At 69.0% G+C, this 56254-nt stretch carries 51 protein-coding genes and 4 pseudogenes (2 of these 55 cut by a window edge); 25 read left to right on the forward strand and 30 right to left on the reverse strand.

Annotation, left to right across the window (positions count from 1 at the left end; genetic code table 11):
- The 3 genes from IEZ21_RS05125 to IEZ21_RS05135 all read left to right on the forward strand — a co-directional run.
- Nucleotides 1-815: the 3' portion of an ABC transporter substrate-binding protein gene (locus tag IEZ21_RS05125; protein WP_189320664.1), read on the forward strand. Its footprint begins 214 nt before the window's first position; only the last 815 of its 1029 coding nucleotides appear in the window; its start codon lies off the left edge, out of view; the stop codon is at nt 813-815.
- A gap of 65 nt (nt 816-880) precedes the next feature.
- The gene (locus IEZ21_RS05130; protein ID WP_189320925.1) at nt 881-1849 is read left to right on the forward strand and encodes a FecCD family ABC transporter permease; all 969 of its coding nucleotides are present in this window, start codon (nt 881-883) and stop codon (nt 1847-1849) included.
- A complete protein-coding gene (locus IEZ21_RS05135) occupies nt 1846-2649 on the forward strand; it encodes an ABC transporter ATP-binding protein (protein WP_189320665.1) in 804 nt (267 codons plus the stop codon). The genes IEZ21_RS05130 and IEZ21_RS05135 overlap by 4 nt, the downstream gene beginning before the upstream one ends.
- Here the strand turns inward: IEZ21_RS05135 and IEZ21_RS05140 are convergent.
- The 6 genes and pseudogenes from IEZ21_RS05140 to IEZ21_RS05165 form a co-directional block, all read right to left on the reverse strand.
- Nucleotides 2642-3235, reverse strand: a complete 594-nt coding sequence (locus IEZ21_RS05140) for a DJ-1/PfpI family protein (protein ID WP_189320666.1) — start codon at nt 3233-3235, stop codon at nt 2642-2644. The genes IEZ21_RS05135 and IEZ21_RS05140 overlap by 8 nt on opposite strands.
- Nucleotides 3236-3313: 78 nt before the next feature.
- A complete protein-coding gene (locus tag IEZ21_RS05145; RefSeq protein ID WP_189320667.1) occupies nt 3314-4291 on the reverse strand; it encodes a GlxA family transcriptional regulator in 978 nt (325 codons plus the stop codon).
- Nucleotides 4292-4404: 113 nt separating this feature from the next.
- Entirely contained in the window at nt 4405-5073 is a 669-nt protein-coding gene (locus IEZ21_RS05150; protein WP_189320668.1) for a sigma-70 family RNA polymerase sigma factor, read from the reverse strand.
- 115 nt (nt 5074-5188) lie between these two features.
- Nucleotides 5189-5863, reverse strand: a complete 675-nt coding sequence (locus tag IEZ21_RS05155) for a hypothetical protein (protein WP_189320669.1) — start codon at nt 5861-5863, stop codon at nt 5189-5191.
- Nucleotides 5864-6182: 319 nt separating this feature from the next.
- Nucleotides 6183-6704: a copper chaperone PCu(A)C gene (locus IEZ21_RS05160; RefSeq protein ID WP_189320670.1), complete on the reverse strand. Its 522-nt coding sequence runs from the start codon at nt 6702-6704 to the stop codon at nt 6183-6185.
- A pseudogene (locus tag IEZ21_RS05165) lies at nt 6701-7024 on the reverse strand (heavy metal translocating P-type ATPase); the annotation flags it as partial. The pseudogene IEZ21_RS05165 and the gene IEZ21_RS05160, both read right to left, overlap by 4 nt.
- 1458 nt (nt 7025-8482) lie before the next feature.
- Here IEZ21_RS05165 and IEZ21_RS05170 point away from each other — a divergent pair.
- On the forward strand, nt 8483-10000 hold the full coding sequence (locus IEZ21_RS05170; RefSeq protein ID WP_189320671.1) for an AAA family ATPase: 1518 nt from the start codon (nt 8483-8485) through the stop codon (nt 9998-10000).
- 16 nt (nt 10001-10016) lie between these two features.
- Nucleotides 10017-10307: a hypothetical protein gene (locus IEZ21_RS05175; protein ID WP_189320672.1), complete on the forward strand. Its 291-nt coding sequence runs from the start codon at nt 10017-10019 to the stop codon at nt 10305-10307.
- A 52-nt stretch (nt 10308-10359) separates the two neighbouring features.
- Here the strand turns inward: IEZ21_RS05175 and IEZ21_RS05180 are convergent, their stop codons facing one another.
- Nucleotides 10360-11757 (reverse strand): PP2C family protein-serine/threonine phosphatase, encoded by a 1398-nt coding sequence (locus IEZ21_RS05180; RefSeq protein ID WP_189320673.1) that lies wholly within the window; start codon nt 11755-11757, stop codon nt 10360-10362.
- A 383-nt stretch (nt 11758-12140) separates the two neighbouring features.
- Between IEZ21_RS05180 and IEZ21_RS05185 the strand changes: the two genes are divergently transcribed.
- Both IEZ21_RS05185 and IEZ21_RS05190 read left to right on the forward strand, forming a co-directional pair.
- Nucleotides 12141-13076, forward strand: coding sequence for a hypothetical protein (locus tag IEZ21_RS05185; protein ID WP_189320674.1), 936 nt, complete (start codon nt 12141-12143; stop codon nt 13074-13076).
- A gap of 192 nt (nt 13077-13268) precedes the next feature.
- Nucleotides 13269-13931: pseudogene (locus IEZ21_RS05190) on the forward strand (SAM-dependent methyltransferase); the annotation flags it as partial.
- 176 nt (nt 13932-14107) lie between these two features.
- Here the strand turns inward: IEZ21_RS05190 and IEZ21_RS05195 are convergent.
- Both IEZ21_RS05195 and IEZ21_RS05200 read right to left on the reverse strand, forming a co-directional pair.
- Nucleotides 14108-14812 carry a class I SAM-dependent methyltransferase gene (locus IEZ21_RS05195; RefSeq protein ID WP_189320926.1) on the reverse strand — a complete coding sequence of 235 codons (705 nt, stop codon included), beginning with the start codon at nt 14810-14812 and terminating at the stop codon, nt 14108-14110.
- 368 nt (nt 14813-15180) lie between these two features.
- On the reverse strand, nt 15181-15546 hold the full coding sequence (locus IEZ21_RS05200) for a hypothetical protein (protein WP_189320676.1): 366 nt from the start codon (nt 15544-15546) through the stop codon (nt 15181-15183).
- Nucleotides 15547-15775: 229 nt separating this feature from the next.
- On the opposite strand from IEZ21_RS05200, the gene IEZ21_RS05205 reads away from it, so the two are divergent.
- A complete protein-coding gene (locus IEZ21_RS05205; protein WP_189320677.1) occupies nt 15776-16228 on the forward strand; it encodes a flavodoxin family protein in 453 nt (150 codons plus the stop codon).
- A 166-nt stretch (nt 16229-16394) separates the two neighbouring features.
- Here the strand turns inward: IEZ21_RS05205 and IEZ21_RS05210 are convergent, their stop codons facing one another.
- From IEZ21_RS05210 to IEZ21_RS05230, 5 genes are all read right to left on the reverse strand, one after another.
- Nucleotides 16395-17096, reverse strand: a complete 702-nt coding sequence (locus tag IEZ21_RS05210) for a cation efflux transmembrane domain-containing protein (protein WP_373302174.1) — start codon at nt 17094-17096, stop codon at nt 16395-16397.
- Nucleotides 17097-17098: 2 nt separating this feature from the next.
- Nucleotides 17099-17434: an ArsR/SmtB family transcription factor gene (locus tag IEZ21_RS05215; protein WP_189320678.1), complete on the reverse strand. Its 336-nt coding sequence runs from the start codon at nt 17432-17434 to the stop codon at nt 17099-17101.
- Between the two features lie 175 nt (nt 17435-17609).
- A complete protein-coding gene (locus IEZ21_RS05220) occupies nt 17610-18431 on the reverse strand; it encodes a carbohydrate ABC transporter permease (RefSeq protein ID WP_189320679.1) in 822 nt (273 codons plus the stop codon).
- A complete protein-coding gene (locus IEZ21_RS05225) occupies nt 18431-19456 on the reverse strand; it encodes a carbohydrate ABC transporter permease (RefSeq protein ID WP_189320680.1) in 1026 nt (341 codons plus the stop codon). Before IEZ21_RS05225 ends, IEZ21_RS05220 begins: the two co-directional genes overlap by 1 nt.
- Complete coding sequence (locus IEZ21_RS05230; RefSeq protein ID WP_189320681.1) at nt 19453-20799, reverse strand: extracellular solute-binding protein; 1347 nt, start codon at nt 20797-20799, stop codon at nt 19453-19455. The genes IEZ21_RS05225 and IEZ21_RS05230 overlap by 4 nt, the downstream gene beginning before the upstream one ends.
- A gap of 545 nt (nt 20800-21344) precedes the next feature.
- Between IEZ21_RS05230 and IEZ21_RS05235 the strand changes: the two genes are divergently transcribed.
- The 6 genes from IEZ21_RS05235 to IEZ21_RS05260 all read left to right on the forward strand — a co-directional run bounded on the left by IEZ21_RS05235 (nt 21345) and on the right by IEZ21_RS05260 (nt 28581).
- Entirely contained in the window at nt 21345-22862 is a 1518-nt protein-coding gene (locus IEZ21_RS05235; protein WP_189320682.1) for an alpha-N-arabinofuranosidase, read from the forward strand.
- A gap of 29 nt (nt 22863-22891) precedes the next feature.
- Nucleotides 22892-25330: an alpha-L-arabinofuranosidase family protein gene (locus IEZ21_RS05240; RefSeq protein ID WP_189320683.1), complete on the forward strand. Its 2439-nt coding sequence runs from the start codon at nt 22892-22894 to the stop codon at nt 25328-25330.
- 7 nt (nt 25331-25337) lie between these two features.
- A complete protein-coding gene (locus IEZ21_RS47385) occupies nt 25338-25694 on the forward strand; it encodes a hypothetical protein (protein ID WP_246567282.1) in 357 nt (118 codons plus the stop codon).
- 11 nt (nt 25695-25705) lie between these two features.
- A complete protein-coding gene (locus tag IEZ21_RS05250; protein WP_189320684.1) occupies nt 25706-26713 on the forward strand; it encodes a LacI family DNA-binding transcriptional regulator in 1008 nt (335 codons plus the stop codon).
- 190 nt (nt 26714-26903) lie between these two features.
- On the forward strand, nt 26904-27509 hold the full coding sequence (locus tag IEZ21_RS05255; RefSeq protein ID WP_246567284.1) for a hypothetical protein: 606 nt from the start codon (nt 26904-26906) through the stop codon (nt 27507-27509).
- Between the two features lie 100 nt (nt 27510-27609).
- Nucleotides 27610-28581 (forward strand): AraC family transcriptional regulator, encoded by a 972-nt coding sequence (locus IEZ21_RS05260; protein ID WP_189320928.1) that lies wholly within the window; start codon nt 27610-27612, stop codon nt 28579-28581.
- Here the strand turns inward: IEZ21_RS05260 and IEZ21_RS05265 are convergent.
- Both IEZ21_RS05265 and IEZ21_RS05270 read right to left on the reverse strand, forming a co-directional pair.
- Nucleotides 28511-28933, reverse strand: a complete 423-nt coding sequence (locus IEZ21_RS05265; RefSeq protein WP_189320686.1) for an ArsI/CadI family heavy metal resistance metalloenzyme — start codon at nt 28931-28933, stop codon at nt 28511-28513. The two genes, IEZ21_RS05260 and IEZ21_RS05265, sit on opposite strands and share 71 nt — an antisense overlap.
- A gap of 28 nt (nt 28934-28961) precedes the next feature.
- Complete coding sequence (locus IEZ21_RS05270) at nt 28962-30344, reverse strand: NAD(P)-binding domain-containing protein (protein WP_189320687.1); 1383 nt, start codon at nt 30342-30344, stop codon at nt 28962-28964.
- Between the two features lie 120 nt (nt 30345-30464).
- Here IEZ21_RS05270 and IEZ21_RS05275 point away from each other — a divergent pair, with 120 nt between their 5' ends.
- Nucleotides 30465-30842, forward strand: coding sequence for an ArsR/SmtB family transcription factor (locus IEZ21_RS05275; protein ID WP_189320688.1), 378 nt, complete (start codon nt 30465-30467; stop codon nt 30840-30842).
- A 23-nt stretch (nt 30843-30865) separates the two neighbouring features.
- Here the strand turns inward: IEZ21_RS05275 and IEZ21_RS05280 are convergent, their stop codons facing one another.
- Together IEZ21_RS05280 and IEZ21_RS05285 are read right to left on the reverse strand one after the other, a co-directional pair.
- Nucleotides 30866-31612, reverse strand: a complete 747-nt coding sequence (locus tag IEZ21_RS05280) for an aquaporin (RefSeq protein WP_189320929.1) — start codon at nt 31610-31612, stop codon at nt 30866-30868.
- Between the two features lie 35 nt (nt 31613-31647).
- Nucleotides 31648-31956, reverse strand: coding sequence for an ArsR/SmtB family transcription factor (locus tag IEZ21_RS05285; protein ID WP_189320689.1), 309 nt, complete (start codon nt 31954-31956; stop codon nt 31648-31650).
- Between the two features lie 92 nt (nt 31957-32048).
- On the opposite strand from IEZ21_RS05285, the gene IEZ21_RS05290 reads away from it, so the two are divergent.
- Nucleotides 32049-32462, forward strand: a complete 414-nt coding sequence (locus tag IEZ21_RS05290; RefSeq protein ID WP_189320690.1) for an arsenate reductase ArsC — start codon at nt 32049-32051, stop codon at nt 32460-32462.
- Between the two features lie 52 nt (nt 32463-32514).
- Here the strand turns inward: IEZ21_RS05290 and IEZ21_RS05295 are convergent, their stop codons facing one another.
- The 3 genes and pseudogenes from IEZ21_RS05295 to IEZ21_RS05305 form a co-directional block, all read right to left on the reverse strand.
- Entirely contained in the window at nt 32515-33297 is a 783-nt protein-coding gene (locus tag IEZ21_RS05295; RefSeq protein WP_189320691.1) for a polysaccharide lyase family 7 protein, read from the reverse strand.
- A 106-nt stretch (nt 33298-33403) separates the two neighbouring features.
- Nucleotides 33404-33589, reverse strand: a pseudogene (locus tag IEZ21_RS05300) (response regulator transcription factor); the annotation flags it as partial.
- A 145-nt stretch (nt 33590-33734) separates the two neighbouring features.
- Nucleotides 33735-34679 (reverse strand): SGNH/GDSL hydrolase family protein, encoded by a 945-nt coding sequence (locus tag IEZ21_RS05305; protein ID WP_189320692.1) that lies wholly within the window; start codon nt 34677-34679, stop codon nt 33735-33737.
- 276 nt (nt 34680-34955) lie between these two features.
- On the opposite strand from IEZ21_RS05305, the gene IEZ21_RS05310 reads away from it, so the two are divergent.
- The gene (locus tag IEZ21_RS05310; protein ID WP_189320693.1) at nt 34956-36185 is read left to right on the forward strand and encodes a PP2C family protein-serine/threonine phosphatase; all 1230 of its coding nucleotides are present in this window, start codon (nt 34956-34958) and stop codon (nt 36183-36185) included.
- A 13-nt stretch (nt 36186-36198) separates the two neighbouring features.
- Here the strand turns inward: IEZ21_RS05310 and IEZ21_RS05315 are convergent, their stop codons facing one another.
- Nucleotides 36199-37437, reverse strand: a complete 1239-nt coding sequence (locus IEZ21_RS05315) for a globin domain-containing protein (RefSeq protein WP_189320694.1) — start codon at nt 37435-37437, stop codon at nt 36199-36201.
- Nucleotides 37438-38069: 632 nt separating this feature from the next.
- Between IEZ21_RS05315 and IEZ21_RS05320 the strand changes: the two genes are divergently transcribed.
- A complete protein-coding gene (locus tag IEZ21_RS05320) occupies nt 38070-39716 on the forward strand; it encodes a PucR family transcriptional regulator (RefSeq protein WP_246567287.1) in 1647 nt (548 codons plus the stop codon).
- A gap of 402 nt (nt 39717-40118) precedes the next feature.
- Nucleotides 40119-41576 carry an amino acid permease gene (locus tag IEZ21_RS05325; protein WP_189320695.1) on the forward strand — a complete coding sequence of 486 codons (1458 nt, stop codon included), beginning with the start codon at nt 40119-40121 and terminating at the stop codon, nt 41574-41576.
- Nucleotides 41577-41647: 71 nt separating this feature from the next.
- On the opposite strand, the gene IEZ21_RS05330 is transcribed toward IEZ21_RS05325, so the two are convergent.
- Nucleotides 41648-42871, reverse strand: coding sequence for an RNA-guided endonuclease InsQ/TnpB family protein (locus tag IEZ21_RS05330; RefSeq protein ID WP_189320696.1), 1224 nt, complete (start codon nt 42869-42871; stop codon nt 41648-41650).
- Nucleotides 42872-42926: 55 nt separating this feature from the next.
- On the opposite strand from IEZ21_RS05330, the gene tnpA reads away from it, so the two are divergent.
- Nucleotides 42927-43355 (forward strand): IS200/IS605 family transposase, encoded by a 429-nt coding sequence (gene tnpA / locus IEZ21_RS05335; RefSeq protein ID WP_189320697.1) that lies wholly within the window; start codon nt 42927-42929, stop codon nt 43353-43355.
- 186 nt (nt 43356-43541) lie between these two features.
- A pseudogene (locus tag IEZ21_RS48750) lies at nt 43542-44621 on the forward strand (IS630 family transposase).
- Nucleotides 44622-45023: 402 nt separating this feature from the next.
- Here IEZ21_RS48750 and IEZ21_RS05345 read toward each other — a convergent pair.
- Together IEZ21_RS05345 and IEZ21_RS05350 are read right to left on the reverse strand one after the other, a co-directional pair.
- Nucleotides 45024-45617, reverse strand: coding sequence for a recombinase family protein (locus tag IEZ21_RS05345; protein WP_189320698.1), 594 nt, complete (start codon nt 45615-45617; stop codon nt 45024-45026).
- A 286-nt stretch (nt 45618-45903) separates the two neighbouring features.
- Nucleotides 45904-46188 carry a hypothetical protein gene (locus IEZ21_RS05350; protein ID WP_189320699.1) on the reverse strand — a complete coding sequence of 95 codons (285 nt, stop codon included), beginning with the start codon at nt 46186-46188 and terminating at the stop codon, nt 45904-45906.
- 266 nt (nt 46189-46454) lie between these two features.
- Between IEZ21_RS05350 and IEZ21_RS05355 the strand changes: the two genes are divergently transcribed.
- Nucleotides 46455-47060, forward strand: coding sequence for a dihydrofolate reductase family protein (locus tag IEZ21_RS05355; protein ID WP_189320700.1), 606 nt, complete (start codon nt 46455-46457; stop codon nt 47058-47060).
- A 292-nt stretch (nt 47061-47352) separates the two neighbouring features.
- Here IEZ21_RS05355 and IEZ21_RS05360 read toward each other — a convergent pair whose 3' ends face one another.
- Both IEZ21_RS05360 and IEZ21_RS05365 read right to left on the reverse strand, forming a co-directional pair.
- Complete coding sequence (locus IEZ21_RS05360) at nt 47353-47997, reverse strand: DNA-binding domain-containing protein (protein WP_189320701.1); 645 nt, start codon at nt 47995-47997, stop codon at nt 47353-47355.
- 102 nt (nt 47998-48099) lie between these two features.
- A complete protein-coding gene (locus tag IEZ21_RS05365; RefSeq protein ID WP_189320702.1) occupies nt 48100-48255 on the reverse strand; it encodes a DUF4158 domain-containing protein in 156 nt (51 codons plus the stop codon).
- 322 nt (nt 48256-48577) lie between these two features.
- Between IEZ21_RS05365 and IEZ21_RS05370 the strand changes: the two genes are divergently transcribed.
- Together IEZ21_RS05370 and IEZ21_RS05375 are read left to right on the forward strand one after the other, a co-directional pair.
- On the forward strand, nt 48578-49336 hold the full coding sequence (locus IEZ21_RS05370; RefSeq protein WP_189320703.1) for an IclR family transcriptional regulator: 759 nt from the start codon (nt 48578-48580) through the stop codon (nt 49334-49336).
- A 136-nt stretch (nt 49337-49472) separates the two neighbouring features.
- On the forward strand, nt 49473-50816 hold the full coding sequence (locus IEZ21_RS05375) for a PP2C family protein-serine/threonine phosphatase (RefSeq protein ID WP_189320704.1): 1344 nt from the start codon (nt 49473-49475) through the stop codon (nt 50814-50816).
- 17 nt (nt 50817-50833) lie between these two features.
- Here the strand turns inward: IEZ21_RS05375 and IEZ21_RS05380 are convergent, their stop codons facing one another.
- Nucleotides 50834-51475: an HAD family hydrolase gene (locus tag IEZ21_RS05380; protein WP_246567289.1), complete on the reverse strand. Its 642-nt coding sequence runs from the start codon at nt 51473-51475 to the stop codon at nt 50834-50836.
- 124 nt (nt 51476-51599) lie between these two features.
- On the opposite strand from IEZ21_RS05380, the gene IEZ21_RS05385 reads away from it, so the two are divergent.
- Nucleotides 51600-53651 (forward strand): spermine/spermidine synthase domain-containing protein, encoded by a 2052-nt coding sequence (locus IEZ21_RS05385; RefSeq protein WP_189320705.1) that lies wholly within the window; start codon nt 51600-51602, stop codon nt 53649-53651.
- 54 nt (nt 53652-53705) lie between these two features.
- On the opposite strand, the gene IEZ21_RS05390 is transcribed toward IEZ21_RS05385, so the two are convergent.
- The gene (locus IEZ21_RS05390; protein ID WP_189320706.1) at nt 53706-54338 is read right to left on the reverse strand and encodes a potassium-transporting ATPase subunit C; all 633 of its coding nucleotides are present in this window, start codon (nt 54336-54338) and stop codon (nt 53706-53708) included.
- A 25-nt stretch (nt 54339-54363) separates the two neighbouring features.
- Nucleotides 54364-56254, reverse strand: the 3' portion of a protein-coding gene (gene kdpB / locus IEZ21_RS05395; protein WP_189320707.1) for a potassium-transporting ATPase subunit KdpB. 245 nt of this gene lie beyond the right edge of the window; the window shows 1891 of its 2136 coding nt (coding positions 246-2136); its start codon lies beyond the right edge, outside the window — the gene reads right to left on this strand; its stop codon occupies nt 54364-54366.

A 56254-nucleotide genomic window follows, 5' to 3' on the forward strand; every position in this document is an offset into this window, starting at 1 on the left:
TTTCCTCGCTGCTGGCGCTCGGTCTCGGCGATCGCATCGTCGCCAACGGGCAGTCGTACGGGATGTCCGAGGTCACCGGCCGCGCCAAGGCCATCAAGGCGTTGCCCACCGGGGACATCGAGCTCAATGACGCCTACGACATTCCCCGCGAGGCGATGCTGGGCCTGAGCCCCGACCTCGTCCTGTCCACCACGTCCTACGGCTTCGACTCGAAGAACGGCTTCGCGACCCGCGACGACCTCAAGGCGGTCAACGCCAACACCTACATCTCCCCCCAGGGCTGCGACCAGGACACCTCCCGCATGACCGTCGCCGACAGCTACAAGCTGCTGCGCGACCTGGGAAAGATCTTCCACGTCAGCGATCGCGCGGAGAAGCTCATCGCGGCATCCGAGAAGAAGATCAGCGGCGTATCGGCCAAGGTCAAGGGCGAGAAGGCGCCCAACGTCATGGTGGTGTTCTCCAACATGTCGATGGGCGGCAACGACTTCAGCTCCATCGCGGCCAACGGCATCTGGAACGACATCCTCGCCAAGGCCGGCGGCAGCAACGCCTTCTCCTCCGCCTCCAAAACCTCCTTCGCCGACCTCAGCAAGGAGAAGGTCGCCGCCGAGCCCGTCGACGCCCTCGTGGTCATCAGCTACAACGACCCCAACCCCGCGGCGTACGCCCGCAAACTGCTCAAGGAGTTCCCCCAGTGGCCGGCCGCGAAGAACAAGCGTTACACCGTTCTGTCCGACTCGATCTACCTCGGCCCCAGCAACGACCTGGCCGTGGACAAGATCGCCAGGATGCTGCACCCCGACGCGTTCTGAAGCGTCCGAACCGGCTGAAGCCCACGCTGGTGCTGGCGGCACTGCTGGTCGTGCTCGCCGTCGTCATGATGGTGGCGATCAGCATCGGCGCCGTCACCATCCCTCTGGGCGATGTGTGGCGGATCGTGCTCCATCATCTGGGAGGCGGCGGCGCGACCGGTGACCCCGCTCTGGACCAGATCGTCTGGAACTTCCGGACTCCGCGTGTTGTTCTGGCCGCCGTGGCCGGCGCGGGCCTGGCGGTCTCCGGCGCGATTCTGCAGTCCGTGGTGGCCAATCCGCTCGCCGACCCCATCGTCCTGGGCTTCTCCTACGGAGCCTCGCTCGGCGCCGTCATCGTCATCACCCTGGCCACCGGCGCATCGCTCGGCGGGCTCGGGGTGTCGTCCGCGGCGTTCCTCGGTGCCCTCGCGGCGGGTGCCCTCGTATTCGTCCTCGGACAGCGCAAAGGACGCCTGGCCCCGACCCGGCTGGTGCTGTCCGGGGTCGCCATCGGCTACGTCTTCCTCTCGGCGACCAGCTTTCTGCAGCTGCTGGCAACCCCCACCGAACTGCGCACCACCATGTTCTGGATGCTGGGCAGCGTCGCGGGCGCCAAGTGGGATCAGCTGCCCCTCGTCAGCACCGTCGTCCTCACCACCACAGTGCTCCTCGCACTCTTCGGCAGACGGCTCAACGCCCTGCTGGCCGGTGACGAGTCCGCCACGGCCCTCGGCGTCGATGTCCACCGGCTGCGGGCCCTGATGCTCGTGCTGGCCTCGCTCCTCACCGGCGCCGTCACCGCCGTCGCGGGCGGCATCGGCTTCGTCGGCCTGATGATCCCCCACCTGGTCCGCCTCACCACCGGCGCCGACCACCGTCGGCTAATACCCCAGTCCGCCCTGGTCGGCGCCATCTACCTGGTCGTCGTCGATCTGCTCTCGCGCTCGGTCAACCGCCCCAACGAGCTGCCCCTCGGCATCCTCACCGCCCTGTTCGGCGCACCGTTCTTCCTCTGGCTGCTCCGCCGCAACAAGAGCCTGGACACCGTATGAAACTCACCGTGGACCAGCTCCACATCACCCTCGACCGCCACCCGATCCTCCACAACGTGGCTCTGGAGGCCCAACCGGGCGACATCGTCGGCCTCATCGGCCCCAACGGCAGCGGCAAGTCCACACTTCTGCGCACTGTCTACCGCTCCCTGCGCCCGCAACAAGGTGTGGTGCGCGTCGACGGTGACGACGTATGGGCCCTGTCCCCCCGCAGCGCCGCCCTTCGCACCGCTGCCGTGCTCCAGGAGTCGGGCGGCAGTCCGACCGGACTGTGCGTCACCGAGATCGTCGCTCTCGGCCGTACCCCGCACCACGGCCTCCTCGGCCGCGACGGCGCCGACGACCACGAAGCCGTCGAGGAGGCCCTCGACCAGTGCGGCGCCCGCCCGCTGGCCGACCGTGACTTCACCTCGCTGTCCGGCGGCGAACGTCAGCGCGTGCTGCTCGCCCGTGCCCTCGCCCAGCGCCCCAAGCTCCTCGTCCTCGACGAGCTCACCAACCACCTCGACATCCGCGCCCGCTTCGAACTGCTCGACCTGATCCGCTCCACCGGTATCACCACCCTGGCCGTCCTCCACGACCTCGACCTGGCGGCCCGCCTGTGCGACCACCTCGTCGCGCTCCACCACGGCGAAGTGGTCGCGGCAGGCCCCGTCCTGGACGTACTGACTCCCGACCTGCTGCGCGATGTCTTCGGCGTGACCGCCACGGCCGACCGCCATCCCGACGGCGTCGTACGCGTCACCTACGGAGCCAAGCCCCTTGCCCTGGACCTGATGCCGGACGAAGTGATCAGCTGACGGGCCGGTCGTACTGGATGGCCTTACGGACCTCGGCCGCCGCCTCCGGGCTGTCGAGACGCCCCACCATGTGGAGGGCCATGTCGATACCGGCGGACACGCCGGCGCTGGTGACGATGTCCCTGTCATCGACGTACCGCTCATCCGCGCGCACATCGACCGTCTCGTCGATCTTCGCGAGCCTCTCGACGTAGTTCCAGTGCGTCGTGGCCGGCCGCCCCTTCAGCAGGCCCGCTGCCGCCAGCACGAGAGAGCCAGTGCACACGCTCGCCAACACGGTCCCCTGACGGTGCAGTTCCCGCAGCCAGTCCAAGTGCGCACTGTCCTTCGCCAGGGGACGCGTCCCGTCACCGCCGGGGTGCACCAGCAGATCGAGAGCGGGAGCCGTGGCAAGACTCTGGTCGACAACGAGACCAAGCCCCTTGGAACAGCGCACCACCCCTTCCTCCCGACCGATCGCCAGCAGCCGGACGGGAAACTCCGCCACGTGCGCAGCCCAGAACCCGAGGACCTCCCACGGGCCGACGACATCAAGCTCTTCGGCATCCTCGAACACGTAAATGCCGATGGTCAGCGAAGAATTCATGCTGCCGGGTTCACCAACTCTCTCTGTCTGCGGGGGATCGGTTCGCGGGCGGGCGGACAGCCGTCGCCCGGTTCCGTGTCAGGAAAACCGCTTCCGGTACTCAAGGGGCGAGACCTGCAGAACACGCAGGAACGACTTGCGCATGGTGGCCTCCGTGCCGAAACCCGCCTCGCGCGCGATCTCTTCGGGACTGCGGACCCTCTCCGTCAGCATGCGTGACGCGCTGGCCACCCTGACACGCTCCACGTACTCCCTCGCCGACATGCCGACTTGGGAGCGGAACAGGCGGGTGAACTGACGCTGCGAGAGGCCCGCGTGGCCGGACAAAGCCCGGAGCGACAGCTCTCCGCCAGGATGGGAACGGATCAGATGCTGCACGTCGCGTAACGCAGGGCTTTGGGCATCACGGGCCCGTAATTCGGCGAACTGCGCCTGCCCACCTGGTTTGCTCACATAGGTGACGAGTGATCGGGAGACGAGTTGGGAGACCTCACGGCCAAGGTCCTCCTCCACCAATGAGAGGGCCAGATCGATGCCGGACGCTCCACCTCCAGCAGTGGTGATGTGACCGTCCCGCACCACCGTGTCACGGGAGTCGACGTGGATGTCCGGGTGCCGGCGGGCCAGTTCATCGGAGAACTCCCAGTGCGTGGCCGCCCTGCGACTGTCGAGGATCCCGGTCTCGGCAAGGCCAAAGGTCCCCGTACCCACCGACGTGACCCGCTGCGCGCACTTGACCAGCGCGCCGAGCGCGCCGGTGGTCTCCCTGTCGATGACGGGAATTCCGTCGGCGCCCGGCAGGATCACCGTGCCGACGTCGGTCACGTCAGCGATGGCGCAGTCCGGCATGACCGTGAGCCCACTGGACGTGCGTACGGGAGCCCCGTCGAGGGACGACGTCAGAACCTCGTACCGGAACCTATCCGCGGTCGCCCTGTCCGATGCGTTCGCCGCGGAGAAGACGTCCGCAGGACCTGAGAAGCCGAGACTCTGTACCCCGTCGAAGAGCGGCATGACCACCGTGTGCCGCCGGCCCATCTCACGCGGTCGATTCATTGCCACCTCGCTGTCGCGTCGTGTGTTCAGGATCTGCTCGTCGGCCGGTGTTCAACCGCCAGGGCATCCAAGGGGGCCGGTGCTCGCCTGTCCGGCGGGCACCAGCCCCTCGGTCACGCGGCCAGGGCAGCTGGGGCCGCACCCGAGTTCTCTCGGTCGGCCAGCTCCGGGCAGTGCTCCTCGGCCTCGGCCAGCAGGCCCATGAGGGTCACACGGGCGCGGGCCACGCGGGAGCGAACCGTCCCGACGGGGCAGTCGCTCACCGCCGCGGCCTCCGCGTAGGGCAGGCCCAGGAGTTGGGTGAGGGTGAATGCCTCACGGCGTTCGTCGGGCAGTGCGGCCAGCAGGTCGAGGAGGGCGATGCCGTCGTCGAAGCCGGGCAGGTCGTGCGGCTGGGCGTGCTCGACCGCCAGCTGCCAGTCCTGTTCGTCGGACAGTCGCGGGCGGGCGGCCGCGTGCCGGAAGCTGTCGATCACCGCGCGGCGCGCGATGGACAGCAGCCACGTACGGGCGGAACAGCGTCCCTCGAATCGGTGCAGGCTGCCGAGCGCTCGCAGGAACGTGTCCTGGGCCAGGTCGTCGGCCACCTGAGGGTCGGCAGAGAGGTGGGCGACGTAGCGTACGACGTCGCGGTGCAGGGCTCGTACGAAACGATCGATGGCGTCCGGGTCGCCACCACGAGCGGCGAGTGCCCAGGCCGTTATCGAGTCGTCGGTCGACGCCGTTTTCTCGGGCGAGGCGGGCAGGACAGGAATGGTCACCTGGTGTCCTTCTCGGGTCATCCGGATCCGGACCCGCGCGTGGGCGGGGCGGTCCGGCGAGTGGGGTACCGGCCGTACGAGGACGTACGGCGAAGGCCCGAGGCGCACACGGGCTGCCTCGGGATACCGGCTGCCGTCAGACGACAGCGGTCCCCACGGGCGGGCCCCGAGAAGTGATCGCGTGGACGAGCATGAGACGCCGCGGCGCCCGGTCCGAGCGGCGGCGTACGCGGATGCGTGGACGGTGCGGTGGCGTGGGCAGGACGAGCAGCAACCGCAGCGGTGCGGCCAGCCAGCCGCCCACGGCCCGCAGGATGCGGAAGGCGGCGCGCTCTCCGTGCGCGAGCCACAGGCCGCACAGCAGCGCGGCCAGCAGGTGGGCGGAGAGCATGCCGAACGACGACGTACCGCCCGTGGTGTGGCCGAGGTGATCCATGTGCGCCATGTCCATGGAGTCCATGTGCACGGAGTGCATCGGCATGGACCCCATGTCGTGGCCCATGGAACTCATGTCCATCGAGGCCATGTCCCCAGGCGCCGAGGCCGCCGGGTGCGCGCCGGACTGCGTCAGAGAGAACGCCGAATGCAGGGCCGTCTGTGCGACGACCACGACGGACACGATCAGCGGAAGTCCACGCTCCCGGCCGGCCAGGCACCAGCCCACGGCACCGGTCACCGCCGCGCCGGCGACCAAGACCCACCAGGGCACCCGGCCGCCGGACATCATCACGTGCCCCAGGGCGGCGAGCAGCACGCAGACGGCCGCGAACACCGCGGCCCGAAGCGTGCGAGAACACCACCCAACAGTCATGACGGGCCTCATCCTTGCATCCGAGGTTCGGTCGTCATGGTGGGGTACGGAAATTTCCCCGGCCCCAGACTCAATCCGGGACGCATGAACCAGAACACAGAAACAGGCCGGAACTCAACGGAGGTTCGGGCCGACTAATAGGGAGTGCCGAGTCATATCTTCCGGCGGCGACGAGCCAGAACCCTGCGCCCGCCATCCCGGCCGCGCGCCTTGGCTCTTCGCCAGATCGGACAGCTGCTTTGCCGTCACGGCCTCAGGGCAGTACGTGCCGTGAAGTCGTCGACGCCCGGGCAAGGAGACAGCCGTAGCGTCGATACGGTCACGCCCCGAACCTGCCGGGGCGGACCACGACCGCCAGCGCCTTGACCTGCCCGCTGCGCTGGAAATGCAGCGTGAACGGCACGAAGTCGAACTCGCGCCACCTCGCATTCGCCCGCAACGTCACATCCAGGCCGGCCGGCGACATGGCAAGACTGTCGCCGGCCTGAACAGTGACCGAGTCCACCGTCTCCGCGTACGCCGCCCGGCCATTGGTCATGCGGTGACGGCTGAGTGCGGTGCCGCCATCCGCGTCGGGGGACGTCACCTTGAGCAACCGGTCTTCAGCGCCTCCCGTGTTGGTGATCCGGAAGAACGCGGCGGTGTCCTGGGTGTTCCCGTAGGGCAGGTACACATGTGCGTCGGTGACCGCGATCTTCGCGGGGGTGCCCGCGTTGCCGGAAGAGGTCCAGGTGGTGAGGCCGCCCAGGGCGATGGTGCACGCGGCGATGGGCGCGAGCGCGGCGAGCAGGGTGTCGGTAAGCCCGCGACGGGTCGGCCGCCAAAGGCGCTGTTCGGTCATCGGACGGGCCTCCGCGGGGTAGAGGGCTGCCAGCCGCGCAGCCGCAGGCTGTTGCCGACCACCAGCAGCGAGCTGACCGACATCGCCGCCGCAGCGAGCATCGGGTTGAGCAGGCCGACCATGGCGAGCGGCACGGTCACGGCGTTGTAGCCGAAGGCCCACACGAGATTGGCGCGGATCGTGCCCAGGGTTCGCCGGGCGAGCCGTACCGCGTCCGCGAGGGCCTCGATGTCGCCGCGCACCAGCGTTACGTCGGCAGCCCCGATGGCCACGTCGGTCCCGCTGCCCATCGCGATCCCGAGGTCGGCGCCGCACAGCGCGGGCGGGGGCGTCAGTCTCCGAAGCGCCATACCCGCCCCGGAGGAGCGTCGTTGGGACTCTTCCATCACCGGTCTCCTGGATCGCGTCGCCGTACGACGCGGGTCGGTTCGAGCCGTACCGGTTCAGGAGTCGGGTGTGCCGGGGGTCGGGTTCCGGAGCCGATGTGTGGCGCGCGTCACGCGGAGCATCAGGGGACCGCACATACCCGGCCCGTGCGCGGCGGCAATGCTCCATGATGATCCGGCCATGGAGTGGAGCAGCCGGGTCCGGGAGCGCGCCGTGCCGCGCGGAGAACGCTGGCCGCCGCGTGAGCGACGGCTGCCCATGCCGGCATCTTCGCCGGCGCCGGTACGGTGCTGGCCATCACGGGGCACCACTTGGCCTCCCGGACACCCGTGACCTGGCAAGCCGTGCTCGCCGCGGCCCTGGCTCTGCGTGGCAGGTACCAGCTCACTTCGCTTGCCCGCGCACTCCGGACTGCCGCCCTGTTCAATTGAAGGGCGCCCGATATACCCCTACGCTCGCCCGAGAAAGTCGTGATCTACGTCATGGCGCATGGATCGACCGCCGCCGAGAATGATCGAGACAAGGCGAGCAAATAGGGCATTTCATTTCCGTGGGACATGCGCGGGACGGCGAGCCTGACAAACCGTCAAGTATGCTTCTGACCTGGGAAAACGCGCGGGAAGCCGACGGCCTCCGGAGCCGTGTGCGCAGGTTCGAATCCTGCCGGGGGCACCCTGTATGAGGTGCCTGAAGACCCCGTGACCAGCGTGTTCGCTGCGTGCGGGGTCTTTGCGTGTGTGCAGCCGTATGCAGCCCTGAGCGGCCCCATGACAGTGATCACGTTGTAATAGCGTGTTGATGTTGCGGGGCTTCGCGGCAGGTCAATGGCCGTTTCCGACCCCTTGAGCGTAGCCTCCCGACACACCTCCGACACGGCGAAAGCCCCGATCCCTCCGGGGCTTTCGTGTGAGTGCCGTGTGAGCCGTATTCAGCCTTCGGTTGCGCCTCTCCGGAGTCGGTCCACACCTTGCCCGCCGTCGGACGTTTCTCGGCCAGTTCGATACGCCCCAACCCTTCGCCGGGAGCGTGCAGTCCGAGCGACCCAGACCCAGCGCCCCACCGGGCCGCATGGCCGCGTAATACAGGCACCCGAAGAACGCTCGCGACCGCCACCCCGAGGACGGCGACTCACCCGAGGCTCTGGCTCTCGCAGTCCGCCGGCTCCGTCAGGCGCCCGGCCTGCTGGATGCAGGGGGACTGCCGCCGCCACCGCACCTCATCCCCCGGTCTGTCACCTGCTCCGGCCGGAGCAGGTGCGGAGCGGCGACACCGTCAGCGAGAAGAATCCGCAGGAGTGCCCCATCCGCAGCGTTACGCTCATGGCCCGCACGCAGATAAGGTTCAGCTATACGGATTTGGTTCAGGTTGACCTAAACGGATTTGGATAAGTCATGGGTGAACAGCTGACGAAGCCGGGGCGGCTGCTTGACCGTGATCACGAATGGGCGCTGCTCAACGGTTTCCTCGCCGATCCAGCCCCCGAGTTGCGGCTGGCCATCGTCTCGGGGCGCCGGAGGAACGGGAAGTCGTTCCTGCTGGAGGCACTCACAGAAGCAGTGGGCGGGCTGTACCTGACCGCGGTGCAGGAGGAAGGCCGGGTGCCCGCGCTGCACCGGTTCACCGAGGCGATCGCCGCGCACGCGGGAGTGCGGCCCGGGGCGATGCGGCTGGATGACTGGCGGGATGTGCCCACCGCCGCGCTGGAGGTGGTGAACCGGGCGCCGGGGGCGCCGCTGATCGTCATCGACGAACTGCCGTACCTGCTCCAGCACTCCCCGGAGATCCCCGGGTTCCTGCAACTGCTGTACGACCAGTCGCAGTCGGGCAAGGCGCCCGGCGGTCGCATCGTGCTGTGCGGCTCGGCCATGAGCGTGATGTCCGAGCTGCTGTCCGGCACCAAGCCGCTGCGCGGCCGGGCTGTGCTGGACCTGCGCCTGCCGGCCTTCGACTACCGCACCGCCCGCACCCACTGGGGAATCGAGGACCCGGCGGTGGCGCTGCAGGTCGACGCCGTGCTGGGCGGCGCCCCCGGCTACCGGCCGCTGGCCGCAGGGCCGACGCCGCAGAGCGAGGCGGAGTTCCCTCCCTGGGTCGAACGCACTCTGCTGGACCCGGGGCGGGCCCTGTACTCGCGCGTGGAGGCGGAGTACCTGCTGCGCGAGGATCCGCGGATCACCCACCGCACGCTGTACTACGACGTGTTGTCCGCGGTGGCCCGGGGCGCCTCGACCCCGGCAAAGGTCGGCTCGGTGCTGGAGCGGTCCCGCTCCGCCATGGTCGCCCCGCTGGAGGTGCTGGAGTCCACCGGCTACGTCCGCAAGGAACAGGACCTCCTCAAGGCACGGCACCCGGTCATCAGCGTGGCGGACCCGGTGATCCGCTTCAACCAGCTGATCACGCTGCCCATGGTGGATCTGGTGGAACGGCGGCGCGGAACCCAGGTGTGGCAGTCGTCGCGGCCGACGTACCACTCGAAGATCCTCGGCCCGCACTTCGAGGAGACCGCGCGCGAATGGGTCCGCTCCTTCGCCATCGATGAGACGGGGCTGTCGCTGGGCGCGGTGGGCGCGGCGGAGATCGCCGACCCGGCCGCCCGGACCAAGCACGAGATCGACCTGCTCGCCATGGCTCCCGGAGAGCGCCCGCAAAGCCCCCGAGCCGCCATCAGCCTGATCGGTGAGGCGAAGGCCACCGTCCAGCCCCGCGGCCTCAAGGACCTCGAGCGCCTCGAACACATCCGGGCCCTCCTCGCCGACCAGGGGCACCGGCCCGATGACGCGGTCCTCGCCCTGTTCTCCCTGCACGGCTTCCATCCCGACGTCATCGACGCCGCCGGCCGCCGCCACGATGTCCTCCTGGTCGACCTCGCTGCGCTGTACGGCGACGGGCCCGTCCGCGGTCTGACGTGACCTGGACAGGTGTGGCGTGACGGACGCGCCATTCGGCTTCCCCCGGGGCCTTTCCGCCGGGGAACGTGGCGCCTGCACCGGCGTCCTCATGGCGACGTACCCGGGCACGCCCCTGACCGTGGCCGAACTACCCGAGGACATCGGCCCCTTGGACCTCTTCGGTACCGCGGACGCGGAGTTCGGAACCGACCGGATCGGCGCGTACGGGCTGCTCCCGCCGTCGGATCCGGACCTGTGCGACGCGGACAGTGAGCCCGCAACGGCCCCACCCGCCACACCTGTGCCATGGGGCAGCAACCATCCGTGACCGGCACGTACGCCGAGACAGTCGATGACTCTACGGATGACAGTCGGTGACTCTACGGATGTGGATTCCGGCTCCGGCCGGTTGATTCACGACCAGCGGCTGAGGAACCGTTCCCGGGACCGGTGCGCGGGGTGCGCACGGCGAGAAGAGCGAGGTCGTCGTGGCCGTCGCCGGGGTTCTGGTCGGCCAGCGTGCAGCAGAGTGCGTCGAGGGGCAGCCCGACGTGGGCGGAGGCGGTGGCGGCAAGCATGTCCAGTCCGGCGTCCAGCGGGTGCTCGGGGTGTTCCACCAGGCCGTCGGTGAAGAGCAGCACTGTGTCTCCGGGCGTCAGCGGGTGGGTGTGGTCGGGGCGCGGCAGGCGGGTGTCGACGCCCAGCGGCACGCCGGGTTCGGCCTGCAGGTAGCGGGTGCGGCCGTCGGCGGTGAGGAGCATGGGCGGCAGGTGGCCGGCCGTCGACCAGTGCAGGCGCCAGCCGTCGCCGTCGGGTTCGATGCGGGCCAGGCAGGCAGTGGTGACGGGGGCCTCGGTGATGGAGTGCAGAATGTCGTCGAGCCGGTCCAGGACCAGGCTCGGCGGGGTGAGCCGGTCGTACAGCAGGGCGCGGAGCATGTTGCGGATCTGCGCCATGACGGCCGCCGCGGTCAGGTCGTGGCCCAGCACGTCGCCGACGATCGCGGCACACGCACCGTCCGGGAGCAGCAGGGCGTCGTACCAGTCGCCGCCCAGGTGGTGGTCGGGGGCGGTCGCCGGCCGGTATATCGCGGCCGCGGTGAACGGAGCCAGGTCGGGCAGGGTGGGCAGCAGCAGACGCTGGAACTGCTCGGCGGAGGTACGCACCCGCTGATACAGCCGGGCGTTCTCGATGGCGATGCCGGCGGCCCCGGCCAGCGCGAGGACGACCGCCGCGTCCTGTTCGTCGAACGGTTTGCCGTCGCGTCGGTCGGTCAGGTAGAGGTTGCCGTAGATGCGCCCGTGCACGCCGATCGCCACCCCGAGCAGGGTCCGCATCGGCGGATGCCCGGTGGGGAAGCCGACCGCGTCCGGATGGTGCGGTACGTCGTCCACGCGCAGCGGTTCGTGCTGCTCGATCAGGTGGGCGAGCAGGCCGCGGCCGTGCGGGGGGTGTATGTCGGCCAGGGCCTGGTGCTCGGTGTCGCTCAGGCCCAGCGGGATGAAGTCCTCAAGGCCCGTACGGCCCTCGGCGAACACGCCGAGGGCGCCGTAGCGGGCGTTCACCAGCTGCATCGCGGCGCTTACGATCTCCCGCAGCACCACCGGCAGCTCCAGCTCGCGGCCGACCGCGAGCACCGCGTCCAGCAGCGCCTGCATGCGTCCCTGAGCCCGGGTGAGTTGTCCGACCTGCTCGGCGATGCCGACCAGGTCCGCATCCCCGGCCGGACCGGAAGCCGTCGGCGACTGCCGGCGCTGAAGGCTCTCGTCGCCGCTCATCGGCGCCTCACCTCTTCCCGGCCGCCCCGGGTTCTGCGGCGGATACGGCCACATCGCACACCCTAGTGCCCCGGTAGCCCTCTCGCCCCGTCGTGAGCGCCGCGGAAAAGAGCGGCCTTACAGCAGTTACCGCACGTCATCAGGCGATCCCTCCGCCCTCGCCGGCCCGGAGGGTGTGGCCTGCGGCTTGAGCGGGGGCCAGGTATACACCCACACCCGCATCCGACAACGAACCCAGCGTCGGGAGGGGTCCCCGTGGGGACGGCCTACCGTGCTCGTCGACGTCGAGGACGGAGGTGGCGATGGTGAGCTCCTCGGAAGCGGACACCGGCAGCGGACACCGGCAAGAAAGAAGTGGACTGGTGAGCGGTGAGGGGATGGGCATGCCCGCACGAGTGAAGCGCGTCGCGGCGGTGGTGATCGGGGGCGTACTGGCCGTCGGCGGTTGTTCGTCGGACAAGGACACGGACACGTCCGAGGCCAAGCAGTCGGCGAGCCCGGTACCGAGCCGTGCGCTCGTCGTCTGGGCCGACGGGATGTGTGAGTCCACCGACGGTTTCGAGACGTTGAAGAAGGAGAGCGCCGAGGACATCAAGGACGTCACGGATCCCCCCGAAGACGCGTTCATGCCGATCGACATGGAGACACAGAGCTATCTGTCGAACACCTCGTCGTCCCTCGACACGGTCGCGCAGGGGCTCGACAGCGTACGGAAGACGGGCATCACCGCCGCGGACCGGCTGCACGACCGGCTGGCCGAGGACGTCGCCAAGGCCGCCGCGGAGGCCGACGAGCTGTCCGACACCATGACCCTCTACAGCCTCTCCGAGAAGGAGCAGATCGACCGCGCCGAGCGCCTGGCCGGGCTGGTAGAAGCCCTGAAGATGCCGAAACCCGCACTGCCGGCCGTGGTCGCCAAGGAACCGAGGCTCAAAGCCGCCTACGGACTCGCGCCCCGCTGCGTCCCGCCCGCCAAGCCGTCGCCCAGCGCCCCCGAGCCCGCGTCCCCGAGCCCGGCCTCGACCGGCCCGCTGCCCAAGGCCAAGGACGGCAGGGACACCGGAGCCTGCAAGGACGGGGACTGCGAGATCCTCGTCACCAAGCCGGTGGACTTCGTGGTCGGCGACTGGAATCCGCACGTGACCGTGAAGGACTCCACGGTCACCATCACGCACAGCGGCTCCTCGGGATTCGTGAGCACTATGTCGTTCGGCGACGGCGGGGGAGGCGCGTTCTCCACAGCGGGCGGCAAGGAGACCACCGTCGACGCCATCGCGGTCAACAAGGACGGCGCCGTACTGAAGTTCAGTACGAAGTAAGCACCCGTCAACGGCACCCGAAATGATCAGTTTGTTCAGGGTCGCCCAAACTGAATCACCGCCCGGATCGCCATCTCACCCGCACCGACCAGCGGCTTCGTCCGTTCCTATGCGAGCACGCTCAGCATGGGCGGCGGCGGAGGTGCACAGGAGCACCCACCTCGCAGATCCAAGAAGCCATCTGGCCGCCGCGCCGTCGAAGAAATGGCACGGGTCAACCGCGATTTCATGCACCGGACTTCCCGGCTATTGGCTGAGCGAGGGATCAATCAATTCCTCGACATCGGCACTGGAATACCGACCGAGCCGAACCTCCATCAGGTCGTCCAGGCCATCACACCCAGCGCCCGTGTGGTCTACGCGGACAACGACCCGATCGTCCTCAGACACGCCGAGGCGCTTCTTCACAGCACTCCAGAAGGGAGGACCGCCTACATCCAAGCCGACGTGAGAGAGCCGGGAAGGATCCTCGCAGCGGCGAAAGAGACCCTCGACTTCGAGCAGCCAATCGCTCTGTCTTTGGCGGCCCTCCTGCATCTGGTGGCAGATGACGACGATCCCTACCGGATCGTGGGTGAGCTACTCAAGCCGCTGGCAGCCGGGAGCTATCTGGCGCTTCCCCATGCGACAGGAGATTTCGATCCCGAGACATGGGAGCGCGTTGTCGAGGTCTACCGCAAGGGAGGAACTCCCGCGACAGTTCGATCGCGCAGCGAATTTTCGAGGTTCTTCGAAGGCCTTGAGCTGGTCGACCCTGGCATAGAACTCGCCGCACTCTGGCACCCAGAGCTTGGGGAACAGCACAGTCAGAGGGAGCAGATCCCGCTGTATGTGGGGCTCGCCCGCAAACTGTGAAGCCCTGCGCCAGCGTCACGGGCTTGGGCCTCGTGTCCGCTTCCCCGCAAGAGGCTCCCGTTCACGGTGACCACCTCCTGCAGCAACTCCGCGCACTGACCTTGAAGTTACGTCGGTACATGGGTGTATGTCAGAGGCAGTGCTGCTGTCCCTCGGGTCACCGCGCTGCCGCTGGATCAGTCGGTCACGTCCGCGGACGTGACCGGGCGGCCGCAGAGCGCGCGTCCTTCGACTGGCTTGAGCAGGGGCGTGTTCTGGACACCTCCGACGCGGTTGGCCCACCAGACGGTCAGTTCGCGTACGAAGAACATCGGCAGTCGCCGGTAGCGGCGGGGCTTCTGGAAGACCCCGACGGAATCACCCCAGTAGGCATGTTTGGCGTCAATGGCCGCGTAATTGTGCCGGATTCCTGTCATCGGCGGGAAATCGGTGTAGGCCTCGCGCAATTCGAGTCCCGAGTACGCAGCCATGGCCCGGAACCCGTCTGGGTAGTAGCGCCAGCAATCCTGTGCATCGTGCACATGGCCGCGCGACGGTGCCGTGATGAATGCCATTCCCCTGGGCTTCAGCACACGCGCGATCTCCATCATCGTCACCCAGAAGAACGGGATGTGTTCGAACGCCTGGCCCGAGAGCACAAAGTCCGTGCTGTTGGACTTCACTGGAATGCGGTACGGCTTGGCCATGACCACATCCACGTTCTGTCCATCGAGCACATCGACGCCCACATAGTCGATGTCGTGCTGACCCAGCATGTCTTTATGCGTGACACTCTGTTTGTCCGACACACGCGATCCCAGATCCACGACCCGGTGCCGCCGGTTCGTCGGCATGTACTCCTTCACGCAGAGTTCCATCTGCTCGTATGCAGACCTGTGCATCAGTGTTGCCTCTCGATGTGCCCCCACCTGAATGGACATGTCCCACAACTCCAATCGGCAGAAGGAGTCACGCTTCTGAACTGCATGACAACGAGGTGGAACGCCGACGTACAACCTCGAAAGTAGAGTCGTCACCCATACCGCTGGGCGGCGGTTCGTTGTCCACAGGCTGTGAACCCCTCTCCGGCGGGACCGCCCCCGCAGGCCGAAGCTGCCGCGGCGGATTCGGGTGGCGGCTCGTCCGGCTCGGACGTGGCGGTGTCGGTGATGGCAGAGAGCGGGACCCAGTCTCACTGGGTCCCGCTCTTTGTCGTTGCTGATCACGGTTCACGCGTGAGTGGCGCGTGAACCGTGTGACCACGTCGGTGTCAGGGCTCCAGCCCGCTGGCCCTGGCGATGCCCTCGATCTCACGCCGTAGGTGCTCCCGCTCGGCGTCGCTTTGCACGGGTTCGGTTCCGGTGAGGGTGCTGAAGTCGACGAGCGTGTGCGCACCGAGGGGGCCCAGAAGATCCAGGAGCTGGTTCAGCCTCCGCCCGAACTCGGGAGTGAACAGCTCCTGTTCGCGTGGCGACAGCTCGATGTCGATATCGACGTTGCGGTGGACGAGCGCGTCGTTCGTACCCTTGAGGATGCGTAGCAGCAGCTCGTACGACTCGGGGTCGAGGCCGCTTTGGAGTTCGGACAGGTAGAGCGCGAACTGCTTGGTGCTCTCCAGGAATACGTCTTCGTTCATGCACGTATCGTGCCGGATCCCCGGCAATACTCCGGGGCGTTTCAGCTGATCGGATGCCATTTCGCCCACGGACTTGACAGGAGTTCGGGTTCCCGGCTCCCGAACTGCCCCGGCCGACTTCATCCGCACAGCGGGCACCGGCTTGCGTTCTGTCGTCAACACCCGGTGAACACCTCCGCCGGCGGCGCCGCTTGCAGAGGGATGTGCCGGCACGGCAGGGTTTCGGGACGTGGCCACCTTGTTGATCGTGCATCACACGCCTTCGCCCAACTGCCAGGCGATGTTCGAAGCCGTCGTGTCCGGCGCGACGGCACCGGAGATCGAGGACGTACGGGTCGTACGGCTCGCCGCGCTGTCCGCGACGGCGTCGGACGTACTGGCCGCGGACGGATATCTGCTCGGCACTCCGGCGAACCTCGGCTACATGTCCGGCGCCCTCAAGCATTTCTTCGACCAGGTCTACTACCCGTGCCTGGACGCGACACGCGGTCGCCCGTTCGGCTTCTACGTGCACGGTGGAAGTGACACGACAGGGGCCCTGCGCGGGATCGAGTCGATCACGACGGGCCTCGGCTGGCGCCGTGCGGCCGAGCCGGTGACCGTCACCGGTGAGCCGGGCAAGGCCGACATCGAGGCGTGCTGGGAGCTCGGCGCGACGGTCGCGGCCGGGTTGATGGACTGAGCGCCGGGAAGCGAGGAGGCTCTCAGTCCGCGCGCCTTGGCAGGCTGCCGACGCTGATCATGGACATGCGTGACCACACCGGCGCGACTGAGTCGGACGACACCGACCGCTGACCCCACCGGTCCGTTCGCACCCCGAGGTCCCCGTCCTGACCACCGGAGCGCGGTCAGCAGCACTCGCAGCCGTCCCGGCAGCCGCAGTCGCCCCCGGTCCGTGCGGCCGTGCCGGAAACGGGCGCGGCACAGCAGCCGTCCCCGCGCCAGGCGTCCCGCCCCTCCTTGACCGCCACCGCCGCGATGACCAGGGCCGCGATCGGGTCGGCCCAGGACCAGCCGAGGACGGCGTTGGCGATGAGGCCGACGAGCAGGACCGCGGAGAGGTACGTACACAGCAGCGTCTGCTTGGAGTCGGCCACGGCGGAGGCGGAGCCCAGTTCACGCCCCGCGCGGCGCTGGGCCGCGGACAGGAACGGCATCACGGCCAGCGACAGAGCCGCCAGCACGATGCCTGGAACGGAGCGCTCCGCCTCTCCCGTACCGGAGAGGGCGCGTACGGAGTCCACAGCGACGTACGCGGCAAGGGCGAAGAAGGAGACGGCGATGATCCGGAGCGTCGTCCGCTCGCGGGCCTCGCGCACGGCGTGGTCGCGGGCGGAGAACTGCCAGGCGACCGCTGCGGCCGAGGAGACCTCGATGACCGAGTCGAGCCCGAAGCCGATCAATGCGGTGGAGGAGGCCAGCGTGCCCGCGATGATCGCGACGATCGCCTCGATGACGTTGTAGGTGATCGTGACGGCCACGAGCAGGCGTATCCGGCGGGTGAGCGCCTCGCGCCGGGCGGGCGAGGGTCCGAGGGATATCGCGGTCACGGTCAGCAGCAGCCCTTCTCGTCCGTGTCGGGGCAGGTGCGGTCGGTCTCCACCGCCACTACGGCGGTACGCAGGTCGTCCAGCGCGTGTCCGAGGCGGGGGTCGGCGAGTTCGTAGCGGATGCGGCGCCCGACGGGTACGGCGACCACCAGGCCGCAGTCGCGCAGGCACGCCAGGTGGTTGGACAGGCGGGTGCGCGAAATGCCCAGTTGGTCGGCCAGATCGGAAGGGTGGGCCGGCGCCTGACGCAGAGCGAGCAGCAGGCGGCAGCGGATGGGATCGGCGAGTGCACGGCCGAAGCGGGCGAGTACGTCGATCTCGGTGGCAAGAGTCAGCACCCTCACGACGATACATGGATTCCTGAATTCAGGAATCCATGTATACAGCCACTCTTGGTCCCGTCGGTGACCCACCGGCCTGCTGGTGACCGGCCGCGGCTGGTCACCAGCACAGTGGCAGCGCTGGGCGGCGGACGCGCTCGCCCGGCAGCTCCTGCCATGAGCGAGGCATCGGCTATTTGAGTCCGGAGGTGGCGATCCCGGAGACGAAGCCGCGCTGCAGGATCAGGAAGAGCACCAGCACCGGCACGACGTACACCAGAGTGCCTGCCGCGACGAGGTTGTTGAGCGTGCCACCGTGCGCGTTGTGGTAACCGGTGGCGAGCTGGACGGCGAGGGTAGTGCGGCCGGTGTCCAGCAGCAGCGCGGGCGCCAGCCAGTCACCCCAGGTCCAGGAGAACGACAGGATCAGGCTGGTGGCGATGACCGGCCACGACTGGGGCAGGAAGATCCGCCAGAAGATGCGCATCTGCCCGCAGCCGTCGACGATCGCCGCCTCCTCCAGTTCCTTGGGCATGTTGGTGAAGAACTGCCGGAACAGGAAGATCAGATACGGCATGCCGCACAGACCCCACAGCACCCACGGCATGTACGTGTTGATGAGGTGGAACTTGGCGAACAGCAGGTAGGTCGGGACGAGCGTCATGACCTGTGGCAGCATCATCGTCGACAGCAGCACGCCGAAGATCACTCGTTTTCCCGGTGCTTCGAGCCGGGCGAAGCCGTACCCGGCCCAGGCCGAGGCGAAGGTCGCCAGCACCGCGTAGATGGTGGCGATCGTCAGCGAGTTGCGGGCGTAGCCGAAGTAGTCCCAACTGGTCAGCGCCTTCACGAAGTTCCCCGGGCTCGGGTGGTGCGGCCACCAGTGGATGGGGACGGCACGCAGCTCCGACGCGTCCTTGAACGCGGTGATCGCGAGCCAGGCGAAGGGGCTGAGTATGAGGACGAGGACGCTCACCAGGAGCATGTAGACGACACTGCGCCGGGAGAGCACCATCACCCACCTCCGATCGTGCGGGACTTGGTCTTCGCGCGCTCCGGCTCCACGGAGTAGAAGACCGCGCCCTTGCTGAGTTTGAAGACGATGAGGGTGACGGCGATGATGATCAGGAACAGCACCCAGAGCAGGGCGGAGGCGTAGCCGTAGCGGCCGCCGAGGAGGTACTGGTCGAGGACGTGGATCATGAAGAGGGAGTTGCTCTCCGGGACGGATCCGATGCCCTTCGGGGTGGGGTCGAGTGAGATGAGCAGCGGTACGAAGGTCTGCAGCGAGGCGATGATCCCGGTGACGACCTGGAAGAAGATGACGGGGGAGAGCAGCGGCAGGGTGATCCGGGTGAAGGACTGCCAGGGACTGGCGCCGTCGACCCTGGCCGCCTCGTGCAGCTCCTTGGGGATGTCCTGCAGTCCCGCCAAAGAGATGATCATGACGTTGCCCACGCCCCACAGGGTCAGGACGATCAGCACCCAGCGGGCGTAGGGATCCGCCAGCCACGCGAGCCCGTTGACGTTGAAGAGGTCGAGAAGGCCGTTGGCCGCCCCCGAGTCACGGTCGAAGATCATCCTGAAGGTGATGGCGGCACCGACCGGCGGCACCACGGCGGGCAGGTACAGCAGCGTGCGGATCAGGCCGCGGCCCCGGATCGGCTGGTTCACCAGTACCGCGAGGAACAGTCCCGCCACGATCGTCAGCGGCACGGTCATCGCGGTGAACACCCCCGTGCGGGCCAGGGAGGCCAGCGTCTCCGGGTCGGAGAAGACCTCCTTGTAGTTGTCCAGGCCCACGAAGCGGGAGTTGTCCGACAGCCCGTCGGAGTTGGTGAAGCTCAGCCACAGGGCGTAGCCGAGCGGATAGGCCGTCAGGGCCAGAAACCCCAGCACCCAGGGACCGGCGAAGGCATAGAAGGCCCAGGCTCTTCGCGTCGCCAGCGAGCGGCGCCGGCGCGGCGGCCGGGTGGCCGGCGCGCCGGCCGGGCTCTGCACAGCAGGCCCGGCAGCGACGGTGAGATGTCCGGTGCTCACCCGAGGACGTCCTTGCCCTTGGCGATCAGGGCGTTCATCTGCTTGTTCAGCTCGTCCGCGACCTTGCCCGCGGAGGTACCGGACTTGACCGCGCCCGGCAGGACCTTGCTGATCACTCCGTCCAGGGCGTCCTTCTGGGCGTACGGGGTGAAGGTCAGGGGCTTGAAGTAAGCGAACTCCTGCTCCTGCACCTCGAAGGCCTGCTTCTGGTACGGCTTGTCCTGCGGCATCTTCTCGCGCAGCGACTTCAGGCTGGGAACGCCCCAGCCGCCGGCGGCCCGGCCCTGGGCGGGCTCTCCGCCGAAGAACCACTCGAAGAACTTCCAGGCCGCGTCCTTGTTCTTGGACTCCTTGGGTATCCAGAAGCCGGTGGCGCCGAAGCAGGGGCTGATGCGGCTGCTGCCCAGCTGGGGCGCGGGGGCGAGGCGCGAGACCTCGGCGACCTTGGGATCGCCGGCGATCGCGCCGCCGAACCAGTAGCCGTCGGTGGCCATCGCCATCCGTCCCGCCTGGAAGGTCGGCCAGTCCCAGCCGTCCGGGTTCGGGTTGACGGTGCTCGGGCCGATGTCGGCCTTCGTGTACTCCAGCATCCACTTCAGCGCCTTGAGCGCCTCGGGGGATGAGAAGTCCACCGAGCTCAGGTCCTCGGCGAACACGCTGCCGCCGGCCGACGCGGTCATGCCCAGCAGCGAGGAGAAGGAGCCGAGTCCCGTGACGTTCAGGCCGTACACCTTCACCTTGCCCAGCCGGCGCTTGACCAGGCGCTTGCCGAGGTCCAGCAACTCCTCGTAGGAGAGCGGCTCGGTCTCGCTGGGCAGGTCCACCTTCGCGGCCTCGAACAGGTCGGTGCGGTACCAGATCATCTGGTCCTGCGAGTAGTCCTTGGCCATGCCGTAGCGGGGGCCCGCGCCCTGCTTGCTGCCGTCGTAACGCCAGAGGTCGTTGACCGGGTCGAGGTCGGAGCGCTTGAGCACCGTGCTCTTGGCGAAGTACGGGTCCAGGTCGGTCATCAGGTTGCGCGCGGCGAAGTACGGGGCATCCGTGGCGCCGGACCCGAGCACGACGTCCGGCGGGGTCTTGGCGGCCAGCAGGGCGTTGAGCTTGGCGGGGTCGGGCTGGAGGTACCTGATCTTCAGGCCCAGTGCCTTCCCGGCGGCCTTGATGTCGAGGTCCTCCTTTTGGCACATGACCGTGAGCGTCGTGCTGCCGCTCTTCGAACCGGTGCCGCCCGAGCCGTCGTCGACGGAGGCAGCACAGCCGGACAGTGCGGCGGCGCCGAGCGCGGCACCGGAGTAGGTGAGGAAACGACGTCTGTCGAGGGACCCTGTGGCGGGAACGGACACGTTGGTGGGCCTTTCGTGCGGGTGGTTGCAGCGGGTGGGGCGGAACGCCGGGCTGAGCCACGGTGGAAAGGGAAGGGAAGGGGGCGAGATGGGGTGGAAGGGGGATGAAGCGCAGGGCTCGCTCGGCTCAAGTGGCTTGTGCGGGCAGGCCGAAGCTCGGCCGGCCGCGGTCGGCCAGGAGGGTTTGTATCGATAAAAGAGTGCGGCTCCGCGAAGGGCGGATGAAAAGGGTGCGGGAGTGGGTCGGCTCGCTCTGGGCTTCCTGTCGCGCGTTGACCGGCTCTCCGGCTGTGGCCGTTATGCCGCCGATGCCCGTCTCGGAAAACCGGTTGCGTAAAACTTCGGCGGACATTAGGTGGCGGCGTCTGAAGGTGTCAAGGGGTCCGGCAAACCGGCCCGCAACGCCCACACGCCGCACCGCCCGACCTCATGGCACCGCGGCATCCTGACGACCAAACAGTTCCCGCACGCCTCTTGACACCTTCACGAGAAGGCGGTTTTTATCGATACAAACCTGCCGAGCCACCCACCCCTGGAGTACCTCCGTGGCCAACGCCACCGCGATCATCAACCTCGACCTCGAGGGCTCGAAGATCAGCCGTCACCTCTACGGCCACTTCGCCGAGCACCTCGGCCGTTGCATCTACGGCGGCTTCTGGGTCGGGGAGGACTCGACGATCCCCAACGAGGGCGGCATCCGCCTCGACGTCGTCGAGGCCCTACGCGCCCTGGACATCCCCAACCTGCGCTGGCCCGGGGGCTGTTTCGCCGACGAGTACCACTGGAAGGACGGCATCGGCCCCCGCGATCAGCGCCCCCGCATGGTCAACACCCACTGGGGCAACGTCGAGGAGAACAACCACTTCGGCACCCACGAGTTCATGGCCCTGTGCGAACTGCTCGGCACCGAGCCCTACATCAGCGGCAACGTGGGCAGCGGCACGGTCCAGGAGATGAGCGAGTGGGTCGAGTACCTGACCCGCGACGGCGACAGCCCCATGGTGCGGCTGCGCAAGGCCAACGGCCGCGAGGAGCCCTGGAGTGTGAAGTTCTGGGGCATCGGCAACGAGACGTGGGGCTGCGGCGGCAACATGCGCGCCGAGTACTCCGCCGACCTGGTCCGCCAGTACGCCACGTACTGCCGCGACCACGGCGACAACAAGCTGTACCGCATCGCCTCGGGCGCGTCCGACGACGACTACAAGTGGACCCGGACGCTGATGGAGCAGATCAACTGCTTCGGCTGCGAGGCCACCCCGCGCACCTTCTACCAGGGCATCTCCGTCCACCACTACACGATGGCCGGTCCCTGGGAGGCGAAGGGCAGCGCCACCGATTTCGACACGGACGACTACTACCGGACGATGGTCTCCGCCCGGGAGATCGACCGCATTCTCACCGGCCATTCCACCGTCATGGACATCTACGACCCCGGCCGGAAGGTCGGTCTGGTCCTGGACGAGTGGGGCACCTGGTGGGACGTCGAGCCGGGCACCAACCCGGGCTTCCTGTTCCAGCAGAACTCCCTGCGCGACGCACTCGTGGCCGGCACGCACTTCGACATCTTCCACAAGCACGCCGAGCGCCTGTACATGGCGAACATCGCCCAGACCGTCAACGTCCTGCAAGCGATGGTCCTCACCGACGGTGACGCGCTGGTCCTGACCCCGACCTACCACGTGTTCGAGATGAACAAGGGGCACCAGGACGCCGCCTCGCTCGCCGTGCACCTGCGCACGGAGGGCGCCCGTCGCACCGTGGGGGACGCCGAGCTGGACACCCTCTCCGCCTCCGCCAGCGTCAAGGACGGAACGGTACTCATCTCGCTGTCCAACCTCGACGCCGAGGAGCCCGCCGAGGTGACGCTCGACCTGCGCGGCCGCTCCATCGGTGAGGCGACCGCCCGTCTCCTGACGGCCGACCGGCTCCAGGACCACAACAGCGCGGAGGCACCGGGAACGGTCAGCCCGCGCTCCTTCGACGAGTTGAAGGTCACCGAGCAGGGCCTGATCCTGACGCTGCCGCCCCACTCGTTCCTCACCGTTCAGGCCCCGCTGGCCTGACGGCCGCTGACCCAGGAGTTGTGAGAGCGATGGAAACCGAGACGGTCGTAGAGGTGGACGCGGCGGCACCCGGCACCGCCATCTCGCCCGATCTGTTCGGGGTGTTCTTCGAGGACCTCAACCACGCGGCGGACGGCGGTCTTTACGCCGAGCTGGTGCAGAACCGGTCCTTCGAGTACTCCCCCGACCACCGGCCGGAATGGCACGCCCTGACCGCCTGGGAGCTGCTGGAGCGGGACGGCGCCGCAGGGTCGGTGACGGTGTCCGTCGAAGCGCCGCTGCATCCGGCCAACCCGCACCACGCGGTGCTGCGTACCACCACTGCCGGTGCGGACGGACGCGGGGCGGCGCTGCGCAACGAGGGCTTCGACGGGGTCGCCGTAAGGGAGGGCGAACGCTACGACGTCAGCCTCTTCGCCCGCCTGGCCGACGGCACCGCGGATCGTCTGGTGGCGCAGATCGAGAGCCGGGACGGCAGCCGGGTGTACGGCCGGGCGGAGCTGGGTCCGGTGCACGGGTCCTGGGAGCGGCACTCGGCGGTGATCACCTGTGAGGCGACGGACCCGGACGCGAGGTTCACCGTGGTGGCGGGTGGGGTCGGCACCGTCCACCTCGATCTGGTCTCGCTCTTTCCGCAGGCCACTTTCCACGACCGGCCCGGCGGCCTGCGCGCCGACCTGGCGCAGGTGATCGCGGACCTGAAGCCCAAGTTCGTACGTTTCCCGGGTGGTTGCCTCGCGCACGGAGTGGGGCTCGGCAACATGTACCGCTGGCCCGAGACCATCGGGCCGCTGCACGAGCGCCGGCAGCAGCGCAATCTGTGGGGTTACCACCAGTCGATGGGCCTGGGCTACTACGAGTACTTCCAGTTCTGCGAGGACATCGGCGCCAAGCCCCTGCCCGTCGTACCGGCCGGCGTCTGCTGCCAGAACACCGAGCCGACCGGCCAGGTCGGCATCCCCGAGGAGGAGATGCCCGCCTACGTCGCCGAGGTGCTGGCCCTGGTGGAGTGGGCCAACGGCCCCGCCGACTCCCCCTGGGGTTCCCTGCGCGCGGCAGCCGGGCACCCCGAGCCGTTCGGCCTCGAGTACCTGGGGGTCGGCAACGAGGACACCATCACCGACACCTTCCGCGACCGCTTCTCCCGTATCCACGACGCACTGCGTGAGCACCACCCCGAGATCATCGTCGTCGGCACCGTCGGCCCCTCCCCCACCGGCGAGGACTGGGAGAAGGGCTGGGCGTTCGCCCGCGAGCGGAGCGTCCCGGTCGTGGACGAGCACTCGTACAAATCACCGCGCTGGTTCCTGGAGAACACCCGGCGCTTCGACGGGATGGACCGCGAGGGCCCGCACCTGTACATCGGCGAGTACGCGGCCCGGGACAACGACATGGGCAGCGCCGTCGCCGAGGCGGCCTACATGATCGGCATGGAGCGCAACGGCGATGTCGTCCGGCTGGCCTCCTACGCGCCGCTGCTCGCCAAGCGCGGCCACACCCAGTGGCTGCCCGACCTGGTCTACTTCGACAACACGAACGTCTGGCCCACCCTCAACTACCACGTCCAGCACATGCATTCGGTGAACTCGGGCGACACCGCCCTGCCCGTCACCGTCGTCGGAGCGCCCCGCGCTCGCCCCGTCCCGGAGACCGACCGGCACGGTGTCCACGTCGGTACGGGTCACGACACCCGCGCCGAGTTCACCGATGCGCGTATCGGCCCCCTGGGCGCGGAGGCGGAACCGGCCCCGGATTTCGCCAACTGGGCTGCCGAGTCCGGCACTTGGGAGCCGGAGGGCGACGGCCTCATCCAGCAGACGGCGTACGGAGCGGACGACTCCAGGCTGGTGCTCGCGGAGGCAGCGGCCGGCCCGTCGTACGCCTTCTCCGTGCGGGCCAGGAAGAACGGCGGCGGCGAGGGCTTCACCATCGGCTTCGCCGAGGCGTCGCCCGGCAACCGGTACCAGTGGTCGGTCGGCGGCTGGCTCAATCGCGGCATGCGGCTCCAGCGGGTGGACGACGGTGTGGTGCACGACCTCAACGACGCCGTGGCCGGCCCCGTCGAGACCGGCCGCTGGTACGAGCTGCGGGTCGAGGTGGACGGCCGGCGCATCCGCTGCTTCCGCGACGGCGAGCTGGTCCACGATCTGGAGGACGACCCGGCAGCCCCGGAGGTCTTCGCCGTCTCGGCCGTCCGCGACAGCTCGGCCGGTGACGTGATCGTCAAGATCGCCAACTCGACGTCCGAGCCCGTCGCCGTGCGGCTCCGGCTGGCCGGCGCGGACGTCGGCACCGGTCTCGTACGGACGTCTCTCGCCGCTCCTCCCCACGCGACCAGCCGGTTCGGGCCCGCCCCGGCCTCCCCCGCCGAGGACCGGCTGACCGGGCCGGTCTGCGACATCCCGCCGTACTCCTTCACCGTTCTCCGCAGCCGTCCGGGTACTCGTACAGAAGAAGATCAGGAATAGTTCACCCATGACCCGACCCGCGCGACCGATCCCCGAACGACGCCTGCGTCCGCCGATGGGCTGGAACAGCTGGGACTGCTACGGCACCACCGTCACCGAGGAAGAGGTCCTCGCCAACGCGACGTTCATGCGGGACCACATGCTCGCGTACGGCTGGGACACCGTGGTCGTGGACATCCAGTGGTACGAGCCCACGGCCCGCGCCCACGGCTACAACGCGGACGCCCCGCTGGTCCTCGACGACCGCGTCCGGGAACTGTGGACACCCACCGACACCCCGCACGACGGCCAGTCCCTGCGGGCCGAACTCCCCGCCCACGGCGCGGCGCTCTACCGCCTCAGCCCGTCCGACACCAGCACCTGAGCGAGGCGAACGTGGCGACGATCCAGGACGTGGCCAAGGCGGCCGGAGTCTCGGCGATGACCGTCTCGAACGTCATCAACGACCATCCCAATGTGCGTAAGGCCACGCGGGAGAAGGTCCTCGACGCCATGGCCCGGCTCGACTACCGCGTCAACGTCGCCGCCCGCAATCTGCGCAAGGGCCGCACCGGCACCGTCGGTCTCGCCGTGCCCGAGGTGAACAGCCCCTACTACGCGCAGCTGGCCGCCGCCATCATCGCCGCTGCCGAGCGGCACAGCCTGCGGGTGTGCATCGAGCAGACCGGCGCCTCCAGGGAGAACGAGCTGGACGCGCTGTCCCTGTCGCGCAACCGGCTCTACGACGGGCTCATCCTCAGCACGGTGGGTATGGGACCGGCCGACGTCGAACTGCTCAAGGTGGACCACCCGGTGGTCATCCTGGGCGAGCGGATCTTCGGCGGTCCCGTCGACCACGTGGCCATGCCCAACGTCGACGGGGCACAGGCGGCCACCGAGCACCTGATCGAGCGGGGCTGCCGCCGTATCGCGATGGTGCGCGGACCGGTGGGAGAGGAAGTCGACGTGTCCAGCCTCCGCTTCACGGGCTACCAGAAGGCACTGCGGAGCGCCGGCCTGCCCCTGGACCCCGGCCTCGTGCAGAGCATGGAGACGCTCACCATGCGCGCGGGTGCGCGATGCGCCCGGGAGATGGTGCACGGCGGGCTCGACTTCGACGGCGTGTTCTGCGTGACCGACACCGTGGCCATGGGCGTGCTGCGCGGCCTGGCCGACGCCGGGGTACAGGTGCCGGAGCAGGTGAAGGTGATCGGCTTCGACAACGTCGAGGAGAGCGAGTTCCTCATCCCCTCGCTGTCCACCATCGATCCGGACCACGACACGATGGCGCGACGGGCGGTCGACCTGCTGGCCGGACGGATCGAGCAGACGCAGCCCGGGACGGACCGCGAGGAGTTCGTGAGCCACTTCTCTGTGGTGATCCGGGGGTCGACGGGCGGCTGAACCAGGGGCGTGATCAGCTCCGGTACCATGATCCGCCCATGACCTGTGGGGATCTTGTGTGAGCCGGGGGGATCTTGTGCGAACGAAATCGGCTGCCGTGGCGGCCGTACTGGGCTGCTTAGTGGTGGGCGCTGCCGTGGCCGGCTGCTCGGCCGATGGCTCTTCCGGAGACGAGCCCTCCGCCAAGCAGATGCTTGACGACGCGAACGACACGATGAACGCGCTCAAGTCGGTGACCGTGGACGGTAAGACCACCACCGTGGCCACCGGCGAAGGCTTCTCCACCCGTCTGACGACCGACCTCAAGGGCACGTGCAGTTTCAGCCAGACCTGGACCAACAGCGCCCGCCTCGAACAGATCCGGATCGGCGACGTGGACTACGTCCGCCCGAACCGCGCCTACCTGAAGATGGCGGGCAAGGATGGGACCGCCAAGGGGGAACAGAAGCGCTGGGTCAAGAGCCCGGCCAAGCAGACAGCCTTTGAATCGGAGGAGTCCGGACTCTCCCACTGCACCCGGGAGTTCGGCTCCTTCGGCAAGGCGACGAAGGGCGACCCGACCGAGGTCGACGGCAGGCGGGCGATTCCGTTGGTGGTGACCGACAAGGCGGTCAAGGAGGGCGCCTACACGTTCTACGTCGCCACCGAGGGCAAGCCGTACCTCCTCAAGGTCGCCTACAAGGGCACCGACTACCGGACCACCACCACGTTCAGCGACTTCGACAAGCCAGTCGATGTACGCGCCCCGGCCAAGGGCGACGTGCTGGACGCGAGCGGCATTGAACCGCTGACTTAGGTGTTCCAGACGCCCTGCCGGGCCGCGGCCTTGGCGCAGTCCGTTCGGCTCCATCCGTTCGGCTAACCTCACCGGCATGGACCCCTCAGGGCTGACCAGCGTGGATCCGCTGACGGACCTGCTGAACGGCGTACGGACCAGCGGCGCGGTCTTCAACCAGTCCTCCCCCTCCGGCTCCTGGGCAGCACGCTTCGAGGACGGCTCACCGCTGGCTCTCGCGGTGCTCCTGCGCGGCTCGGTCTGGGTCATGCCTCAGGACGGTGACCCGGTGCGGCTCGGTCCCGGTGATGTCGCGGTGCTGTCCGGGGGCGCGCCGTATGTGATCGCGGACGATCCGGCGACCGAGCCGGATGTGGTGATCCGTGCCGGAGGCCGTTGTACGACGCTGCAGGGCGAGGAACTGATCAGCGCGCGGACTCCGGGCGTACGGGCCGGGGACACGGCGGGGCCGGACAGCACGCTGCTGGTGAACGGCCTGTACACCGTGGACGGCGGCACACCGGGCCGACTGCTCGCCGCCCTGCCCCCGCTGGCCGTCATCGAGGCGGACGTGGGCAACTGCCCGGTCAGCCCGACGGCCTTCGAAGAGATCACCCGCGAGGAACCGGGGCAGCAGATCCTGCTCGACCGGGCCCTGGACCTGATGCTCATCACGGCCCTTCGCGCCTGGTTCACCCGCCCAGGCGCCCAGGTCCCCACCTGGTACCGGGCCCACAGCGACCCCGTCGTCGGCCCCGCCCTGCGTCTGCTGCACGCCGACCCCGCCCACCCGTGGACACTGCCGGCGCTGGCGGCACGGACCGGCGCGTCCCGGGCGAACCTGGCCCGGCGCTTCGCCGCCCTGGTCGGACAGCCGCCGATGACCTATCTACGGGAACGGCGCCTCGCCCTCGCCGCGGACCTGCTGCGCGAACCCGACGCCACCCTCGCCGTGGTGGCCGACCGCGTCGGCTTCGCGGGCGCTTTCGCCCTGAGCGCCGCGTTCAAGAGGGAACACGGCGTCAGTCCGAGCGAGTACCGGACGCATGAGGCAGGGACGGGGGCCTGGCGCCCAGCTCGGCGTCGGCCTTGACGACGTACACCTCCCAGGGTTCCTGGCCGGGGCCGTGGACCCAGACCTTGTCCTGGAGGGCGTAGCAACAGGTGGTGTCGTTCTCCTCGTCGGTGACCAGGCCCGCCTCGCTCAGGCGGGCGGTGGCGGCGTGGACCGCCTCGGTGCTGTCGACCTCGACGCCGAGGTGGTCCATGCGGGTCGCCTCGCCCGCGGTGCCTTCGATCAGGACGAGCTTGAGCGGGGGCTCGGCGATGGCGAAGTTGGCGTAACCGTCGCGGAGTTTGGCGGGCTCGGTGCCGAAGAGCCGCGTATAGAAGGCGACGGACTCGGCGAGATCGGGGACACGGAGGGCGAGTTGTACGCGGGACATGGCGAACCTCCTTGAGTGGTAAGGGATTTCAGCAGCCGCCGGAGGCAGTGGCCGGGGCGCCGATGCCGATCTGGAGGGTGGTGGGAGCCGGCGCGCAGCAGCCGCCACCGGACTGCTCGGCGTTCTCCGGCTCGTCGAAGAGGCCCGCGCCGCCGCACACTCCGGTCTCGGGGAGGGTGAGTTCGACGCGCTCGGCGGCCTCCTGGTCGCCGGCGATGGACGCCGCGATGGAGCGGACCTGCTCGAAGCCGGTCATCGCGAGGAACGTGGGGGCACGGCCGTACGACTTCATCCCGACCAGGTAGACGCCCTGGTCCGGGTGGGAGAGCTCGCGCACGCCGTGCGGGTAGACCGTGCCGCAGGAGTGGACGTTCGGGTCGATCAGCGGGGCGAGCGCGGTCGGGGCCTGGAGGCGCTCGTCGAGGCCGAGGCGGACCTCGGAGAGGAAGGAGAGGTCCGGGCGGAAGCCGGTCAGGACGATCACCTCGTCGACCGGGTCGAGACGGCGGCCGTCCTCGGCGACGAGGACGAGCCGGTCGTCCGCCCGCTCCACGGCCTGCGTACGGAATCCCGTGGCCGCGCTCGCGTGGCCGGCCTCGACCGCCGCCTTGGCGCGCAGGCCGAGGGCGCCGCGAGCGGGGAGTTCGTCGGCCTCGCCGCCGCCGTACGTGCTCGCGCTGATGCCCCGTCGCAGGATCCACACCGCGTGCGTCCCCTCCTCCTCCCCGGCCAGGTCGGCGAGGAGGGCGAGGGCGGTGAAGGCGGAGGCACCGGAACCGACGACGGCCGTGCGCCTGCCCGCATAACGGGCGCGTACGGATGGGTCGTTGAGGTCCGGGACTCGGTACGAGATGTGCTCGGCGGCCGTCTTCTCGCCGAGGGCGGGCAGGCCGTTCGCGCCGACGGGGCTCGGGGTGGACCAGGTGCCGGAGGCGTCGATGACGGCGCGGGCGGTGAGCCGCTGCTCGGCGCCGTCGGTGAACCGGACGTGCACCGTGTACGGCTGCCCGTCGCGGCCCGTGTCGACGATCCGGTCCCGGCCGGACCGGGCGACGCCGGTCACCGTGGCGCCGTAACGGACCTTGTCGCCAAGGGTGTCGGCAAGGGGCTGGAGGTAGCGCTCGGCCCAGTCGCCGCCGGTCGGGTAGGCCGAGGCGTCGGGGCGGACCCAGCCGGTCGGGGCGAGCAGCTTCTCGGCCGCCGGGTCGACGACCTCGCCCCAGGTGGAGAACAGCCGTACATGCGACCACTCCCGTACGGCACTGCCCGCGGCGGGGCCGGTTTCCAGGACGAGGGGTTCGATACCGCGCTCGACGAGGTGGGCGGCGGCGGCCAGGCCGATGGGTCCGGCGCCGATGACCACGACGGGCAGTTGGTCGGTGCTGAGCGCGCTGTTGGTGGACGCGGCCACGGGATTCCCCTTATTTCGACATCTATCGATCTCTTAGGTCTTCAGCATGACACCTACTTCGACAAGCGTCAACATAGACATTTATCTAAATAAGAGTTCGACGTGTGTCAACATAGACGTATGTCGAACATCAAGGCGCTGCCGCTGCTGGAACCCGAGGTCCCCGAGGGTGTCGCGCCATGCTGCCCGCCGCTCACCGAGCGGCCGCTGACGGCCGAGGAGGCAGAGCGGACCGCCGCGATGTTCAAGGCGCTCGGCGACCCGGTCCGCCTGCGCCTGTTCTCCCTGGTCGCCTCGCACGAGGGCGGCGAGGCATGCGTATGCGACATCTCCGACGTCGGCGTCTCCCAGCCGACCGTGTCCCACCACCTGAAGAAGCTCAAGGAGGCCGGACTGCTCTCCTCCGAGCGCCGTGGCACCTGGGTGTACTACCGGGTGGAGCCGTCGGTGATGGCCGCGATGGGGCAGATGCTGACCGCGGCCGCCCCCGCGGCCTGACCTCCGCCCAGACTTCCCGGACCTCAGTCGGCCGATCGTCCGGGCATGAAGATCAGGGCCACCAGTGCCAGTCCGACCACGCCACCGACGACCTGCATGCCGATGAACCCCGCGACCGAGCCGGGCGCGATGCCCGCGAAGGTGTCGGTGAAGGCGCGGCCGATCGTCACCGCGGGGTTGGCGAAGGACGTCGACGAGGTGAACCAGTAGGCCGCGCCGATGTAGGAGGCGACGGCCACGGGTGCGTACCGCAGCTGGTCGGCGCGGGCCAGGCCGAAGATCAGCAGGATCAGACCCGCCGTGGCGACGACCTCGCCGAGCAGCAGATGACCCGCCGAGCGGTCGTGCGTGGACCACTTCACCAGCGGCTCGCCGAACATCGCGTCCGCCAGGATCGCGCCCGCGATCGCGCCGACGATCTGCGCGGGTACGTACACAGCCGCCTCGCGCAGCGTGACACCGGCGCCGCCGCGCCTGGCCGTCCACCACTCGGCCAGCGTGACCACCGGGTTGAAGTGGGCGCCGGAGACCGGGCCGAGCAGGAGGATCAGGATGCCGAGGCCGAAGACGGTGGCTGTGGAGTTGGCCAGCAGTTGCAGGCCGACGTCCTCGGTCAGGTCGGTGGCCTGGATGCCGGAGCCGACCACGACCGCCACCAGCAGCGCCGTGCCTACGAGTTCGGCGGAGGCCCGGGAGACCAAGGGGTTGCGCGGCGGGGTGGCACCCGGTGCGGGCGCGACGGTGCCGGGTTCGGGTTCGGCAGCGGGCATCGCGGCCTCCGAGATCGGGGCGGCTTCGGCGGGGGTCACGGGCAGGCCCTCTTGTTCTCGGCGGCGGTGCGCGCGGACTCGGCCAGGTCGGCGAACTGACCGGCGAGCAGGGCGACGACGTCGGGCTTGAGCCGGTAGTAGGTGAACCGGCCACAGGGCTCCGTCTCGACGACTCCGGCCTCGCGCAGCACTCTCATGTGGTTGGAGAGGTTGGTCTGGCGGGCACCGGTCTCCTCCACGAGGTGGGTGGTGCACAGCATCTCTTTGGCGAGCAGGGTCACAATCCGGAGCCTGAGCGGGTCGGCCAGCACCCGGATCAGGTCAGCGTCTACTGACGTCATCATGGGCTGATACTGTCACATCAGTGGTGGCTGATACCACCGGGTGCTGCTGCCCTGCGCGCCTGATGTCGACGTGAGACAAGAGAGATCCGCTGATGTCCGACAAGCCCTCCGTGCTCTTCGTCTGTGTCCACAACGCCGGCCGTTCCCAGATGGCCGCCGCATGGCTGACCCACCTGGCCGGGGACCTTGTCGAGGTCCGCTCCGCCGGTTCCAACCCTGGCGCGGGCGTCAATCCGGCCGCCGTCGAGGCCATGCGCGAGGTCGGCATCGACATCTCCGCCGAGGTCCCCAAGATGCTCACCGTCGACGCGGTCAAGGAGTCGGACGTCTGCATCACCATGGGCTGCGGCGACACCTGCCCCGTCTTCCCCGGCAAGCGGTACCTGGACTGGGAGCTCGAGGACCCGGCGGGCCAGGGCGTGGAGGCCGTACGGCCCATCCGTGACGAGATCAAGAAGCTGGTCGAGGGTCTGATCGAGGAGATCGCCCCGGAGAAGACGGCCTGAGCGAAGACGGCCTGAGCGGCGGCCAAGACCGGCCAACCGCCGCGTCCGCCGATCAGGAGTGGGTGACCTCGATGGCGGAGATGCGGACCTCTCCGTAGTTCCCCTTGGCGCACGGGTCGGAGTTGTCGCAGTTGGCCTGGGTGTAGGCGCCTACCTTGAAGTAGTTGGTGTCGCCGTCGTGCTCGATCGTGGTCTCCAGCTCGCCGTTGTAGTACACGTCGATCTCCCCGTCCTGCGCCACGAACTTGGCCTCGAACTCGGTGCCCAGTTCGTAGTTCTCGGTGACGAGGTGGTGGCGGCTGTCGTCGCCGTCGGTGATGTAGAGCTTCTTGCCGTCGAGACGGAAGACCGTGACGTCGTCGTCCCCTCCGTGCACCTGCGCGCCGACCACCTGGGGCTTCTCCTTGGGCAGTGCCATGAACGCCTCGGTGACCGTGAGCGTGTGCTTGCCTTCCGTGGTGGACCACTCGGCCTCGTCCGCGCCGTTATCGGTCATCTCCCGCAGCTCGGCGCGCGGATAGCTGGAGCCTCCGGTCGTCACACCGTTGACGGCGGCCCGGAACCGGACCGCGTCACAGGTGTCGTCGACCCGGAACCAGGGATCGGCGGAGAAGGTCGCCAGCTCGGGCTGAGTGATCTCGGTGGGGTCCTCGTCCTCGCCGGTGGGCAGGGTCAGCTTCCAGTTCGTCAGGTCGAGGACCTCCGCCGGGTACGCGCACTGGGCTGCCACCGGCTGGTACGAGGGCGGGGTGGCGGCCTGCGCGGACAGCGTGAGCGCCGCGGTCGAGACTGTCGCGGTGATGCCCGCCAGTACGAGGGTCCGGGTGCTGGGCATGGGGGTTCCTCACGGTCGGGGTGGTCGGTTCGGGCCGACGGGCACCCTAAGCCGTCGCGCTCGGGACCGGTCCCCGAGCCCCCTGACCTTCAGACGCCAACTGGCGTCAGAACCTGGACGATTCAGGTCGTACGAGCCCGGTCTGGTAGGCGATGACGACGAGTTGGGCGCGGTCGCGGGCGCCGAGTTTGGTCAGGGCGCGCTGGATGTGGGAGCGGACGGTCAGCACGCTCAGGACGAGTTTCTCCGCGATCTCGTCGTTGGACGGTCCCTTGGCCTGCAAGGCGGTCAATCCGACGAAGGCCAGGACGGTCACCACATGAGGGCGAGGGCTCGTCGTCGTGCGGCTACTGCGACCGCCGCTACTGAATCCGCAGTACGTGTCCGACCGTCGTCCTCCTGCGCCTGTGCCGGGCGGTACGACGGCCCCGCGTCAGTCAGTCCGAGACCCCGGCCGCGCGGAGCACGGCCCCCGCCATCCCGCGCTCACCGCGCTCGTTGGGGTGTACGGGCGCCGCCGGAGCCGACGGCATCAACGGCTCGACCCAGCGCGTCCCGGCCTCCGTACAGGCGTCGTGGCCGGCGGAGGGCGCGTAGGTGTCGACGTACACGGCCCCGGCGGCCTCCGCCGCATCCCGCAGCATGGCGTTGAGCTGCTGCTCCTTCTGCCGCAGGAAGCCCACATCGCCCGGCGCCAGCCCCATCGCCCGCTCACAGTCGGCGCCCTTGTCGGGCAGGATCGCGGGATATCCGACGACGTACGTACGGGCCTCGGGCGCCCGGCGCTTGATGTCGCCCAGCACGTCGGACAGCCGCCCGCCCGCCGCCTTGATCTTCACCTCGGCCTCGTCGCTGCCGGCGGAGCTGTGCCGCTCCCGGCACGGGGCTTCGTTCGCCGCGGCGTCCCCTATCCGGTTCTCCAGCTGATACAGGACGCCGGACGTGACGCAGCTCTTGATCAGCGAGCTGAAGCCGATGTCGTTGCCGCCGATGCCGAGAGTGACGAGCCGGGTCGAGGCGGAGAGGGCCGACAGCTGCGCCGGGTTGGTTCCGTGGTCCGTGGACTGCGGCGCGAACAGGTCGGCCATGGTTGCCCCGCTGCAGCTCATGTCACGGAACTCGGCCGCCGCCAGGCCGAGTTCGGCGGCGACCAGTGCCGGATAGTTCCGGTCCGAGCGGTCGCAGCCCGCGGGCTTCGCGTGCTGGCCGGGGATCTTCGGGCCGGCCGTGTAGGAGTCGCCTAGCGCGACGTACGGCCCTTTCGGGGGCGCGAGGGCGGACGACGGGGCGCCGTCGTCGCCGCCTCGGCCGATACCGACGGCGGCGAGGAGCCCGGCGCACGAGATGGCTGCCGCCAGGGTGAGTTGGGTACGGGTTCGCATCTGAGGTTGCCTCCCCATGCCGGCCGGTGCATCCGGCCTCGGACAGCGCCTCAGACTCCCCGTGCGGGGCCCCTGCCGTCGTCGTGCCTATGCTGGCAGTGGCCTGCTGAAGTCGCCGTACACGCGACCCGGTCCGTACTTCGCAGGTACGACACAGGGGCACAACCGTGTACGAAGCCGTGGGCCGGAACCGTCCGACGCCGTGACCGGGCCACCCGCACCGTTCGCTTCTATCGTGGAAGCTCACTGAACGGTCGGCGCCGAGGCGGTCAGCACATGAGGAAACCGCAGATCGACTACGCGGCGGTCTTCCAGGCCCTCCCCGGCATGGTGGCGCTGCTCACCCCCGAGCTGGTGTACGCCGACGCCAACGACGACTTCCTGCGGCTGGCCGGGCGCACCCGCGACCAGCTGCTGGGCCGCTACATCTTCGACGTCTTCCCCGAGAACCCCAACGACCCGGCCGCCGCCGGCATGCGGGAGACCCGGGAGTCAATGCTCCGCGTGGTGGCCACCGGCGAGCGCGACACCATGGCGCTGATCCGCTACGACATCGAGGATGCCGAGCGGCCGGGCCACTGGCAGGAGCACTACTGGAGCCCGGTCAACGCGCCCGTCCTCGGCGCCGACGGGCAGGTGGCGCTGGTCGTGCACCGGGTGGAGGAGGTCACCGAGCTCATCCGAGCCCGCGGCGGCCCGGGCAGCGACAGCCGGGCCCGCGTGCTGGAGGCCGAGCTCTACACCCGCGCCCGTGAACTGCAAGAAGTCAATGAACGCCTGCGCCAGGCCCACACCCGCGAACGCGAGGTCGCCCTGACCCTGCAGGCGGCGATGCTGCCCGCCCCCAGCCCGCTCGGACACCACCGAGCGGCCGTGCGCTACCGGCCCGCCATCGGAGCCCTGAACGTGTGCGGCGACTGGTACGACCTGGTCGAGTTGCCCGGCGACCGCATCACGGTCGCCGTCGGCGATGTCGTCGGCCACGGCCTCGGGGCCGCCTGCGTCATGGGACAGCTGCGCAGCGCGCTGAGCGCGACCGCCCGCGTCGCCCAGGGCCCGGCGCAGGCCCTGGAGGCCCTCGGGCTGTACGCCCTCTCCGTCGACGGGGCCGAGTCGACCACCGTGGTGAAGGCCTTCATCGACTGGGAGAGCCACACCATCACCTACAGCAGCGCCGGCCACCCACCGCCCGCCCTGCTCCACCCCGACGGCACCGTGACCTTCCTCGACCAGGCCACCGACCCACCGCTGGGCGCGCGTCCCGAGCACGTTCGCCGCCCCCAGGCCAGTACGCCCTTCACCGAGGGCGCCACCCTCGCTCTGTACACCGACGGACTGGTCGAACGCCGCCACGAGGACATCGACACCGGCCTGGCCCGCCTCGCCGACTCCCTGACCCGCCACCGGAAGTCCGAGCCCGAGCCCTTGGCCGACGCCCTCCTGGCGGACCTGCTCCCGTCCACCGGCACCGCCGACGACACGGCCCTGGTCGTCATCCGCCTCTGAGACCCCGCCGGGCTCAGGCCGCGTCCGCCGTTTCGTCGGCCGCGTCCACGGTGCCGGGCAGCCACAGGTCCGGACCGAAGACCTCGTAACGGATGTTGCGAGCGGAGACTCCGGAGCGCAGGAGCTGAGTGCGTACGGAGCGCATGAACGGCAGCGGACCGCACAGATAGACCCTGGCGTCGGCCGGGATGTCGACCCCGGCGAGGTCCATGAGGCCGAAACGGTCACCGGGCGCCGTGTTGCCCGGCCCGGACTGCTCGTACCAGAAGCGGGTGCTCCCCCGCGGCAGCCGGGCGGCCAGCGTCCGTGTCTCCCTCCTCAGCGCGTGCTCGGCCGGGGAGCGGTCGGCGTGCAGGACCAGTACGGGCCGGTCGGAGCCGGTCGCGACGAGCCGGTCGAGCATGCCCACCATCGGGGTGCAGCCGATGCCGGCGGAGACCAGGACGATCGGGGTGTCGTCCTCGTCGAGCACCACGTCACCGAACGGCGCGGAGAGAGTGAGCTCGTCGCCGGGCCGTATCCGCCGGTGCAGGAGCGTGGAGACCTCACCGTCCGGGGCGTCCTCGGCGCCCGCGACCCGCTTCACGGTGATACGGCGCAGGTCGCCGCCCGGGTCTGAGGACAGGCTGTACTGGCGCAGCTGACGCACTCCGTCCGGCATACGCACCCGCACGCTGACGTACTGGCCCGCGCGGGCCCGGAGAGCCGGCTCGCCGTCCGCGGGGCGGAGCAGGAACGAGGCCACGTCCGCCGTCTCCTCGCGCCGTTCGACCACCGTCCACTGCCGCCAGATCTCGCCCGGCCGCACGCCCGCCTCCTGGTACAGCAGCGCCTCGCGGGCGATGAGGGCCCCGGCCATCAGCCAGTACACCTCGTCCCAGGCGGCGGCCACCTCCGGGGTGACCGCGTCACCCAGCACCTCGGCGATCGCGCCGAACAGGTACTTGTGCACGATCACGTACTGGTCCTCGGTGACCCCGACCGCGGCGTGCTTGTGAGCGATCCGGGCCAGCAGCGCGTCGGGCCGGGCCTCCGGGTCGGCGAGCAGCGCGCTCGCGAAGCCCGCGATGGAACCGGCCAGGGCACGGCGCTGGGCCCCGCTGGCCTGGTTGCCCCGGTTGAACATGCCGTCGAGCAGTTCGGGCCGGTCGCGGAACATCGCGCCGTAGAAGCGGGTGGTGATCTCGTCGAGCGACTCGGCCACCACGGGAAGGGTGGCCCGTATGACGGCGGCGGATTCTGCGGACAGCATGAAGACTCCCAGCAACTGGACAGGGGGAACCAGGGGGTAGGAAAGGCGAGGATGAACTCGACTGCGGGACCACGGACTTGGCGGCCGCTGATCCTGTATAGCAAGCGGAGGGGGCCGTTTCGCCGGGTAACAGCACCCGCCGCCCGAAGCGGGGACCACCGGCCCCGGGGCCGAGGACCTCCGGCCTCCTGCCCGGGCCCATATCAGGGCCGACCGGCCCTAGCGGGGCGCCTCCGGCGGTTGGGCGGGGGCGCCTACGGGGGTGGTGGATTCGGTTTCATGGGCGAGTGCGGGCCCGTCGTGGCTGGTCGCGCAGTTCCCCGCGCCCCTAAAAGCAAAAGCCTGCGGCTGCCCGCGCCCCGAGGAGCCTGGGCCCCGGGGGAGCCCGCACCCCGACGAACCCTGCCCCCTCCCACCGGCGGGAGGGGGCGTGGGCCGGTGCGTCGTATGCCCGTCGCGTAGGTTCTGTCTCGGAGAACCCGCACCCTGTACCAACACCGGGCCGTACGCCCGGCCTGCGACGGGCTGACGCACCGGACCGCGGCCCCGCACCCACCACCCACCCAGGGGCGCGGGGAACTGCGCGACCAGCCACCCACACACCCGCACCCGACGGAGAAAGGCGACACCCAATGGACCCGGCCACGAGCATCACCCTGCGCCAGTTGGTAATGGCGCTGGGCGACTCGATGCTGGAGGTCCAGGCCGCCCCCGCAGGCCTGGACGTAGAGATCCGCGGCATCGCCCTCCTCGACCCCGAGGACCCACCGACCGCCCAACCGGGCGACCTGGTCCTCGCGATCGGCTCCCGAGGAAGGGCCGCGCTGCCCGCACTGCGGGCCGCCGGCCGCGACGGCGCCACCGCCGTCGTGGTCAAGCTGGGCGCCCCCGGCCAGGCCACGACCGGCCAGGCCACGGCGCTCAGCGAAACCGCCGCCGAGGCCGGCATCGCCCTGCTCTCGCTGCGCAGCGACGCCCGCTGGGAGCAGGTGAGCGCCCTGGCCCGCGCCGCCCTGGACGAGGCCCCGCCGGACGACCCCGGCGCTAGCGCCGAGGAGGGCGACCTGTTCTCGCTCGCCCAGACCACCGCCATCCTGACCAGCGGCATCGTCAGCATCGAGGACGCCGCGAACCGCGTGCTGGCGTACTCCCGTACCACCGATTCCGACGAGGCCGACGATCTGCGGCGGCGTTCCATCCTCGGCTGGCAGGGACCGGAGGGCTATCTGGCGAAGCTGCGCGAGTGGGGCGTGTTCCAGCACCTGCACTCCAGCGACGAGGTGATCGCCATAGACAGCCACCCCGAACTGGGCATCCGCCGTCGGCTCGCGGTGGCCATCCGCTCCGGTGACCGGCAGCTGGGCACCATCTGGGTGCAGGAGAGCTCGACTCCGCTGTCCGAACGCTCGCGCCAGGCGCTGCTGGGCGCCGCCCGTGTCGCCGCGCTGCATCTCGTACGCCGCCGCCGGGAGCTCTCGGACGACGTGACGCTCGTCCGGACCCTGCTCGCCGGACTCATGGACGGCAGCACCGGACCGCAGCCGCTGGCCACCCACCTGGGTTTCGACGCCACTCGCCCGGCCGCCGTGCTGGGCTTCTCGTACGGGACGACGGAGGCGTACGAGGCCGGGGACGCCGTCGGTGCACCGGAGCTGGCCCACACCGAGGTCACCAACCTGGTCTCAGTACACATCGCCGCCCGGCACCGCAGCGCGCTGGTCACCCAAGTCGACTCCCGTATCTACGTGCTCCTGCCGCAGCTGCCCCGCAGCATCGACACGGACACCCTGCGCGGCTGGGCCCAGGAGATCACCGACGCGGCGCGCCGCCACCTGGGGCTGCCGTTGCGCGGCTCGGTCGGCTGCCTGGTGCCGGGCCTCGGGGCCGTACCCGATTCGCGCCGGGAGGCGGACCGCATCCTCGAGGCCATGGTGAGCGCCGGAGTGTCCGCCGCGGTCGCCGCGCTGCCCGACATCCAGGCGGAGGTGCTGGTCAGCGAGATGCTGACGCTGCTGTCCGCCCACCCCGAGATACGCGATCCACGGCTGACCGCCCTGGTCGAGCACGACAGCCGGCATCAGGGCCGCCTCGCCGAGACGCTCCTGACGTATCTGAACTCCTTCGGTGACGTACGGGCTGCCGCCGCCCAGCTCCATGTGCACCCCAACACGCTGCGCTACCGCCTGCGCCGGGCCGAGGAGCTGACCGGTCTCGATCTCAGCCGCCCTGATCAACGGCTGCTGGCCATGCTCCAGTTGAGGCTGCCGCCGACCGACTGACGCCGGTTTCCGCATCACTGACCCCGGTTCCGCATTGGCCGTTCGTACAGCCATCGAGGGCGAGTTTGTTCAGGCTTCACAAACACGTAGCCCCATGACCCCCCATACGCTTGCGCAAATCCATTTCCGCAAGTGATGCGGCCCACCTCCCACGAGGAGACGGAGCGAATCGCGGACGTACTGGTGACAACCACCTCACCAGCACGCATCCGGAAACCGCGAACCGCACCGTGAACGCTTACGGGAATCGTCAGTGCCCTGACCGCCCTCCACTGCGCATGCCCCCACGTACGCAGCCCGGCCCGCTCGTCCCCCGCCATCGAGGCGACCCGGCGTTCCGGACAGCCACGCCCCGCACGGCACTCGTACGGCACCCCCCCCAACCACTCAATGGATGTCGCCATGACTACACGTCCCCCTGAATCTCTGGCCTCTGACACCGCTCCACCCACCGGTGGTCAGCCTCCGGAGCAGGACGGTCTGAAGGCCGGTCTCAAGAACCGCCATCTGTCCATGATCGCCATCGGCGGCGTGATCGGCGCCGGGCTCTTCGTGGGCTCCGCCTCCGGTATCGCCGCCGCCGGGCCCGGCATTCTCCTGTCGTACGCCCTGGTCGGCGCCCTCGTCGTCCTCGTGATGCGCATGCTCGGCGAGATGGCCGCGGCCAACCCGTCCTCCGGTTCGTTCTCCGCCTACGCGGACCGGGCGCTCGGCCGCTGGGCCGGGTTCTCGATCGGCTGGCTGTACTGGTTCTTCTGGGTCGTCGTGCTCGCGGTCGAGGCCACCGCGGGTGCGGTGATCCTGGAGAGCTGGGTGCCGGCCGTACCGCAGTGGGCCTGGGCACTGATCGTGATGGTGGTGCTGACCGCCACGAACCTGGTCTCGGTGGGCTCGTTCGGCGAGTTCGAGTTCTGGTTCGCGGGCATCAAGGTCGTCGCCATCTCGGGCTTCATCGTGCTCGGCGGGCTGGCCATCTTCGGCATACTGCCCGGCTCCGACGCCGACACGGGATTCAGCAACCTCACCGCGCACGGCGGCTTCCTGCCGGAGGGGCCAGGCGCGATCCTCACCGGCATCCTGCTGGTCGTCTTCTCCTTCATGGGCAGCGAGATCGTCACCCTCGCCGCCGCCGAGTCCCCGGACGCGCAGCGGCAGGTCGCCAAGGCCACCCGGAGCGTGATCTGGCGGGTCGGTGTCTTCTACGTCGGCTCGATCCTCGTCGTGGTCGCCCTGCTGCCGTGGAACGACCCGTCGATCGCCGAGAAGGGCTCGTACGTCGCCGCCCTCGACGCGATCGGCATCCCGCACGCCGGCCAGATCATGAACTTCATCGTGCTGACCGCCGTGCTGTCCTGTCTCAACTCCGGCCTCTACACCGCCTCCCGGATGGCCTTCTCCCTCGGCCAGCGCGGTGACGCTCCGCGGTCCTTCTTCAAGACCAACACGCGAGGTGTCCCGCAGGCCGCGATCCTGGCCTCCGTGGCCTTCGGCTTCGTGGCGGTCGGCTTCAACTACCTGTGGCCGGACACGGTGTTCCAGTTCCTGCTGAACTCCTCCGGCGCCGTCGCGCTCTTCGTATGGCTGGTCATCTGCTTCTCGCAGCTGAAGATGCGCGGGATCATCCTGCGCGAGAGCCCCGAGAAACTCGTCGTACGGATGTGGCTGTTCCCGTATCTGACGTGGGCGACGATCGGGATGATCTCGTTCGTGCTGCTGTACATGCTCACGGACGAGAAGGAGGGTGGCGGGCGGAGCCAGGTGCTGCTGTCGGTGCTTGTGGCTGCGATCGTGATCGCGATCTCGTTCGTGCGGGAGCGGGCTCGCAGCAAGGAGACCGAGGACGTGGTGGCTCCTCTTTGACATCCTCTGCCCCGTGAACGGGGCAGAATCCCATCCGTTTCGCAGTGCGGCCCGGTGGGTGGTTGACGCTTCTAAGACCGGGTAACCCCGAGGTCTCCACGTCCTGACACCGCATGTCCTGCGGCGTGTTCGATGTTCCGGGCCGCGTTGGTGTCCGCGTTCTCAACGAATCCGCAGCCGTCCGCCTTGCAGACGAATCGGGACTGCGATTCACGGCTGCCGGGGGTGATGAACCCGCAGGCCGAGCAGCGCCGGGAGGTGTTCGGGGCGGGGACCTTGACCAGGACTCCGCCCCGGTCGGCCAGCTTGTATTCGAGGAAGGTGACGGTTCGCCCCCATGCCTCGCCGCTGATCGACCGGTTCAGGCCGGCTTTCTGCCGGACGTTCGTGCCGGGGGCTTCCACGGTGCCCTTGGCGGACTTGACCATGTTCGTGATGGCCAGGTCTTCCACCCCGATGACGCCGAAGGTCCCGGCAAGCTCAGTGGTGGCCTTGTGCTGCCAGTCAAGGGCGCGGCGCGTGGCTCTTGCGCGGAGCTGCTTGATCTGGTCGTACGTGCGCTTGAGACGGCTACTGGTGCGCTCACCCGGCTTGCGGTGGGCGCGCCTGCGTTCCCGCTGCTGTTCCAGCCGCTTGAGCCGCATGGCCTCACCAGGGGTGAGCCACGGCTCGTGTTCGCGGAAGGTGCCGTCCGAAAGCGCGAGGGGCTTGGCGATGCCCCGGTCGATGCCGGTGATCGGCCCCTCGTGCGGCTTGGGCTCGTCCACCTCGGTCTGGACGCGGAAGACGATGTGCCAGCCGTTCGCTTCCTTCACCAGCCGTGCCCCGGTGACCTTGTTGTGCTTGTCGGCACGTTTACCGTACGGCAGGGCTTTGGTCCACCGGAACTTCACCAGGCCGACCATGGGTACCCAGCACTGGCCCCAGCGGCGGGACAGACGGGTGATCCGCAGGTCGCGGCCCTGGGGGATGTCGACGGCACGGCGTGCGGCGCGTTTCTTGAAGGCCGGCGCTTCGGCGCGGCCTTCCCAGCAGTTCACCCAGGCCCGGTGATACGTCTTGAGGACCTGCTGGGCTGCCTGCGCGGGCACGGCCCCCAGCCAGGGAATGTCCTTGCGGGCCTGGCGTATCGCCTGGTCCATGCGGGCGAGGGAACGCTGACACTTCGGCGTCATCTGCCACAGCTCGTGCAGCAGATTCCACATGGCGCGGGCGCCGTGGCCCTGGCCATCGACCTGGGCGAGCTGATCGGGGGTGAGGTGAAGCCGGGCCTTGTGGCCACGCTGACGCTTCAACTTCCCTCCCCAGTCAGCTCGTTGGCCGGTTCGCTGAGCATACTAGCATTGGTGTATGTCACCGCGATGGGAAGCAGAACCCGATATCAGACGCTCAGCGCACGTCGTCTACCACCTTCACGTGCACTTGGTGTTCGTCACGAAGTACCGGCGCGGAGTCTTCACGCCCGAGATGCTGACGCGCTGCGAAGAGATCATGCGCGACGTGTGCACGGACTTCGAAGCCGAGTTGAAGCAGTTCAACGGCGAACACGATCACGTACATCTCCTGGTGCACTACCCGCCGAAAGTCGCTCTCTCGAAGCTGGTCAACAGCCTCAAGGGCGTCTCCTCACGGCGGCTCCGCTTCGAGTACACGGGCGAGGCGAACCAGGCGATCATGCACGGGCGGTTCTGGTCCCGCTCGTACTTCGCAGGGAGCTGCGGCGGGGCACCGCTGACCGTCGTACGCCAGTACATCGAGAACCAGCGGCGCCCCGTATGACCCGGCCGAGGTGGACAGTGCAGACCCGTGCCTCAAGATGAGGTCAGAGCAATCTTGGTGTCAGCTTCCGAAGTCGGCTGCGCGGATGACCGAAGTCGTCTGCACCCGCTACTGACTTCGGCTCGTCAGGGTGAGCTTTCCTGAAGTCCCTGCTGGGCCTGGGGTAGTGGCTGTATTCCGTGGTGTGTGAGGTATGCGGATGGGGGCGGGCTGCCCCCTGCGGGACGTCAGCGCCGGGAGACGGTGCGGATGCAGGCGGCCGAGCTGTTCGAGCAGAAGATCAAGCCGCCCGAGGTGGCACGGCGCCTGCGGGTGAGCCCGAAGTCGGCCTCCCAGTGGCATCAGTTGTGGCGGGACGGCGGCGTGCAGGCGCTGGCCTCCCGCGGCCCGAGCGGATCGCGATGCCGGCTGTCCCCGCGCTGTCTGGAAAAGCTGGCCGCGTACCTCGATGAAGGACCCGCCACGCACGGATGGGGGGGAGGACCAGGTATGGACCGCCGCCCGGGTAGCCACGCTGATCGGCAGGAAGTTCCACATCTCCTACAGCGTTTCGGGAGCCACGAGGCTGATGCACCGGCTCGGCTTCAGCCCGCAGGTCCCTGCGCGGCGGGTCGCCGAACGCAACGAGCAAGCCGTGACCCTGTGGAAGGAGGCGACCTGGGCCGAGGTAAAAGAGCCCGGGCGGCCTGCGGGGGCTACATCTGCTTCGAGGACGAGGCAGGCTTCACGCGACAGCCGCCCAAAGGACGCACCTGGGGCCGACGCGGCCACACCCCGCAGGTGACGGTGAGCGGTCGACGCTCAGGACGCCTGTCGGTGGCTGGGCTGATCGCCATGCGGCCCGGCTCCCGCACCCGGCTGTGCCACCGCCTGCGCATCCACCGAGCGGGCAAGGGCAAGCGCCGCAGCATGGGCGAGCGCGACTTCATCGCACTGGTCGACGGCGTCCACCAGCTCCTCAAGGCGCCGATCGTGCTGGTCTGGGACCGGCTCAACACCCACGTCTCCCACGCCATGCGTGAGCTGATCGCCGAGCGTGACTGGCTGACGGTCTTCCTGCTGCCCGCCTACTCTCCCGACCTCAACCCCGTCGAGTGGGTATGGGCGCACGTCAAGCGCAGCCTGGCCAACCTCGCCGTGGTCGCTCTCGACCGGCTCGAAGCCCTCGTACGCAACCGGCTCAAACGCCTCCAGTACCGGCCCGAAACCCTCGACGGCTTCATAGCGGGCACCGGCCTGACCCTCGACGACCCAGCCTCACCCTGACGAGCCGAAGTCAGTAATTGCGGATCACCGATTTGACGCGCTCACGTAGTTCGGTGCCGTCACGGGCTTGCACGTGCCGCATGGGTTGAGCCCTTCACGCAGAGCCTCGTACAAGCTGATCTCGACCGGCCTGTTCCCCGGACGGCAGCGCTGGACCGTTCCCGTGTGGTAGATGGTTCCGCGTCCCTGTGGACCGCTGGGGGCTTGCCACCACTGAGATACGAAGACCTTCGTCTCCAACTGGGCGAGTTGCCGCTCCACCTGCCCCAGCTCAGCCAACAGTTCGCGTCGGCGAGCGCCGAGTCGTATGCGTGCTTCGCTCGCAGTTTCCATGTGGCCTCGGTTCTCTCACGGTGAGCAATGGGCTGGGCGCCTGATCGGTGGACCGCCAGTCTCGGCGCGCTACGCCTGAAGGTATCGGTGCAGCGAGGTCTTGGGGATTCCGGTCTTCGCGGCGATCTGGCCGAGGCTGCCGCCCTGCTCTTTGAGGAGCTTGGCGCATTCGATCTTGTCGTCGGAGTGTGCGACGGGGCGTCCGATGCGCCGACCGGCAGCTTCGGCGACAGCTCGGGCATGGGCGGCCCGTTCGGTGGTGAACGTGCACTCCATCTCGGCGAACAGGGCCAGCAGCAGGAAGGCGATGCGGCCCATGCCTTCATCGGCGGTGTTGATCGGCAGCGGGTCGGCGAGTGAGCGCACGCCGATGTTCTTCTCGTTCAGGTCGTGGACGAGGTTGAGGACTTCGCGAAGGTTCCTTCCAAGCCTGTCGAGGGTGTAGACCACGATCGTGTCGCCGGGCCGGGCGTAGGCGAGCAGGTCGGTCAGGCCGGGGCGCTCGACGGTGGTGCCACTCTTCTTGTCGACGTAGATCCGCTCGTCCGCGATGCCCGCTGCCCCGAGGGCGTCAAGCTGGCGTTCCAGGCTCTGCTTGGTGGTGGAGACCCGGGCGTACGCGAGTTCGAGTCCCTGGGCGGCGTGCCGTCGGTCGGTTGCCATTGCCGCACCGTACCGGGAGTTGTCCCCGCACGCGCCTTTCGGAACACTTGTTGTGGAACGATTTGCGGAACGATGGGCTCGGCGATCACCGCAGGATGTCAGCGTCCTGACGGGGCGTCGGGTGCTCTGTTCCACTTCCAGGATATGGAACGGCGTCAGATGAGGTGGTGATGGCGCTCTTTGAAATTGGCCGCCCCCTGCTCAGGGGTGTCCCCACACCTGCTCGCGATTCCCCAGCTGTGGAATGACCTCCTGGGGCAGGGGCCCGTTTGCCCTCGGCCGATGATTAGGTCTGGTTCGCGATCCGGCGGCCGAGCTGTTCGAGAAACTTCTGCAAGCTGGACGCGGTGACCTCGAAGTCGTCAAACCAGGAGGCCGTGGTGGACTTCCAGACTTGTCCGCTGGCTCCGATCGCGAACAGATGGACCCCGCCGTTGCTGGCGAAGACCAGCGCGATCGGTTCGCCGTCGATCGGAGCGGGGCCGTACTCACGGAAGTGCTCCGCCGCCGTCGCAGGTGAGTGGATGAAGTACCCGCTGTCGACGTCGGGCAGCGAAGCCTCACCGATCACCCAGTAGAGCGTGGTGGGCCGTTCGCGGATGGGGCTGAGCTGGGGCTTTGACAGAACGCAAACCGCCGTTCTCAATCGCGTGGAGATCATTACCCGACTGCATGCATAGTGCAATCATGTGGGCCTCCGGCCCTCCGAAGCAGTGCCGCTCCGCCGACCTGATCGGCTGCAGCGTCATGGGTTTTCTCGTTACTCCACAGCGCGGCCGATGAGTTTGTGGCTCCCGGCCGGTCCAAGCTCGTGACACCCTAGGAAAGGACACCGCCATGTCGGAGCTTCTCGTCGACTTCATCACCTCCCTCGACGGCCACGCATCGGGAGAGGGATGGCCCGGGTTCTGGGGCCTCGAGGGCCCGGAGTACCTCGCATGGCTCGGCGAGCAGCCCGAGGCCACCTACCTGGTGGGAGCGAACACCTACCGCCTGATGTCGGGCTTCGCCGCAGGCGAGGTCCCGAAGGGCCAAGACGAGTTCAGGCCCGAAGAAGAGGCGTCCGTCGACGAGCTCACGCAAGCATCCAAGGTGGTGTTCTCCTCCTCGCTCGAGGAGCCACTGACGTGGGCCAACTCCACGCTCGTCCGCGACGACGCCGTCGAGGCGGTCCGCGCCATGAAGTCGAGCGGCTCGGGGCTCCTCAGCACGATCGGCAGCCTCAGCCTGTGCCGGTCCCTGCTACGGGCCGGACTCGTCGACCGCTTCCGGGTCGTGATGTTCCCGGTGATCACCGGGGCCACGGGCGAAGAACGCATCTACGACGGCTATCCGGACGTTGCCCTCGAGATGATCGAGCACCGCACCTTCGACGGCCGCATCCAGCTGGTCGAGTACAAGCCCCGCGTGCTCGAGCACCCGCCGCTCGGCGTCCCTGCGTGATGTCGCCCCGTCCGCCGGTCTGGACGGCCGCCAGGTCGGCGCCGGCGGGCGCGGAGCCGTCCGGAACTGCCCGCACTGCGATCAGCCCGTCACCATCGTCGCCCTGCTGGCCACCCCGGAAGGGCCCGTCCCACCATCGCCAGCAGAGTTCGCGAGATCACCTCCCTGCGGCGGACTCCGTGAGCACCGCGGGCAACGACTTCGCCTGACCGTCACCGATCAACAGGGCCCGGCGACCTTCGGTCGCTGGGCCCTCACACGCGCTCTTCACTCCCCACATTCCCCACACGCTTCAAGACGCAACGAAGTGGAGGGAAGAGCGTCCCTGGCCGATTTCAGAGATCCTCATCAGCCGGTGCCGCTCGTCGACCACGATCACATCCACCGGCGTGTGGTCGACCTGAACCTGCTCCAGCAGCCCGGTGACCGCCGGCGGCACACCCCCGGCCGACCGGAGAGGACGAACCGCCTCTCTTCCTTCGCGTCCCGAGACCGAAGCCACCGGGTCCAGCCGCTCGATCCGCCGCTGCATCGACCCCCGCGAAGGAGCCCGCAGGCCACGAGCCCGGCATTGGCGCGTGATCTCCTTGCAGACCGCCGCCACCGAGCGGCGCTGCCGCGTCAAGTACCGGGTGCGTAGCGCTTCCTGGACGATCGTCTCGACCTCACCAGACAGGCGCCCGCCGCCGCGGCCTCCGCTGGAACGGCCAGGCAGCAGGTCCGACACCACTCCCTCACCGGCGCGCCACCGTCCAAGCAGGACATACACCTGGCGCCGGGACACCCGCAGCCGCTCGGCGGCCTCATCCGCCTCGGCCAGCCCCACTGTGTCCTTCGCCGCGAGCGGCCCGATCACCTCGGCCTGCCGCACCGCGGTCTCCCACATCTGGGTCGGCGCGATCAGCACCCCGCGCTCGGCCACCGGTTCCTCTGCCATCCGGAAGCCCCCGTCACGCACACGACTACGGACAACTCGACCGTAACGCAGGCGAGTTCGGCCCGTCCGGCGCGTTCGCAGTTCCCTGCACGCGACAGCGAATCACCAGCTCACCTGTGCACGCGACTTCGGAAACTGACACAGGTCGCGGTCCACGTCGTCCAGGAAGAAGAAGCGCTCCAACTCCGGGCGCGTCGGCTCCTCGACGAACTTTCCGTACGCCTCGGCTTGGTCATCCGTCAGAAATTCCACCGGCATGCGGCGGAGCCAACCACCTGCCGCTACAGACCGTGGATCTTTGGCCGAAGGGCCCCAGGAAGCAGACCACCCGTGCTAGAAGTTCACCGCTCACTGCTCAAGATCGTTCTCAGCGCCAACCGCTGTACCGATGTTTCCCAAGCCTGTTTCCCCAGGCCCGCCCCTTCCCGTAACTGGGGGCTGCGACCCCCGGCCCCCCGCCAGGGGGTGGGGTGACAGTCGTGTCGCGGCTGCGGGTGCGTCGTGGCTGGTCGCGCAGTTCCCCGCGCCCCTACGGGGCGCCAGTGTTGCCCGTGTCGTGTGCCGGGCGCACGCTAGTCGTATGGCTAGAAGCGGCGGCCCTACGCTCATCGGTTCCGTACAGCGGGCCTTTCGGCTGCTCGAGGTGGTGAGCGCGCACGAGAACGGGGCGCCTGCCAAGCAGTTGGCGCGGGAGACGGGGCTGCCGCTGGCCACCGCGTACCACCTGCTGCGGACGCTGGTGCACGACGGATACGTACGGAAGCTGGACGACGGCGGCTTCATTCTGGGCGACAAGTTGCAGACGCTGCACACCGCGGGCCGCGGTCAGGCGCTGCTCAGCCGGGTCCGTCCGGCGCTCGCGGCGCTGCGGGACGAGTTCTCGACCGCCGCCTACCTCACCTTCTACGAGGACGGCGAGATCCGGGTCGCCGAGATCGTCGACGGTCCCCGGGCGCCCCGCGTCGACCTCTGGGTGGGCTTCGAGGACGCCGGGCACGCCACCGCGCTGGGCAAGTCGGTGCTCCGCGAGCTGGACGACGAGTCCCGCAAGGAGTATCTGTCCCGGCACACCCTGTCCGACCTCACGCCCCGTACCATCACCAGCCCTCCGGAACTGCTCCGGCGCGTCGACTCCTCGCCCGTGGCCCCGGCCGTCACGGACCTGGAGGAGTACGCCCTCGGCACGGTCTGTGTCGCGGTGCCCGTCTACAGCGGGAACATGCTCGGCTCACTCGGCGTCTCGCTGCCGAAGGACCGGCTCTCCCGGCTCGAGGAGATCCGGGCCCGGCTGATCCCGACCGCGAGCCGTGTGACCAGGGGCCTTTCGCTCACCAAGTGACCGGGATCTGGCCGGGGCCCTTGCTCATCATCTGAAATTCCGCTCCTTGCGGCGACCCCTGTCGAACCCGTTTCCTGATAAATACGGATATATCAGGGGGCGTGCCCCGCGACAGTGAGAGGACTGCGGACACCACATGACTCAGGCCCGACACCACGGTGGCGACCACTGGCCGATACGGCCGTTCAGGAACCGAGTGGCCAGTACCGGGGCGAAGGCCCGGCTACGCGCCGCCGCGCACGTGGCCGCGAGTACGGCTGTACTGCCCATACTGATCGTCTCCGTCATCGTGCTCGTCGATCTCCTCGGCGGTTCGGGGATGATGTGGCTGCCGCTGCTGGCCGCCGGGCCCGCGCTGGCCGCCACCACCTGCGGGCCGCGCGGGGTCCTGGGTGTCGGGTTCCTCGCCGCGGGGTTTGGCACCGCACTCGGCATCCGTGACGGTGTGCCGTGCCATGAGCTGGTGGTCGTCCTGGCCGCCCTGGTGGCCGTCACCCTGGCGAGCGCTCTGGCCAGCGCGCTGCGCGGGCGCCGCGAGAAGGTGCTCGCGGCCGTCCGCTCGGTGGCGGAGGCCGCCCAGCACGCGCTGCTCAAGCCGGTGCCGGCGACGGTCGGCCCGTTCCAGACGGCCGTCCGCTACAGCGCCGCGGCGGCGGAGGCCCGTATCGGCGGCGACCTCTACGCGCTGGTGCCCACGCCGTACGGAGTACGCCTGCTCGTCGGCGATGTACGGGGCAAGGGCCTGCCGGCCGTGAGCACCGCCGCCCTCGTGGTCGGCATCTTCCGCGAGGCTGCCTACGACGAACCCGATCTCCTCGCCGTCGTCGACAGGATCGAGCGGAGCCTGGCCCGCAACCTCGACGCCGACGACTTCGTCACCGCCGTCGTCGCCGGTCACCCCCGGGAGGGACGCCTGGAGGTGGTCAACTGCGGCCACGCGCCTCCCCTGTTGGTACGCGACTCCGAAGTCGTCCCGGTGGAGCCCACGCACCCGACCCCGCCCCTCGGCCTGCGAGCCCTCACCGGCGAGGCCCCCACCCTCCAGGTCCTCCCCTTCACGGACGGGGACCAGCTCCTGCTCTACACGGACGGCGTCACGGAAGCCCGAGACCACAACCGCGATTTCTATCCGCTGGCCAAAGGCCTGGAACGGCACCTGACCGACAACCCGGCCCGCACCCTCACCGCGCTCCACCACGAACTGCTCGCCCACGTGGGCGGCCACCTGCACGACGACGCGGCGCTGCTGCTGCTCCGCAAGCCGACGGCTGCCGAGGCGCCTGCCGGCGCGGCAACGGCTCCCGAGACGGTGTCGCACACCGCGGGCGACCTGCGCTCCGTCCCGCCCCACGCCCGGTCCTCCACCGAGGGCACGAGCGGGAGCACCGGAAGCCGGGCTGCCGAGACGGCGGAGGGGGCAGCGGGTGCGGCGGACCTGCGTATCCCGTCGGGGCGTTCGGCAGGGGCGGGGAGCCGGTGACGCCTTCGACTGGGCAGTCAGTCAGCGACGATCGCCGTCAGTTGAACGAGGCTGTCGATCGTCCAGTCCGCTGCTGCCGCGACATCCGGATCGTCGGCCCACAGGTGTCCCCACGGGCCACGGCGGATGTGGGCCGCGCGGAGGCCGGCGGTCTTGGCCGGCCACAAGTCGTTGGCCGGGTGGTCGCCGACGTACACGGTTGCCCCGGGTTCGGCGCGGGCGACTTCCAGGACCCGGGCGAAGAACTCGGGCTGCGGCTTGGCGACGCCCCATTCGCCGGAGGTCACGATCAGGTCGGCGGGCAGGTCGAGGCCTCGTAGCAACTCGCCCACACGTGCCGTCTGGTTCCCGGCGATGATGACGCGAACGCCGAGCTCGCGCAGGCTCGCGAGGGCCGGCCGTACGTCGTCGTACAGGTCCGTCTCGTCGAGATACTCGCCGCGGCCAACCGCTTCACGTGCCTGTGCCGCGGCGGCGAGGTCAATGCCCGGGCGGGCGATGCGCACGGCATCGGCGTTGTCACGGCCCTGCGCGACGACTGCGCCGACGAGGGCCGAGAGCGTGTGCCGCGGGACACCGAGCCAGTCGGCCCACGAACCCCAGTAGCGGTCATCGCGGGTGACGGTTTCGCCGACGTCGAGAACGATGGTCTCAATCACCTGCTTGAGACTAGGCGCCCAGGGCCAGGGAGATCCGCAGCCGCGTTCGCAGGATGGAGGAAGGCCACCGGGCCGGATACGCGGGTACTCGACTCGTCGCGGCGAAAGTGGCACCTTTCGGGACATGGAATATCGCGCTGGTGCCGGTGTCTGGGAAATCCGCGGAAAGCTGCTGTTGGCCAGCGCGACCATGCTGTTCGTCGAATTGGCCCTGATCCGCTGGACGGGCGCCAACATCGTCCATCTGAGTTACTTCTCGAACTTCATTCTCCTCGGCTCGTTCCTCGGTATCGGTCTTGGATTCCTCATTCCGGCCCACCGAGGGCAGTGGCTGAAACGCTGGGCGCCCGTCCCACTGGCCGTCCTCGTCGTCCTGGTACGGGAATTCCCGGTCCAGGTGCAACAGACCAGCGGTGAGGTCATCTACTTCACCGCCGTGAAAACCACAGGACTGCCGGAATGGGTCACCCTCCCGGTCCTGTTCCTGCTGGCCGCGGTCGTCATGGCGGCCATCGGCAAGATCACCGCGGACCTGTTCCGGCAGCTGCCGTCCCTGGAGGCGTACCGGTACGACCTCCTCGGCGCCCTCACCGGGTCCGTGGCGTTCGCCCTGCTGTCCTGGCTGAGCGCCCCCTCGGTCGCCTGGGGAGTCATCGCCGGACTGGCCATGCTCATGCTCGGCGGACGACGCAACGGCGTGCGCTACGCCGTACCGCTCACCGCGATGGTGGCGGTCCTGGCCTTCGAATCGGCGGCGCAGGGCGTCTCCTGGTCGCCGTACTACAAGATCGAGGTCAAGCGGCCCCCGGCCGGCAGCAGCACCCGCGACTACAAGATCTCCGCCAACGGCGTCCCGCACCAGAGCATCGCACCGCTCAGCGTCCTGATGAGGCCGGAATCGCCGTACGGCCGGCCGTACCGCGAGACGCCGGACAACCCCTATCGCAGGGTCCTCGTCATCGGCGCGGGCAACGGCAACGACGTCGCCGTCGCGCTGGCCCACGGGGCGCGGCGCGTGGACGCCGTCGAAATCGACCCGGAACTGCGGGAAACCGGCGCGCGGCTGCATCCCGAAAAGCCGTACGACGACCCCAGGGTGCACACATATATCGACGACGGCCGCGCTTTTCTCGAACGGACCGATGCCCGCTACGACTTGATCGTCCTCGCGCTGCCGGACTCACTGACACTCGTCTCCGGTGCGAGCAATCTCCGGCTGGAGAGCTATCTGTTCACCCGGCAGGCATTCGAGGCCGCGCACGAACATCTGGCCCCGAACGGCGCGTTCACGATGTACAACTACTATCGCAAGGACTGGCTGATCGACCGGTTCGCCGGTGATCTCACCACGGTGTTCGGACACGCCCCCTGCATTACCGATTACGGCGGCCGGCAAGCCGTGTTCGTGACCGGCCGGACCACCGCCGACCAGTCCTGCGAGAAGACCTGGCAGGCCAGTGGCCCCGTCCCGGAGCCCGCGACCGACGACCACCCCTTCCCCTATCTGCTGCAGCGCACCATCCCCAGCCTCTACCTGGGCGCACTCGGGGGCATCCTGCTGGTCACCGTGCTGTCCGTGCGCCTCACCGGGGTCCGCGTCCGGCACACCGTCCGCTACGCCGACATGTTCCTGCTCGGCGCCGCGTTCATGCTGCTGGAGACCAAGAGCGTCATCGGCTTCGCCCTCTATTTCGGCACCACCTGGCTGGTCAACGCGCTCGTCTTCATCGGCGTACTGCTCGCCGTGCTGGCCGGCGTCGAAGTGCGCCGCCGGATGCGGCGGCTCAACCAGCCCGTCATGACGCTCGTCCTGCTCGCCACCCTGGCCGTCGCCTGGCTGGTCCCCGCGGAGTCCGTCCTCGCGCTGCCCTTCGCCGGACGGCTCGCCGCGGCGATCGCCCTCGCCTTCGCACCGATCTTCTGCGCCAACCTGATCTTCTCCGACCGGCTGGCCTCCGCCCCCGACCCCACGGCCGCCTTCGGCGCCAACCTGCTCGGCGCCCTCACCGGCGGCACCCTGGAGTACCTCGCCCTGCTGACCGGCTATCAGACGCTGCTGCTGGTCGTCGCCGCGCTCTACCTGGGCGCCTACGCGGCGATGCGCCTCACCGGCAACGGCCCGGACACACCCGCGCTGCCCGAGCCACGGCCGCTGGAGTCCGAGGCGCAGCCCTGAGCGGCCTCGGGGACTCGGGGAGGTGAGTCCGGGGCGAAGTCACGCCGTCGGGAGTCAGCTCTTCGCCGCGAGGTCCTTGAGCGCGATGTTGAGTTCGAGGACGTTGACGCGGGGTTCGCCCATGAAGCCGAGGGTGCGGCCCTCGGTGTGCTCGTCGACGAGCTTCTGGACTTGGGCGGCGGGCAGCCCGTTCCGCTCGGCGACACGGTGGACCTGGAGGTCCGCGTACGCCGGGGAGATGTCCGGGTCCAGGCCCGAGCCCGAGGAGGTGACCGCGTCGGCGGGGACCTGGGAGGGCCGTACCTTGTAGTCCGCCGTCGAGTTGTCCTTGACGACCTTGGCCTTGGCCTCCTTGACCCACTTGATGAGTTCGGGGTTGTCACCGGCACGGTTGGTCGCGCCGGACAGGATCAGCTTGTACTGGGTGTTGACCGAGTTCTCACCGAGTCCGTTGGCCGGCCGCGGCTGGAAGTAGTCGAGGCTGTAGCCCTGCTGGCCGATGAGCGAGGAGCCGACGACCTTGCCGTCCGCCTTGATCTCCGAGCCGTTCGCCTTGTTGTTGAACAGCGCCTGGGCCACACCGGTGACGGCCAGCGGGTACAGCACACCGCACACCAGCGTCAGTACGAGCAACGCCCGCAGCCCTGCCGCCAGCAACCGGGCCGTGTTCGTAACCGAGTTGTTCATAGCCGATCAGCACGCCTTCAGGTAGTTACAGCCCGGGGATGAGGGAGATGAGCAGGTCGATGACCTTGATGCCGATGAACGGGGCGATCAGCCCGCCCAGGCCGTAGATCCCGAGGTTGCGCCGCAGCATCCTGTCGGCGTTCATCGGGCGGTACTGCACACCGCGCAGGGCGAGCGGTACGAGCGCGATGATGATCAGCGCGTTGAAGATGACCGCGGAGAGGATCGCGGAGTCCGGCGAGGACAGCTGCATGATGTTGAGCTGTTTCAGGCCCGGGTAGACCGCCGCGAACAGCGCCGGGATGATCGCGAAGTACTTCGCCACGTCGTTGGCGATCGAGAAGGTCGTCAACGCGCCCCGGGTGATGAGGAGTTGCTTGCCGATCTCGACGATCTCGATGAGCTTGGTCGGGTTGGAGTCGAGGTCGACCATGTTGCCGGCCTCCTTGGCGGCCGACGTGCCCGTGTTCATCGCGACGCCGACGTCCGCCTGCGCCAGGGCGGGCGCGTCGTTCGTGCCGTCACCCGTCATCGCGACGAGCTTGCCGCCCGCCTGCTCACGCTTGATCAGCGCCATCTTGTCCTCGGGGGTCGCCTCCGCGAGGAAGTCGTCGACGCCCGCCTCGTCGGCGATCGCCTTGGCCGTCAGCGGGTTGTCGCCCGTGATCATGACGGTCTTGATGCCCATACGGCGCAGCTCCTCGAACCGCTCGCGCATCCCGTCCTTGACGACGTCCTTGAGGTGGATGACGCCCAGGATCCGGGCGCCGTCCGTGTCCTCGATCGCCACGAGCAGCGGGGTGCCGCCCGCCTCGGAGATCCGGTTGGCCAGGGTGTCGGCGTCCTCGGACACCTCACCGCCCCGTTCCCGCACCCAGGCGATGACCGATCCTGCCGCGCCCTTACGGACCTTGCGCCCGTCCACGTCCACACCCGACATCCGGGTCTGCGCGGTGAACTCGATCCACTCCGCCTGCGCCAGCTCGCCCTGGTGCCGCTCCCGCAGCCCGTACTTCTCCTTCGCCAGTACGACGATGGAGCGGCCCTCGGGCGTCTCGTCGGCCAGCGAGGAGAGCTGGGCGGCATCGGCCAGATCGGCTTCCGAGGTGCCGCTGACCGGCAGGAACTCGGCGGCCTGCCGGTTGCCGAGCGTGATGGTGCCGGTCTTGTCGAGGAGGAGGGTCGACACGTCGCCCGCCGCCTCAACTGCCCTGCCGGACATGGCGAGTACGTTCCTCTGCACCAGCCGGTCCATGCCCGCGATGCCGATCGCGGAGAGCAGCGCGCCGATCGTGGTCGGGATCAGGCAGACCAGGAGAGCCACCAGCACGACCATGGTCAGGTGGGTGCCCGCGTAGTCCGCGAGCGGCGGCAGCGTGGCCACCGCCAGCAGGAAGATGATCGTGAGCGAGGCGAGCAGGATGTTCAGCGCGATCTCGTTGGGCGTCTTCTGCCGGGCGGCGCCCTCGACCAGGTTGATCATGCGGTCGATGAAGGTCTCGCCGGGCTTCGTCGTGATCTTGATGACGATGCGGTCGGACAGCACCTTCGTACCCCCGGTGACAGCCGAGCGGTCGCCGCCGGACTCCCGGATGACCGGCGCCGACTCACCGGTGATCGCCGACTCGTCGACGCTCGCGACGCCCTCGACGACGTCACCGTCGCCGGGGATGACGTCGCCCGCCTCGCACACCACCAGGTCGCCGATACGCAGCTCGGTGCCCGGGACCTGCTCCTCGCGGTCGTCCACGAGCCGCCGGGCGACGGTGTCGGTCTTGGCCTTGCGCAGGGTGTCGGCCTGCGCCTTGCCGCGGCCCTCGGCCACCGCTTCCGCCAGGTTCGCGAAGATCACGGTGAGCCAGAGCCAGGCGCTGATCGTCCAGCCGAACCAGTCGCCCGGGTCCGTGAACGAGAAC

The sequence above is a fragment of the Streptomyces flaveus genome (assembly GCF_014647675.1).
Classification (GTDB): domain Bacteria; phylum Actinomycetota; class Actinomycetes; order Streptomycetales; family Streptomycetaceae; genus Streptomyces; species Streptomyces flaveus.

What these genes read in the sequence shown, in the direction of transcription:
- IEZ21_RS05255 (WP_246567284.1), top strand. Translation starts at nt 26,904, where the DNA reads ATGCTTGACGACGCGAACGACACGATGAACGCGCTCAAGTCGGTGACC.
- IEZ21_RS05135 (WP_189320665.1), top strand. Translation starts at nt 1,846, where the DNA reads ATGAAACTCACCGTGGACCAGCTCCACATCACCCTCGACCGCCACCCG.
- IEZ21_RS05275 (WP_189320688.1), top strand. Translation starts at nt 30,465, where the DNA reads ATGTCGAACATCAAGGCGCTGCCGCTGCTGGAACCCGAGGTCCCCGAG.
- IEZ21_RS05310 (WP_189320693.1), top strand. Translation starts at nt 34,956, where the DNA reads ATGAGGAAACCGCAGATCGACTACGCGGCGGTCTTCCAGGCCCTCCCC.
- IEZ21_RS05170 (WP_189320671.1), top strand. Translation starts at nt 8,483, where the DNA reads ATGGGTGAACAGCTGACGAAGCCGGGGCGGCTGCTTGACCGTGATCAC.
- IEZ21_RS05315 (WP_189320694.1), bottom strand. Translation starts at nt 37,437, where the DNA reads ATGCTGTCCGCAGAATCCGCCGCCGTCATACGGGCCACCCTTCCCGTG.
- IEZ21_RS05305 (WP_189320692.1), bottom strand. Translation starts at nt 34,679, where the DNA reads ATGCGAACCCGTACCCAACTCACCCTGGCGGCAGCCATCTCGTGCGCC.
- IEZ21_RS05220 (WP_189320679.1), bottom strand. Translation starts at nt 18,431, where the DNA reads ATGGTGCTCTCCCGGCGCAGTGTCGTCTACATGCTCCTGGTGAGCGTC.
- IEZ21_RS05390 (WP_189320706.1), bottom strand. Translation starts at nt 54,338, where the DNA reads ATGAACAACTCGGTTACGAACACGGCCCGGTTGCTGGCGGCAGGGCTG.
- IEZ21_RS05290 (WP_189320690.1), top strand. Translation starts at nt 32,049, where the DNA reads ATGTCCGACAAGCCCTCCGTGCTCTTCGTCTGTGTCCACAACGCCGGC.
- IEZ21_RS05325 (WP_189320695.1), top strand. Translation starts at nt 40,119, where the DNA reads ATGACTACACGTCCCCCTGAATCTCTGGCCTCTGACACCGCTCCACCC.
- IEZ21_RS05265 (WP_189320686.1), bottom strand. Translation starts at nt 28,933, where the DNA reads ATGTCCCGCGTACAACTCGCCCTCCGTGTCCCCGATCTCGCCGAGTCC.
- IEZ21_RS05200 (WP_189320676.1), bottom strand. Translation starts at nt 15,546, where the DNA reads ATGAACGAAGACGTATTCCTGGAGAGCACCAAGCAGTTCGCGCTCTAC.
- IEZ21_RS05295 (WP_189320691.1), bottom strand. Translation starts at nt 33,297, where the DNA reads ATGCCCAGCACCCGGACCCTCGTACTGGCGGGCATCACCGCGACAGTC.
- IEZ21_RS05145 (WP_189320667.1), bottom strand. Translation starts at nt 4,291, where the DNA reads ATGAATCGACCGCGTGAGATGGGCCGGCGGCACACGGTGGTCATGCCG.
- IEZ21_RS05370 (WP_189320703.1), top strand. Translation starts at nt 48,578, where the DNA reads ATGGCTAGAAGCGGCGGCCCTACGCTCATCGGTTCCGTACAGCGGGCC.
- IEZ21_RS05130 (WP_189320925.1), top strand. Translation starts at nt 881, where the DNA reads ATGATGGTGGCGATCAGCATCGGCGCCGTCACCATCCCTCTGGGCGAT.
- IEZ21_RS05155 (WP_189320669.1), bottom strand. Translation starts at nt 5,863, where the DNA reads ATGACTGTTGGGTGGTGTTCTCGCACGCTTCGGGCCGCGGTGTTCGCG.
- IEZ21_RS05240 (WP_189320683.1), top strand. Translation starts at nt 22,892, where the DNA reads ATGGAAACCGAGACGGTCGTAGAGGTGGACGCGGCGGCACCCGGCACC.
- IEZ21_RS05195 (WP_189320926.1), bottom strand. Translation starts at nt 14,812, where the DNA reads ATGCACAGGTCTGCATACGAGCAGATGGAACTCTGCGTGAAGGAGTAC.
- IEZ21_RS05365 (WP_189320702.1), bottom strand. Translation starts at nt 48,255, where the DNA reads ATGCCGGTGGAATTTCTGACGGATGACCAAGCCGAGGCGTACGGAAAG.
- IEZ21_RS47385 (WP_246567282.1), top strand. Translation starts at nt 25,338, where the DNA reads ATGACCCGACCCGCGCGACCGATCCCCGAACGACGCCTGCGTCCGCCG.
- IEZ21_RS05385 (WP_189320705.1), top strand. Translation starts at nt 51,600, where the DNA reads ATGGAATATCGCGCTGGTGCCGGTGTCTGGGAAATCCGCGGAAAGCTG.
- IEZ21_RS05280 (WP_189320929.1), bottom strand. Translation starts at nt 31,612, where the DNA reads ATGCCCGCTGCCGAACCCGAACCCGGCACCGTCGCGCCCGCACCGGGT.
- IEZ21_RS05375 (WP_189320704.1), top strand. Translation starts at nt 49,473, where the DNA reads ATGACTCAGGCCCGACACCACGGTGGCGACCACTGGCCGATACGGCCG.
- IEZ21_RS05140 (WP_189320666.1), bottom strand. Translation starts at nt 3,235, where the DNA reads ATGAATTCTTCGCTGACCATCGGCATTTACGTGTTCGAGGATGCCGAA.
- IEZ21_RS05150 (WP_189320668.1), bottom strand. Translation starts at nt 5,073, where the DNA reads ATGACCCGAGAAGGACACCAGGTGACCATTCCTGTCCTGCCCGCCTCG.
- IEZ21_RS05320 (WP_246567287.1), top strand. Translation starts at nt 38,070, where the DNA reads ATGGACCCGGCCACGAGCATCACCCTGCGCCAGTTGGTAATGGCGCTG.
- IEZ21_RS05360 (WP_189320701.1), bottom strand. Translation starts at nt 47,997, where the DNA reads ATGGCAGAGGAACCGGTGGCCGAGCGCGGGGTGCTGATCGCGCCGACC.
- IEZ21_RS05285 (WP_189320689.1), bottom strand. Translation starts at nt 31,956, where the DNA reads ATGATGACGTCAGTAGACGCTGACCTGATCCGGGTGCTGGCCGACCCG.
- IEZ21_RS05355 (WP_189320700.1), top strand. Translation starts at nt 46,455, where the DNA reads ATGTCGGAGCTTCTCGTCGACTTCATCACCTCCCTCGACGGCCACGCA.
- IEZ21_RS05160 (WP_189320670.1), bottom strand. Translation starts at nt 6,704, where the DNA reads ATGACCGAACAGCGCCTTTGGCGGCCGACCCGTCGCGGGCTTACCGAC.
- IEZ21_RS05180 (WP_189320673.1), bottom strand. Translation starts at nt 11,757, where the DNA reads ATGAGCGGCGACGAGAGCCTTCAGCGCCGGCAGTCGCCGACGGCTTCC.
- tnpA (WP_189320697.1), top strand. Translation starts at nt 42,927, where the DNA reads ATGTCACCGCGATGGGAAGCAGAACCCGATATCAGACGCTCAGCGCAC.
- IEZ21_RS05185 (WP_189320674.1), top strand. Translation starts at nt 12,141, where the DNA reads ATGCCCGCACGAGTGAAGCGCGTCGCGGCGGTGGTGATCGGGGGCGTA.
- IEZ21_RS05345 (WP_189320698.1), bottom strand. Translation starts at nt 45,617, where the DNA reads ATGGCAACCGACCGACGGCACGCCGCCCAGGGACTCGAACTCGCGTAC.